We start from the raw sequence: 42,584 nt of genomic DNA on the forward strand, positions 1-42,584 counted from the left end.
TATGTGACCGATGCCATGCATGACGTACGCAAAGATGTCCAAAAAAACTTGCCGACACAGGCAAGAAAGCAACTAAAGCGTCATCATCACTTGCTGGAAAAACGCTATGATGCCTTAACTCATAAGGAACAAGCAACTATCCAAGCCATTTTAAAGTATGATGAACAGCTAAACGCTGCATACAACTGGAAAGAGGCTTTTATTGATTGGTACGACTTAAGTGCCGATGCGAAGCAAGCTAAGCGGACATTGGATCAGTGGTATAAACAAGGTCACCAAGTTCACCACGCAGCTGTTGAATCCTGTATCAAAACCATTCAGAACTGGGAGACAGAAATTATCAACTATCATCGGCTGCGATTTACAAATGCGGTTGTGGAAGGACGCCATAATAAAATAAAAGCTTTACAACGGCGCCATTATTTCACTCGTAATCGGAATGTATACAAAGATCGCATCTTAGTCGAGTGCAACTTAGCTTACATGCAAGGGATTGCTTAATGGCGTCAACCATAGATTTTGGCGTTGAGCCAATTTTGTTTGTTGAAAAAAATGTATTCCTTTTTAAAAAAGGAGTATTTTCATTTTTGTGTAGTATTCTGGACAGTCAAAAGTTCTAGCAGGAAAAATAACCCTTTCTAGCGAATGATATAGGTGACTAACCATATCTCTGAAAGGAGTTCAGATTCGCTGAAAGGGTTATATAGTGAAAGTATACATGACTTTCATGCGAATCGCCACAGCTATGCTTAAATTTATCAATACCATTTTACGCGAATTTCGTTCCTGCTTTTCCCGGGAAAAAACGTTCCATTGGTTTGTTACCATTATCATCGGTTTAATGTTGCGTTCGGATCAGTTGGGTTTGACGTCGATTATGCGTGACCTTGCCCTACCCGGTCATCGTTACGAGACGCTGGTGCATTTCTTTCGGTCGTCTGCCTGGTCGCCCGCATCCCTGCGAAGCAAATGGCTGCAGATAGTTAAGCGTTTTGCCCCTCTTTTTTGCCTTAATGGTCGGATCGTGCTCGTCGGAGATGGGATGAAACAGGCAAAGGAAGCCCGGCATATGCCCGGTGTCAAGAAGCTCCATCAGGAGTCCGAGAATACCTCCAAAGCCGCCTACATTTTCGGCCATCTGTTTGGTGCTATCGGTGTTTTGATGGGCACACCGAGGAAATGGTTCTGTTTGCCCTTATTCATCAATCTGCAAGACGGCGTCAAAGCCATTTTCGACTGGAGCCATTCATCCGAGCGTTCTGAATCCCATGTGATTCAGATCATAGACCAAGGCTTTAACGCGGCAAAAGGATTGAAGGAGTATGCTCTCCTGCTTCTTGATCGTTATTTCCTGTCTGTCCCTGCCTTAAAGCGATTGACCCAATTGAACCAGTCAAGGGATGCCCAGTTGCACATTGTAACCAGAGCTAAGATGAACGCCGTTGCTTATGAACTCCCTTCCGGGGAAAAAGAAGGGGCGGGGGCGCCCGCGCAAAAAAGGAAACATGATCAAGCTGAATACATTGTTTCAAAGCCGTGCGAACGAATTTCAAACAGCCACGGTGACGATGTACGGCAAACAAGAAACCGTCCAATATCTGTGCCTGGATTTACTATGGGGGCAAGGCCATGACCAGAAATTGCGTTTTGTACTGGTGACATTTAACGGAAGCGTCTCGATTTTGGTCAGCACTGATTTGACGCTGAAAGCCGTCGATATCATTCACTTATATGGGCATCGTTTCAAAATCGAATGCACCTTTCGGGAGATGAAGCAGGCGATTGGTGGATTTAGCTACCAATTCTGGAGCAAATCCATGCCCAAGCTGAAAAAGTATCTCAAAAAAGGGGAGACACACCCGTTGGAGCAAGTCACCAAGCCAAAAGACAGGCGGCACATCCAGCAAACCGTCAAAGCCATTGAAGGGTTTGTGATGTGCAGTTGCATCGCCATGGGCCTGTTGCAATTAATGGCTGTAACCTTTTCGCATAAGGGCTAAGTGCGTTTCCTTCGTTATCTGAGAACGCCATCCAAGTCTATCGTCTCGGAGGCTACGGTCATGGCTTATTTACGCCGGTTTATTTTTCTCATGTTTGCTCGCAACCCGCATTTGACCGTAACCCAAATAATTCAAGAGAAATGGAAGAACACGGAAGAGATGCCTTGTCCCGACGATGATCGGATGGTGTCTTAATGTTTAAAACTTTTTACTGTCCAGTTTTTAAATGTTCATCACAAAAACATAGGTGTTTTTTCGTATTCCATATCAGACATTAAATTTTTTATTCTATGTCCTTTTGTTCGTTGGTTAAAACGTTTCATATTCGTTATGAAATCAACCTAATTCTTTATTACTCGTCATACCAGCTCCTCATACTACTTTTTTTCTCTTATTAGTGTGCTTTTTGAGATCCCGATTTTTTCGGTTACTTCCTTGTTCGAATTTGTTTCCAAAAGTTTTAAAGCTTCCTAAATATGAGCCTTCCTGAGAGTATATATTAACTTTTAATCATTTTGTGCTATTATTAATCATTTTATATGTGCAAAAAAACGGAGTTTTCGTGTATTTTAGGTGTAAGGTCTTTTAAGGAAATAACAGTATCAAAAGGGAGGGAATGATATTATTCTTATTTGGTGGCGTTTTCAACATGGTTTAGTAAGACTTTAATACTATAATCGGAAATTATCAAGTAGAGTTATCAGGCGTGCATTATAATAATATAGTTATAGTTGGTTTGTGATGGTTCGGAAAAATAGCATTTTTTGATTATTATTTTGTTCGTTTTTTTAATCTATAACATACAAATAGAAAGCGGCGATAAGTAGAAAAAGAAACAATTGATGTTATTCGTAGTGGAGACGTTAATTACGACAACATGTAATCAAAAATCCGAAATATCGAAATATAGTTCTTTAGGAGAAATAAAAGGTGAATTTGTACTTTGGCATTCATTTACACAAGGCTTAGAAATGATTTTGTGGAGGGAGGGGCTAACTCGTTTATGAAAGGGCATTCAGGAGTATTCTTACACTATGATTAGTGAAAATATTTTTACAAGGGATACAGGAATTAGTAAGGGTGTTTTTATGGACATGCCTATATAACTCAATGCGATGAAAAAAGTATTTAAATCTCTTGAGAGGAGTAAGTCTGAAATAAATCACTGGAGTTGCAACTAAATAAAAGCGCATGACAAATAAGCCATCACGGGGTGACTTTTTTGGTAAATTATGGAATATCAAAATCTTTATGTTACTGTTTCGGTAATTCGAAAGCCTTGAGACTTTGCCAATGATATTGCTTGTTCAACTGTGATTTCGCGACTTACTGGAAGAACATCAGCTTTTTGGTACAGATCAGGATTATAAGGTTCTTTTTTCTTCAGGATGTGGTAAATGGCTGTTAACAACATTCGTGCTATGGCGATAATGGCACGCTTGTGACCGCGACGCTTTTTGATTCTCAAATAGCGGTTTCGGATTTCGGGATGCTTATCGCTTTTGACTACAGCCGTAGCACACTGTACCAAAAGGGGTTTGATATATACTCCTGCTCTCGAGATTCTTACCGATTTTTTCTTGCCGGCACTCTCGTTATTCGTAGGTGTTAGCCCTGCCCAGGAACATAAATGCTTAGCTGTCGGGAACTCGTCCATATCGACACCTATCTCCGAAATCACGGCAATAGCGGAGAAGACGTTTTTAAAGGACGGAACAGTTAAGATTAAGTTAATTTCTTCTGTGTAGGGCTCGGCAAGAGAATGGATAAGTTTTTCAAGTTCTTCTTTACGAGCCTGAAGATTATCATAATGTCGTTTAATCACAGCTAGTTTTCCTGCTTGTTCAGGTGTAATAAAGCCATCAATGGCAAGTTCTAACTCGGGAATCTTGTCCTTCATCGAACCGTGAATAAGTGGTTCGATGGCAAAATCGGTATCAGTTGGATCTTCCAGCAGTTTCTCAATAATATTCATGGAACTCTTTCCAAAGGTATCCGACACGGTATTGCCGAGCTGGATGTTCGAAACCGTTAAGCTGTTTTGAAATCGATTCTTTTCACTGGACGTAAAATTCGTGAGTTTAAAACGATAACGCATCAAGTCACGAAGTTGCCGAATAGCCAGAGGAGGCATAAAGCTTCCAGCTACAAGATCATGTTTGAATAAATCGGCAATCCACTTGGCGTCTTTCTTATCCGTCTTTTTACCACGGATAGCCTTGACGTATTTAGGATGTGCCAGCGTGATTTTGCAGGAATCCTCCAACACATTAAACACGGGAATCCAGTATTTCCCGGTAGATTCCATGCATACATCCTTACAATCATTATCACAAAGCCATTGTGACAGCTCTCTAAGCCCTTTGGTATAGGTAGAAAAGCGATGGCGTTTGAAGTCGTGACACCCTTATTGTTGGTAGAAGCAATACAGGCGACGACAAAAGTTTTGTGGACGTCAATTCCACAACAAATGGGATAAACAATTTTTAGACCCATAGGGGGTAACTCCTTTCTATGATATATAGGGATAGACAGCATTGACTGATTGCCCAGCAATAAACGAGTAATGTTTATACAAAGATAAGTCTGCGTGCTCAAAGTCACACTTATTTGTGCTTGAAAAGGCAATCTACACATATAAATATGCGGTCACTCCGCAATCGGAATGGCCCACTCACCTCCACGTGATTTGTAGTTAACTGTGCATCTCTATAGATATAGAATAATATAAATATCGCTCAGTACAAGTACATTTCATAGCGTTTTGTGCCCTGAGCGAAGCGAAGGGAATGGTTATAATAATGGATGAAGCAAAATCATCAAAAATGATGCCTACCAAAATAATGTCTATCGGTCGCGTTAGGTGGCTCATGGTATCTTTATTATTTTTTGGAGCAATTGTAAATTATCTTGACCGTAGCACTATGAGTGTCGCAAACACTGTTATTGCTGATCAGTTTGACATTGGTCCTGCTGGTATGGGACTTCTTCTTTCCGCATTTTTATGGCCGTATGCTTTGGGAAGCTTACCGGCAGGTTGGATAATCGATAAAGTTGGTCCTAAAAAAACTTTAGGATGGTCGATATTTCTGTGGTCTTCGGTAACTGTAGTTAGTGGGTTTGCAACAGGTTTTCTCTTTTTATTTATTATGAGAGTTTTACTTGGTATAACAGAATCACCGTATTTTGCGTCAGGTGTTAAAGTTACAAATCGATGGTTTCCTAAGGAAAAAAGAGCCTTTCCGACATCAGTTTTCAACATGGGACCAACTGTTGCGAAAGCCTTATCACTCCCTTTACTTTCCGCAATTATGTTGGCGATAGGCTGGCAAGGTATGTTTATCTCAGTTGGGTTACTTGGATTTGTATTCGTTATCTTATGGGTTATTATTTACAGGGATCCGAATGCTGAAAATAATTTCGAAATTAATAATGATAACACTCATAAAAGTAACTACCAGTCTAATGTTCAAATATCCTGGGGGATGTTATTTAAGTATAGGTCTACTTGGGGGATGATGATTGGTGCATTTGGTACAAATTTTACACTTTGGCTTTACCTTACCTGGCTTCCGGGTTACTTGGAAACGGCCCGCAATATGGATATTATGACAACAGGTTGGGTAGCCTCTATTCCATTTGTTGCCGGTATTTTTGGTGTCCCCATTGGTGGACTTGTATCAGACTATCTTTTAAGAAAAGGATTAACTCCAATTAATTCGAGAAAAATTCCAATTGTGGTCGCAGCTATATTAGCAGCTGTTTCTGTTATGCCAGTACCATTTATTTCAAGCACCTCTATTAGTGTTTTGCTCCTTTCAATAGGTTTTTTTGCAAGTTCGGTACCTCCGAGTGTTATGTGGACATTAAATACTGATGTGGCTCCTCAAGGAAGGGTTGCCTCACTTGCAGGTATACAAAACTTTGGAGGATTCTTAGGGGGGGCTCTTGCTCCCGTATTAACGGGAGTGATAGTTCAAACAACTGGTTCATTCAAGTTGGTCTTCATTACTGGATCTTTATTATGTATTGTTGCCGCTATAGGTTATGGAATTATTCTTAAAAAACCAATCACGAATCATGTTTAAGAAATCGTTTTACTATAATTAACTGTTATAAAGTATATAGAGTGAAATAGTTATAAACACAAAATTTTAAATAAGGAGTTGTAAATATGAATCAGATAAAATATGGAATTGTCGGTACAGGATATTTTGGTGCTGGACTTGCAAGAGAACTAAACAAATTAGAAAATGCACGTATTGTTGCCATATATGATCCGAATAACGTAGAAGAAATAGCAAAAGAATTAAAGTGTGATATTGAAGAAGAAGTTGAATCCTTATGTCAACGGCAAGATATAGATGCAATTATTGTTGCATCACCTAATTGCTATCATAAAAAACCAGTTTTATTATCAGCCAAACATCATAAACATGTATTTTGTGAGAAACCAATCGCCCTTTCCTATAGCGATTGTGATGAAATGGTTGAAATGACAAAACAAAACGAAGTGATTTTTATGGCTGGACATGTTATGAACTTTATGAACGGCGTGCGAACGGTAAAGAAATTAATTAACCAAGGAGAAATTGGAGACATATTATTTTGCCACGCTGAACGGAATGGATGGGAGGAATCCCAATCACAGATAAGCTGGAAAAAGAAAAAAGCTTTATCAGGAGGTCATTTATATCACCATATACATGAATTAGATTTTGTTCAATTTTTAATGGGGCCAGCGACTAGAGTGTGTATGACGGGTGGAAATGTAGCTCATCAAGGTGAGCAATTTGGTGACGAAGATGATATGCTGTTTATTACTCTGGAATTTGGCGGAGATAGGTTTGCGACTTTACAGTATGGATCTGCGTTCAGATGGGGAGATCATTTTGTGAAAATCCAGGGAACAAAAGGAGCAATTTTAATAGATTTACAGGATGTTAAGGTTATATTGAAAACTCCAAATAATGAACAACAATTTTTGTTACATGAGTCACAGGAAGAAGATGAAGATAGAACTAGGATATATAAAGGAATAGAAACAGATGGAGCTATTGCGTATGGTAAACCTAATCAAACTCCACCGATGTGGCTGCATTCTATAATGGAAAAAGAAATGAAGTATTTTCATAGTATTATGCAAGGAACAGGGATTGAAGAAGAATTTATTCCATTATTAGACGGTACTGCGGCTAGAGCCTCTATTGCTACAGCTGATGCTCTTACTTTATCAATGGAAAAAGACAGAAAAGTAAGTGTGGAAGAGATTCTGACAAAAGAGGTATTAGCAAATGATCTTCGACAAAATTGAGAATCTCTCAATGTACACGTTTGCCAACGAATCTCTTAATCAAGCGATAAAACATATTATCGGGACACCAATTGAAGAAAATGGTTCAAAGGAAAATTTTCAAAAGAACAATTACCAATATTCAACTTGTAAGCTATAGGGATTGTATGCTATCACCTCTTGAGGTATTTTATCTTAAGAGGTGATATTTTGTTTAACCCATTTTGATTAAAAATGATAAAATACAGTGAATACTACGGTTTTGATTATTTATAGTAAAAAACGTGGAATTTGTATTTGGAAATCAAAAAATGTATTAAATGTTAAACAAGGGAATCAAAATATATTTAAATTCAAAATGCGAGTTGTCTATCTCGGTGCGGCCGTCAAAGCTGAGAATCTAATGGAGTGAAAGTATCCTTAAATTAACCGATTTGGATTACTAATAAATCCAATACATGGAGAGGTTACAAACAGGCCCTGCTTGGAAGTAAAAGTCAGGTAACGATGGGAAAATCCTACTTTCAGACGGGTCGACTACAACCGTCAAAGACCAACCATATAGGATACAACCGAGATTGGATTGGGGATTTAGGATTGACGCATGAGGTCGTAGTAGCGAAGAGGAAAGAGTAATGCCTTTCTAAGCAAAGAGTGCTATGCTTTTATAATGGTAACACCGGAGTATAGCGAAGGATCTTTGGGCATTTGGGTCGCCATTAACACAAACAGAACATCAGATTCAAAGTCTATAAATTATTGGTTCATGTCTAGCACATAAGCAACCTATTTTTCTATAAGTGAATATGTGTATTTACACTTAATTCCAAATTCACTTTCCACAGCAGGTGGTCGTTTAATGTTACCTTTAAGAGAGAGAAGGATTTTAATGCATCAAAATAGTGTGTATAAAGCTTTGCGTCTGAATTATCTATATGTAGGTCAATATACTTTTCCAAAAGAATGGAGTTATTTTGAATCTATTATTCCTTATTCAATGATACGTCTTATTAAAAGTGGGTATGGAAAGTTTGTCATAGATGACACGGAGTATATTGTTGAAGAAAACAATATAATTTATATTCCTCAAGGAAGCAAACTTGCATGTGAATCATTATCTGAGGAGTTTACGTTTATTAGTATTCGGTTTACTGCTTCTATTCCTTTAAATGATATTGAATTATGGTCAGATACTTTAGGCTTAAACACAAAAATTGTTTGTAATGACGTTCAAGTGCGAGAATATTTTAATCAAATGATTATGGAAAAACAAACAAATCATAAAGGTAAATCCTTCTTGTTAAGGGGATATTTAGAATTAATTATAGGATATGTTATCAATTCATCAGAGTTAATTATAGAAGAAGACAAGTATAAAAACAGAAAAACATTAGTTGAAAAAAAAATAGATAATAGAGTCAAAACAGTAATTGATTATATGATAAATCATCCTGAAAAAAAAATATGTATTGATGAAATGGGTAGCATGGTCGACATAAGTTCATCATCACTCAGAAGGCTATTTAAGTTACACACAGGTAAATCGCCAGGTGCATTTTTAATAGAATTAAAAATGACTTACGCGGCGCGCAGTTTATTGGAATCTGACGAAAGTATTTCTTATATTGGATATTCTCTCGGTTTTGAAGATATGAATTATTTTTCAAGAGTATTTAAAAAACACTTTGGAGTAACTCCTAGTTCTTATAGGAAGATATCAAGAGATTGATTATTTAGCAGAAGTTGGGAAATGTGTTGGAATTCTTGATGAATTATTGGAACAAATTACTACAGCAAAGGTTTATTAAATTAACGGGCGCGCGCGACAAGTTCCGCTATAAACGCTTTGAGGCGTGAACATGCGGGGAATTTTATTAAATTCTAACGTTACAACGGAGGATGGGAATGATGGAACCACGTTTCCTGAAACCATCCCGTCAACAAATCCTGCATGTGTCAAGGTTGACAGGCTTTGGGGTATGAAGCACAGGTGATTCGGCTGAACGAAGGCTGAAGCCATGTAACCTGGATTCCCGCCATTACATAACGATGAATTGGGTAAAAACATGAAAATACCGGGCTTTATGCCCTTTTTTTATTGTTTTCATAATTCGTTATGTGTTACAATACACATAACGAGGAGGCGAAAACATGGCTATCGTCTATCAAACAGATAAGCGTTCAGGGATCACCTATGCGTATGAGTCCATTTCCTACTGGGACAAGGACAAGCAACAATCTCGATCCAAGAGAACCCTAATCGGACGGTTAGACAGTAAAACCGGAGAAATTGTTCCGACAGACGGCAGGGGACGCAAAAAGAAAGAGAGGCATGCCGTGATAAAGAGAGGTCCTGCTCCCTCTGTACAAACCGCACGTTATTTTTACGGTGCCACGTATCTGCTGGACGAGATCGGTGCGAGTACCGGCATTACAGAAGACCTGAAAGCGTGTTTTCCCGACAAGTACCGCCAGATTCTATCCATTGCATACTATCTGGTCCTGGAGGACAACGCTCCGCTCTACCGTTTTGAAAAATGGAGTCAACTACATAAACATCCTTACGGTCAAAACATCACGTCTCAGCGAAGCAGCGACCTGTTCGCGTCCATCACCGAAGGCGCGAAATATAAGTTCTTCCAGTTGCAGGGAAAACGGCGGACGGAAAAGGAATTTTGGGCCTATGATATCACCACTATATCCAGCCAGTCTGAACTTTTGAGACAGGTGCAATACGGCTGGAATAAAGAAAACGATCCACTGCCTCAGCTAAACCTGGCGCTGGTGTTCGGCGAAACGTCCAACCTGCCGTTTTATTACCGCAAACTGGCCGGTAATATCCCGGATTCCAAGACCGTCAGAAAGCTGCTTGCCGATTTGGATGTGCTTGGCTTCTCCAAAGTGAAGCTGGTCATGGACAGGGGCTTCTATAGTCAGGAAAATATCAACGCCTTATTGAAAAGCCATTTGAAGTTCCTGGTCTCCGTCAAAATGTCTCTTACGTTCGTCCGGAAAGAACTGGATGCGATCTATGACGGTTTTCGATCGTTTGAACACTACAGTGAGAAATACGAGTTATATGCCCGAACGGTCCGGACAACGTGGCATTATACGCAGCACCGTCCGTATAAAGGGGACATCCTGACACAGTACAGGCGTATATATATTCACTTTTATTACAATATTGACCGAGCTGCGGAGGACGAAAAAGCATTTGACCGCAAGTTAATCAACCTGCGTCGTGAATTGGAATCAGGGAAAAGGCTCCCGGAACATGAAAAGCAGTATCAAACGTATTTTGAGACAAAAACCACACCGAAACGGGAGACAAAAGTCACCGTCAAAGAAGAGGCTGTCGACAAGGCCAAGCAATATTTTGGATTTTTTGCACTGATGACTAATGAAACGATGGGTGCCATCGCTGCGTTAGAGCTTTACCGTAATAAGGACGTTGTTGAAAAAGCGTTCGGGAATCTAAAGGAACGGCTGAACCTGCGCCACACATTGGTATCATCCGAACAGAGTCTGGATGGAAAGCTTTTTGTGGAGTTTGTGGCACTCGTCTATCTTTCGTATATCAAAAAACAAATGCAGGATACTGATTTATCCAAAAAATATACGTTACAAGGCGTGCTGGATCAACTGGATGTTATAGAATGCTTTGAAGCGCCCGGGAAAGAACCGCGTATTGGCGAGCTTCTCAGCAAACAAAAAGAAATATATGGAAAACTTGGTGTTACCCCGCCTGCCTCGTTATGAGTAGGCGGGAATCCAGAAAGCCACTCTTTTTTTAGCCTGGATTCCCGAAATTTATAACGAGGGAGGTTTCACTCCGAGCGCATGGTAAATATCTTTTTGTTTTTTTGTCATTTCCCCTAATACTTGACCGTACTCTGGCGCCTCCAGTAGCTCAATAATGTCCAATTCATCGAGTAATCCATGAATCGTCCATTTATCTATCAAATAAACCGGCATCCTGCATCTTCTTTTTGATATAGGACAAGTAAATAAGTGCCATAAATTCGATAAAAAGCTTGCCATCCAGTGATAATTCGGAAGAAACTTGAAATCGTCTAACGTTAAGGCGCTCTTTAAGATTGCCAAAACCTTTTTCCACGATATCCTTGCTGCGATATAGCGACAACGCTTCAAACGGATCTTTGACCTCATTGGACAACAATGCAAAATAACCATAATTTCTGGCGGCTTCCCGCATGGCTTCTTCTTTCGGTTGGACTTTCCTCCCACGCTTTGGCGTTTCCGTCACCTCAAAGTATTTGTCATAATCCTTCCTGCGATACTCTTTCAGTGTATTATTCCGTAAATCACGATGCAGGCTTGTCAAATAATCATTCATGTCCGCTTGGTCTTTAGGTGCTTTTTCCGGGTTGTGAAACAATAATAAATACGGGAATCATAAGGAAATTATAAAATTGAAATTCACTTATTCAGCAAACCCTAATTAGTGTTGTGAGAGTGGTTTTGCATCACCATTTAATTTATAAAAATTAAATAGATTTAAATTTTTAGATAAAACAATATTGACAATATTATCAACGTGCTATATTATATACACAACTAGTTGTATATACAACAATTTAGTAATGTGAATTGGAAACTGTAATCGTTTTCCGGACATTATGATTATCAAATGACGAAGAGGAGTGTATGAATATGAGAAAAAGACTAGTATTATTTCTTGTCTCAATTTTTACTTTCAGTGCTTTATTGGTTGGTTGCGGGAAAGGAAGTGACTCTGCTCAAAGTGACTCTGGAGATAAATCGGGGGAAGGGTCTGAAGTTAATCTAACTAAGAGACCAATTACTTTGGTGGTTCCTTGGTCTGCCGGTGGTATTACTGATGCAACAGCTCGTATACTAGCTGAGGAGGCAGTCAATTATTTACCGGAGGGCGCTGAGATTGTGGTTGAAAATCGTCCGGGAGCTAGTGGGAGTATTGGAGCAACAGAGATAGCGAGTGCAAATCCCGACGGGTACAATTTATTAATTTCGCCTTTAGTTCCAATAACAGAAGGTCCACATTTTGGGGAAACTTCATACGGTTATAAAGATTTTACACCAATAACTCAAGTTTTATCTACTCCGACGGTGTTTGCTGTTAATGCTGACAGTGATATAAAAAGTTATGAGGAATGGATAAAATATGTAAAAGATAATCCGGGAGAGTTTAGTTATGGAAGTCCTGGAGCGGGAACGCTGGACCATATAGCTATGGAAGCCATCGCACTAGAACATAATTTAAAAATAGAACACGTCCCCTATAAGGGAAATGCTCCAATGATTAGTGACCTATTAGGTGGGCACGTGGATGGTGGTCACATGCAAATACCAGATTTAATACCTCATGTTAAGGAGGATAAAGTAAATGTTCTGTGGAACACTGGAAGCAAAGGATTTCCTTATATGCCTGAAGATATCCCTACAATCAGAGATAAAGGAATTGATTTAAATATGGATGCCATCACAGCTATTGTGGGTCCCGCTAATCTTCCTGAAGATATAAGGGGTGCATTAAATGAAGCTTTTAAAAAAGCTATTGAATCAGAAACATTTAAAGAAAAAATGAATAAATCGAACCTTGCTCCTTCTTATGCAGGTCCAGAAAAGTTAAAAGAAATTATTGAGAAAAGATATGAAACCAGCGGAAAAATAATTGAGGAAGCAGGTCTCGCTGAATAAATATATTATTAAATATAGTAATCTTATAGAATTATGTTTAGAAATAGAAGCTGACATGTGATAGAGTTCAAACTGAAAAAGAGTTTTTGAACCTTGACATGTCAGTGGGAAAAGTAGTTCAGGCTTAAGGATGAACCTTAATTCCTGATTTCATTTAATCAATGTATGTAGTTACTATAAAAATGATATTAGCATGTATTTAAAAAGAGGAAGACAAGGTCCGAGAATTTCGAGGCGGCGCAGTTTTAGCAACGAGATAATGCCTTTAGATACATGTGGACTAGGGATGCTTCTCGGAATTCGCATCCCCCGACAGAAGAAAGTGTTCTTCTCATCAAGAAATGGAAAAACAAGCGAAATTCGACGCCTCGAAAATTCTCTATTATTAGATCAAAGAAGATATTGCGGAGTGAAAAGTATGAATGAAATGAAACGTGAAAGATATACTGCGCTTTCGTTATTAATTTTTGGTACTACCTTATATTTATCAATTCCCTATGTAATTCAAGGAAGTGAAGGGTTAGGAGAAGTTGGTCCAGATTTTTTCCCTAGAATTTTAGCTATTCTTATTATCGTTTTAAGTGCTATACAGTTTGTTAAATCTTTCTTTCCTAAAATTTTTAACATAGAAGAAATAGAAGCAGATGATGAATTTGAATATGTAGAAAACGACAGTAAGAAAGGAAGATTTCTGGCAAGTGCTTTTGTTTTTTTAATGATGTTACTTTATATATTTGTGCTAGTTGAATTTTTAAGTTTTATCTTATCTACAATTATTACTATGTCTGTTATTATGTGGGTTCTTTCCGTGCGCAAATGGTATTTTTACCTAATCTTAATAAGTTTTGTTATTATAGTTGACTATATATTTAGGAATTTATTGTATGTTCAACTTCCATAATAATATTAAAAAAGGGGGGATAAAGTGGGAGATCTACTACTACAAAGCCTGTTGAGTGTTCTTGAAATCAAAAATATTTTATTTATGACTGTGGGAGTATCTTTAGGTATAATTTTTGGGGCTATACCTGGCTTAACAGCTACTATGGGAGTAGCTGTCTTACTACCTATTACTTTCGGAATGGAAGCGACTACAGGTCTGTTATTTCTTTTAGGGATTTACTGTGGTGGTATTTATGGAGCCTCTATACCTGCGATTTTAATAAGAACACCAGGTAGTCCTGCTTCTGCAGCAATAATAGATGATGGTGACATGCTTGTTAAAAAAGGAATGACCGCAAAAGCATTACATGTTACGGTGTTTGCTTCAGCCTGTGCAGGCATTATAAGTACTCTTATTTTATTATTTGTAGCGCCTCAATTGGCACAATTCGCATTAAAATTTGGCCCAACAGAGTATTTTGCTATTGCTCTTTTTGGTCTAACAATGATAGCGGCAGTTAGTGCTGAGTCAATAGTTAAAGGGGTCATAATGGGAGCCTTAGGTATGTTAGCGTCAACAATAGGGATGGATCCAATAACAGGATCTGCTCGATTTACTTTTGGCAACATTAATATGCTAGGAGGTATTGCCCTTATACCAGCATTGGTCGGGATGTTTGCCATATCTGAGATATTAATTCGCTCTCAAAATGCTCATGTTAAATTACAAGGAAAAGAAAATAAAATTAAAGAAAGACCGACTCCAATAAAAAAAATGGTTAAATATTGGAGAGCTATTGTTAAATCGAGCTTTATTGGTACTTTTATAGGAATGATACCTGGTACTGGAGCTCCTTTGGCATCGTTTATAAGCTACAATGAGGCTAGAAGAAGTTCAAAAAATAAAAAAGAGTACGGTAAGGGATCTTTAGAAGGTATAGCCGCTGGTGAAGCAGGCAATAACGGTGTTACTGGTGCAACTCTAATACCTTTGCTAACTCTAGGGATACCCGGTGATACAGTAACAGCTATCTTACTTGGAGCCCTTCTAATTCAAGGGTTGAATCCTGGTCCACAATTGTTTACCAATCATGCAGATGTAATGTATGCGATAATGGTAGGTCTACTAGTAATAAATATTATAATGTTTATACAAGGAAGATTAGCTGCACGATTATTTGTTAAAGTAACTTCTATTCCCATGAATATTTTAATACCAATACTAATCACATTATGTTTTGTAGGGGCTTTTGCCGTTAATAATTCTGTTTTTGATGCAAAAGTAATGTTAGTTTTCGGCGCTATAGGATTTATGATGTCGAAATTAGGCTTTCCAATAATACCAATGCTTTTAGGGATTGTGCTTGGTCCAATAGCTGAACCTAATCTTAGAAAAGCTCTAATAAATTCTAACGGTAATTGGTTGGTGTTTTTCACGGATCCTATTTCATTAGTATTTATGATATTGGCAATTGCTACATTTTTCATGCCATTAATTAAAACCTATTTTTCCAATAAATCAAAGTCACCTGTTTAAATGTTGACTTTATCGAATTATAAAACTATAGTTGTATATACGTGTATACAACTATAGAAATTGTACTAGGAGGAATAACATGAAATTAGACAATTATGGATTGGAAATGTTTCGTTTTGAGCTGGAAGAAGCTGTAGGGTTAGAAAATGTGATAACTGTAGAAGAAACAAGAGAGGAGCTATCAATTGATCAATATTGGTTAACTCATATGTGGAAAGAAAAAGGTAAGGATTTAACCCTGCCATCATTCATAGTGCGCCCGGGTGCTACAGAAGAAACATCCAAGGTAATGCGTATTTGTAACACTTATAAAATACCGGTTGTACCAAGGGGAGGAGGATCAGGTACAGCTGGTGGTGCTGCTACCATTCATGGTGGAATTGTACTTGATTTAACACGGATGGATAAAGTAATAGATATTGATGAAAAGTCTTTAATATTAACAGCGCAAACAGGAATTAACGGAAGGGTGTTAGAAGATTATCTTAACGAAAAAGGATTAATGTTAGCTCACTATCCATCCTCAGTTGACATAAGTACTTTAGGAGGATATATAGCAGCCCGAGGTTCAGGTGTTATGTCTACCAAGTACGGTAAGGCTGAAGATATGGTACTTTCTGTAGAGGTTGTTTTACCAGATGGACGAATTATTGATACTCTAACGACCCCTAACCACGCATGTGGTCCAGGACTGCTTCAACTTTTTGTTGGTTCAGAAGGGACGTTAGGTGTTATTACAAAAGTTAGGATGAGGTTAGATCCTTTACCAGAATCAAGAATGTTTCGCATGATTCAATTTTCTACAATACATGAAGGTCTTGAAGCGGGTAGAGAAATTATGATAAGCAGGTTAAAACCAGCTGTTATCAGATTGTACGACCCAGGTTCTACGGAAAAATCTTTAAAAACAACAGGTGTCGACCTGGATGGAAACTACATGGTGTTGATGTTTGATGGATATAAAGAACTAGCAGAAATAGAAATGAAAAAAGCCGTTAATATTTGTCTTGAAAACGGCGGAAAAGACTTAGGGACTGAGCTAGGAAAGCATTGGTGGGATACAAGGTATGTTGCTTATAAACCGCCTGTTCACCCTGCATACCCGTTACTTTATGGAACACCAGAAACTGTTACCACTTACGATAATATTGAAAAAGTTTATATTGAGAAAAAGAAATTGATAGAAGAAAAATATAAACAATGGAATGCCAAGTATACGGCCCATTTCTCTCATTGGTATTCTTGGGGAACTATGATTTATGACCGGTTTTATGTTGAAAATCCTCCAGAGGACGCTAAAGAAGCGTTTCGGTTATACAATGAAATGTTTGCTGAATCCTCACGTATAAATTTAGAAAATGGTGCTATTCTTAACGAACATCATGGAATAGGATTTAAATTAGGTTGGTTAATGCATGAGCAGTACGGTGATTCTTTTGATGTATTATTGGATATTAAAAAGGTAATAGATCCAAAGTGCATTATGAACCCAGGAAAATTAGGTTTTGGTATTTGGTGAAAAGTGGAATCCGGCATCTAGGTGTTGGATCAGACATAATAAAGGGGAGTCTTATGAATGGAAGCTTTAGTTTATGAAGGTAATAAAACTTTATGTGTGCGGGACGTAAAAAAACCGGAAATAAAACAAGGTGAAGTGCTTATAAAAGTCTCATATGCAGGTATTTGTGGTTCTGACTTACTTATTTGGAATGGTGGTTATCCAAGAGTCACACCTCCTATAACAATAGGACATGAATTCAGTGGTATAATTGAACAAGTAGGATCGTCTGAATCAGAATTTAACGAAGGCGATCGCGTGGTTGTTGAGCCACTTATTACCTGTGGTATATGCCCAGCCTGTGAAACAGGTGATTATAATTTGTGCACTAAATTAAATTTAACCGGTATAGATCAAAATGGTGGTATGGCACAGTATGTAAGCGTCTCTGAAAACCAAGTAATACAAATTCCTGATAATGTTACATTGAGAGATGCTGCTTTTACCGAGCCTTTAGCTGTTGGTGTCCATATGACTGGACAAGCTAATGTATCTGCAAACCATGTTGTTTTGGTAGTGGGTGGTGGCCCTATTGGATTAATTGCTGCATCCGTTGCTAGATCAAAAAGCGCAGACGTATATATATCTGAAATTAATGATTTTCGCTTAAATAAAGCTCAAGAATTAGGTTTTAAGACGATTAATCCAAAAGAAACGGATGTTACAAGTGTTTTAGAATCTATTACTGAAGGATATGGATGTGATGTAGCTATTGAAGCCACTGGTACAGCTTTTGGTTTAACAGATTGTATTGAAACTACTAAACCAAGAGGTACAGTTCTTATAGGTGGAATGGCTAAGAAAAAACTTGAGGTTGATACGTATAGAATTTTGGCTAAGGAACTTCATGTAACCGGGTCACGTGTTTATACAAGGAAAGATTTTGTTGAAGCATTGGAATTGATAAAGACAAATAAATTCATTCCAAAGAATCTTGTAACGCACCTTGTTCGCTTAGATGAAGCTGTTTCGAGAGGGTTTGAGCCGATTGAACAAGGTGAATCAGTAATGAAAGTATTAATTACTATTGATAAAGGATAGGTTGCTTATGTCAAGGGAATTCGTATTGGGGGTAGATCATGGTACTGGAGGGTGTAAAGTAACATGTTTACGATCAGATGGAAAAGTCGTTTCAGAAGCTTACGCACCCTACCATTCATTCTACCCACAAGAACGTTGGGTAGAACAGGACCCAGATCATTGGATAGAATCGGCTGTTAAAGCTTGTCAAGAAGTATTGTCAAAGTTTACAGCTGATGAACGAAAAAAGGTAAAAGGAATAGGTTTTTCAGCCCCTCACCATGTTGCGGTGTTGCTAAATAAAAATGAGCAAGTAATACGCAACCCGATTATGTGGAATGACCAAAGAAGTGGTGATGAGTCTCAGGAGTTATCTGAAAGATATGGTGAACGTATTTTTGAATTGACATCAAATGCACCAACACCAACATGGACTTTATGTCATTTACGTTGGATACAGAAAAATGAACCCAAAGCATTCCAAAACATTAGACACATATTACTTATGAAAGATTATGTTCGTTATCGTTTTGGAGGTGAAATGGCAACAGATTATATTGAGGCCGAAGGAACGCTATTGTATAACATTAATAAACAAGAATGGTCTGAAGAATTATGTGGATTAATATCACTTAATTCCGATGTTCTTCCTAATATTTGTGATCCAATGGAACAGTCAGGGGAATTAATCCCTGAAATGGCAGAAGCGCTAAATCTTCCTCCAGGAATCCCGATTATTATCGGAGTGCCAGACACGGCTGCTGAGATTTATGGTAGCGGGGTAGTATCTGAAAAATCAGGATTAGTGAAGCTCGCTACTGCCGGAAATTTTTCCATTTCCACACAAAATAAGGTTAGGAATTCTAAAATAACAACATATCATCATGTGATTAATAACCTGTACTATCAAAACAGTGCCACAAATTTTGCGGCTTCATCGTACAGATGGTTTAAAGAGGGGTTCCTAAAAGAAACAGAAGGTGATGCTAGTCATGATTCCGTATATAATATTATGAATAAGAAAATGGAATATATATCCCCGGGTTCGGAAGGTTTAATTTTTCATCCTTATTTAAATGGAGAGAGGTCTCCACATTGGGATCCCTATTTAAAAGGAAGCTTTTTTGGTATTACAGCTCGACATTCGAGAAAACATTTTGCTAGAGCAATTTTAGAAGGGGTAGGATATTCAATAAGAGACGCTTCTGATGAATTTCCATTTGATGTGAACTCTCCGCTTAAAATTATTGGTGGTGGAAGCAAAGGTGAACTTTGGGTTCAAATCATGGCTAATATAATGAATAATGAAATGGAAGTTCCTCAAAACAGTGATTCTTCTTTTGGAACTTGTTTAATTGTAGCAACAAGTGTAGGCTGGTTCGAATGCTTAAAAGAGGCAACAGAGAATGCACAAAAAATAGTGTATAGAGCAACTCCAAAGAAGGATGCAGTTAATAAATATAACGAATTATTTGAGATATATCGTGAGTTCTACAATAATACTAAGGATTTGTCACATAAACTAACAAATATTCAAGAAAGAATCTAAATTTTATTCAAGATATAATTCACTGATATATTTGAATACTAAAATTAAAGGTATATAAGGAAGGTTAGGTGTAAAACATTGCCATTTATTCATGTAGAAATATTAGAAGGTTTGACAGAAGACCAAAAACAAGAAATTGTTGAAGAAGTAACATCATCATTTCAGAGAGTTGCTAAAGTACCCCAGGATAAAGTTTTTATTTTCTTTGAGGATTTAACAAAAAGTAATTATGCTAAAAATGGTAGCTTAGTATCTCGTTTGCAGGATAAAAACTTATGATAATCGATAATATACTTTATAGGAGTCATGATGATGCTTACTAATCATATTCCGATTTATATGCAGATTGCGGATGATATTAGAAATAAGATTCTCAATGAAGAATACAAGATTAATTCCAAAATTCCAACAGAAGATATGATTGTTGAGCAGTATGATGTATCACGTATGACAGGAAGACAAGCAGTTACTGAGTTGGTTAATGAGGGATTGGTATACAGGGTACATGGAAAAGGTGTTTTCGTGTCTAGAAAGAAGTTGGAAAGGAACCTAAACAGGTTAAATGGTTTTTACGAAGACATGAAAGAAAAAGGATATACTCCTGGATCTAAAATAATTAAATTTCATAAAAGGTTGCCAACTCAAAGAGAACAGCACATTTTATTAATGAAATCAAACCAAGAGGTTTACTATATTAGACGCATTCGCTATATTGATGATATTCCTATTGCGCTTCAAAGTTTAATAGTACCGGTACATCGAGTGCCTAATCTTGATTGTATTGACTTGAATCAAAGATCCTTTTATTCCTATTTAGAAGAAAATGGTACTCCGCTTAAGAAAGCGGAGCAAAGAATGGAAGCTATTATGGCACCTGAAATAGCAAATGAAATGGATATTTCGCCAAAGTTACCGTTCTTTTATTTTGAAAGAATATCATGCGATAAGAATGAAGTGCCTTTAGAGTTACTATCTTCATACTTTAGAGGGGATCAATATTCTTATGCGATAACATTATACAGAGATTAAAGATTGTCAGTCATTTTTAAGCTTTAATTAGTTAGTTTTTATTTATTATTAGCTTAAGGGGTGAAAATATGAAAGTAAAATCTGCTGTACTAACAGAGTCCGGGGCTACGTCTCCATATGTAGAATCATTACCAATTAAAATTGAAACCTTGGATCTTGATCCTCCGGGAGAAGGCGAGGTTTTAGTGAATATTAAAGCAGCAAGTTTATGCCACTCCGATTTATCCGTAGTTAATGGAACTCGCCCACGTCCAACACCAATGGCATTAGGACATGAAGCATCAGGTGTAGTGGATAAAGTTGGTGAGGGTGTTCACAATTTTGTCCCTGGTGATAAAGTGGTTTGTGTATTCGTACCAAGTTGTGGTAATTGTCTATCTTGTCGTGAGGGGCGGCCAGCTCTATGCGAAGTTGGTGGAAAAGCTAATAATGACGGAACATTACTAAATGGAAATATTTGTTTACACAAGAATGGTAAAGATATATATCATCATCTAGGTGTATCCGCGTTTTCGGATTATGTGGTTGTGAATAAAAATTCATTGGTAAAAGTAAATAATGATATCCCTTTTGATAAATTAGCTTTGTTTGGTTGTGCGGTGATTACAGGAGTTGGTGCTGTTACAAATACTGCAGATATTAAGTTTGGGAGCACCGTTGCAATTGTTGGTCTGGGGGGAGTTGGATTGAGCGCTCTTATGGGAGCAATTGCGGCGGGGGCCAGCCATATTATTGCAATTGATATTAATGATGAAAAATTGAAATATGCTAAGAAATTAGGGGCTACAGATACATTTAATTCTAAAGATAAGAAAGTCATAGATGAAGTTCTTAAAGCATCAATAGGCGGGGTAGATTATGCATTTGAAACAGCAGGAGCAATCGCTGCAATGGAAGTTGCATATGGTATAACGAAACGTGGAGGATCAACGGTTACAACTGGATTGCCAAATCCAGAACAGTTTTTTTCTTTTCCATATGTTACTTTAACCGCTGAAGAAAAAAGTATAAAAGGCTCGTATGTTGGAAGTTGTGTTCCTCAAAGGGATATTCCCAGATTTATAGATTTATACGGACAAAACAAACTTCCGGTTGATGAGTTGCATACAGATACAATATCACTAAAAGAGATTAATGAAGGTTTTGATAAGTTAGAAAATGGTGAGGCACTTAGGATCGTAATTGATTTAAGTAAATAAATCACGAAGAAAATACGAAGGCTAAAAAAGTTTAATACCCCTCAAGAAGGTTGGCTAGCCCACCTTCTTCATCAAAATTCTGGGTTCTTCCTATTCTTTAGAGAAACACGCAAAATTGGTGCAATGGCAGATCTTGCAATTGTGGAAGCTAGTGAGTCAAAGCAGATTGTTACTTCTTTCAGCGGGGATAAATTCGAATGTTGTTCGGTAACTTGCACCACTTGTATAACAGATAAAATATTAGAACAGGGGTTGTATATACTGGAAAGAGTCTTCAGCAAAGTGGATTATATGGAGGGAGTTACTGGTAACATGTCATTTGACTCATTTACTTAATTTGATTGGTTAGCAGAAAGGGGTAATATACATGCCGGAAACACTACGGGTGACAAATCCTGCAACAGGAGAGCTTGTTGATGAAATAAGAATAAATACTAGGGAAGAAATTTTTGAGAGATTGTCAAAAGGTCACTCAGCATTTAAACAATGGTCCAAAGTGAATGCACATGAACGGTCAAGATTGTTAAAAAAATGGTCCGATCGAATCCAGGAAAATAAAACAGATATTGCCAGAGTCATGACGCTGGAAAGTGGGAAACCCATCAAAGAGTCCTTAGGTGAAGTGGATTATGCAACCAGTTACATCGAATGGTATGCAGAAGAGGCAAAACGTATTTATGGTCGTACCATCCCGGCCAATACAGAATCCAAACGTATAATTGTCACGCTTCAGCCAGTGGGACTTGTTGCAGCCATTACACCATGGAATTTTTCTGCGGCCATGATGACGAGAAAAGCTGCGCCGGCACTCGCTGCAGGATGCACGTTCGTGGTGAAACCAGCAGAGGAAACCCCTCTGACAACAATTAAATTTATTGAGTTGGCACATGAGGCTGGTATACCTGAAGATGCAGTTCAATGTGTAAACGGGTATGGCAATGAAGTCGGGAAACTGTTCACCGATAGTGAATACGTGCGCAAAATTACATTTACAGGGTCCACCCCAGTCGGAAAGCATCTTATTAAAAACAGTGCAGATACATTGAAACATGTCTCGATGGAATTAGGCGGGCATGCCCCACTGATTATCGCAGAAGATGCGGATCTTGGTTTTGCTGTCGCCCAAACGATGGCTTCCAAGTTCAGAAATGCCGGTCAAACGTGTATATGTGCGAATCGCGTGTTTGTACATGAAAATATAGCTGAGGAGTTCTCCGACAAGTTAACCAAAGAAGTTAGCAAACTAACAGTAGGGAATGGTATAGAAGAACAGACACAAGTTGGACCTGTGATTAATGAAAAAGGCTATGACAAGGTAATTTCACAACTTGAGGACGCCACGGAAAAAGGAGCAAAGGTGTTATGTGGCAATCAATTTAATGCCAACAGAGAAGCAGGTTATTTTTATATCCATCCGACTGTACTCAAAAATGTAAACGAAAACATGAAAATGATGCAGGAAGAAACATTCGGACCAGTTGTCCCAATAACAACCTTTGAATCAGTTGAAGAAGCGGTGAAGATTGCCAATGCAACACCTTTTGGATTAGCTGCCTATTTCTTTACCAATGATTATCGAAAAGGAACATTTCTTCACGAAAACTTAAACTTCGGTATTGTTGGCTGGAACGATGGTGCCCCGTCTGCCGCACACGCACCATTTGGTGGCATGAAAGAAAGCGGATTAGGACGTGAAGGTGGCATAGAAGGTATTGAACCTTATTTGGAAACAAAGTATTTGTCTGTTGGAGGATTGTAAGAGCTGTTCAGCTAAAAATGAATTTCTTATCTAAGATAATTTATGTGAGGTTTCAAAACCTCACAAATTTCAATGAAAACACGAAAATGGGTTGAAGACAAGTTCGTGTTTTTAGTGACCTAATAATACAACATGAGAAAAATGAGGAATCCAAGAAATACTAAATAAAACCGTCGAGTAAGGATGGCTTGATGTAAGCCGCCTATAGATCTTTATATTAAAGTTATTTTTGACCTCCTAGTCAATTATTAGCCTGTATTAAAATTAAGGCGCAGCTTATATCTGAATAATAGACACCTTGGTATATTTATAAAGTGCATAAGAACTCCCGTAGAATTATTTTAGTTTTTTCTGCGGGAGGTTTTTGTGTAGAAAAAAACCTATATAGAGTGGACTATTCACTAAAGTTACTCACTTTTTGGAATAACGATTTTTCTTAATAGTCTTGACAATCAGTCAATATCCGTGATAGTTTAAACGTACCATGTAACATGTTACATGGTACAAGGAACTTAAAAACCTTTGTAAACGGATTCACTATTGTTGCTATAAGAAGTGAGGTGAAAACTTTTGGAGTCACAGAATGTTAACCAAGACAGTTTAGAAAAAACATGGCAATCGAAAATTTTAAAGTATATTGGTGTTATTTCAGCAGTGATTTTATCAATATTTCATTTGTATACTGCCTATTCAGGTATATTCATTACTGCCATTGTGCATTACTCTATTCATTTATTACTAGTTGCAGTAATCTTTCTGACTATAACTAAACCCTTGAGTAAAGTTAATAAACATCTAATATGGCTGGACCTTTTGTTTTTGACCTTGGCAGCGTACTCAATTGGCTATGTCATCTTTAATTATTATGAAATCCTATCTATTATGGGACCTACTACAATGAGTTTGGAACAAAAACTCTCTGCTACAGTAATATTGCTTCTGGTATTATATGCAGCATTTAGAATCAACAAAGCTTTTTTTATCCTGAGTATATTAATGCTGCTTTATGGACTCTTTGGAAATAACCTTGGAGGCCCTTTTCAGCACGCAGGTATGAGTATTGAACGACTCGTATACTTGATTTCTTATACTACGGACGGGGTTTTTGGTGTAGCTCTGGGTATCTCAGCCACATATCTATTTATTTTCATCTTCTTTGGTGTTGTTTTGGAGAAGACCGGAACAGGAGATTTTATCCTTAAAGCCTCTCAAGCTTTGGTTGGAAAGTATGTAGGTGGGTCTGCAAAAACATCAGTTATAGCAAGTGCAGGGATGGGGTCTGTTGTAGGTAGTTCAGTAGGGAATGTAGTATCAACAGGGTCATTAACTATACCTGTGATGAAAAAGTCAGGGTTCAGGCCTCACATCGCTGGTGCAGTTGAGTCAGTTGCCTCTGAAGGAGGGCAAATATTACCACCTATATTAGGTGCTGGAGCTTTTATAATGGCAACGATGACCGGGATACCTTATGTGGATATAGTTGTAGCCGCGACAATTCCTGCTCTTTTGTATTTTATTTCTGTTTTGACTGTTGTCGATTTTGAATCAAGAAAATTTAATATAAAAGGATTAACCAAAGATAGATTGCCTGACTTTAAAAAAGCATTTAAAGAGAAAGGTCATCTATTAATCTCAGTTGGAATCTTGGTTTATCTCTTATTATTTGATGGAATGGGAATTATGAAAGCTGGTTTTTTTGCAATCATTTCATTACTCTTGCTAGCGATGCTTCGCGAAGAAACTCGTTTAAAATTTACTGATTTTATTAGGATATTAATTGATGGCGCAATCGGAGCGATTGAAATAGCAATCATTTGTGCAACTATGGGTATAATTACAGGCGTTGTAGTATTTAGCGGAATTGGTGCAAGACTTAGCGAAATTATTATAGGTCTAAGCGGTGGAGACATTTTCTTGACATTAATTGCCGCAATGGTTGTTTCCATTATTTTAGGAATGGGCTTGCCCACCCCGGTAGCTTATCTGATGTCCGCACTTTTTGTAGCGCCTGCCTTAGTGGATATTGGAGTTCCAGTATTAGCTGCACATCTATTCTTGTTCTATTTTGCAGTTAAATCAGGAACAACTCCACCTATTGCAATAGTTGCGGTGGTTGCTTCGAATATTGCAAAAGCAAACTGGTTTAAAACGGCGATTGCGGCAAGTTTATTTTCTTTACCAAGTTTCGTTATTGCCTATGCGTTTGTCTTTCAACCTGCATTATTGTTTGAAGGATCCTGGAGCAATATTTTGTTAACATTTATGACCGCTTTAATCGCAGTAATAGGAATTACAGGAGGAATCCAAGGCTGGTGGTTGAGAAAATCTAATTGGATAGAAAGAGGGGGGCTAATTGTTTTTTCAATATGTACAATATTTCCAAACACAATTTTAACCATCATAGGCGTTCTAGGTATAATAGTAATAACCTTCTATCAATACATGGGGTTAAAAAACACTGCGTTTAAAGGTTATGAAAATACTATATAAAAAGTAAGGAGTGAATTAAATTGAAAAAATATCTGTTACTGATGGTTGGTTTATTGTTTATAGTTGGCTGTAGCTCGGAAAGCGATGGAAACGCTGAAGATGGGGACACTACCCAATGGGCGATGGGAACCTCTTCTTCCGGATCGAGTCCCTATGTTCTTGGTTCTTCAATAAGTAACGTTATAAATAAAAATAGTGATATACTGAATTTATCTGCTCAAGTTACAGGTGGATATGAAGAAAATTTCTCTTTAATAGAAAGCGGAAATGTAGACGTAGCGCAGCAAAACTTATACCAATATAATCTAGCCTATTCAGGGGAAGGCGTATATGAAGGTAAAGAAAAAAAGAATGTAAGTGCCTTGTTTAATGCGTCCATAATGCCGGTGCAAATTGCAGTGTTGGCAGAATCAAACATTGAAAGCTATAAAGACTTAGAAGGAACTCGGTTTAATATGGGCGCTCCAAGACAGGCTACGCATAATGTTGCTTCAATTTATTTAGATACAATTGGCCTTTCTAAAGAAAAAGATATTGAAGCTGGTGTGCAATCAACGGGCGATGCAGCCGCAGCTCTTCGAGATGATCAACAAGATGCTGTCTTTCTACTTTCTAACGTACCTCATTCGGGACTGATTGAAACTGCTTCTACTAAACCAATAGACTTGGTCTCTATTGAAGGCGAAATGGCGGATAAGTTTATCGAGAATTTAAATAATTCAGTTGTTAAGACAACAATTCCTGCGGATACTTATGAAGGTCAAACAGAGGATGTTGAAACTGTAGCTTTCCCTATTGTGCTTTACGTGGATGAGAGTGCTTCTGAAGAAGTAGTATATGAATTCACAAAGACATTTTGGGAGAATCTCGAGCAATTGCAAGAGGAATTGCCAGCTACTGAAAATCTGACTCGGGATTTAGCAACTGAAGGAATTCAAGCACCACTTCATCCAGGTGCAGAAAAATATTTCAAAGAAACAGGAATGATGGAGTAGTTAAAATGAATATAAAGGGGGCATCTCTTTCTGAAAAACAAAAAGAGATATTGTCTCATCAACATGAACTTTTCTAACTTGAAGTTAAATTTATTAATACAAAATACTATAGGCGGTGTATTTCTTGGTTTCGATTACCACTTCAAGCGTAACAACACAAGTTACGGATGCGATAAGAGATGCGATAATAAAGGGCAAATATAAACCAGGCGAGAAATTATCAGAGGCTTTACTATCAGAGTACTACGAGGTTAGCAGAACACCTATTAGAGAGGCCTTTAAACGACTTAGTATTGAAGGGTTAGTAGAAGTGAAGCCCCGTGTAGGGACTCGTGTTACTAAGCCTACAGAAAAGGAATTGACCGAACTATTTGCTGTCAAAGAAGTTTTAGAGGGTCTTGCTGCGAAATTGTTAGCTGAAAAGGAGAACAATACAGGTATAGAGCAATTGGAACATTCGATTAAAAGGATGGAAGATGCATTAGAAAGCTCTGACTACAATATATTTGTAGAAGCAAACGATAATTTTCACAAATTCATCAGAGCTGAATCGGAAAACTCTAAATTGAATTTTTTTCTTAATTCACTGCTAAATCAAATTTCTTATAATAGATATGTTCATTTAAGTATTGAACAACCTAATAGGTTAGAAGAATCAATAATGGAGCATAAAAGGGTTTTAGCGGCAATTAAAAGTTCAAATCCCGCAGAAGCTGAAAAGTATATGCGTGAACATGTAAAGGCTAGTGGCCAGGTACTCAAAAAAGGAGTAGCTAAGGAATTATATGAATAGGAATATTTTAAGGAGGTTTATATTTATGTTAAAAGTTAGAAAGACTTTAACGGTTGAAGAGGAAACAATGATTGAGGGAGGAAAAACAGTTGAGGAACCCATTAAAATGGTTGCGGCAATAGCTGTCATTGAGAACCCATGGGGTGGTCAAGGTTTTGTCGAAGATTTAAAACCTAAAATAAATCAGTATGCACCTGAGCTGGGTGAACTGTTAGTTAAAAACTTATTAGACACAATTGGTGGACCTGAGGAGGTTCAGGCATTTGGAAAGGCTGCGACGGTGGGAGTAGAAGGGGAGATAGAGCATGCCTCAGCATATATTCATACTTTGAAGTTTGGAAATAAATTTAGAGATGCTGTAAATGGTACGAGTATTTTAAGTTTCACAAATAAACGTGCAGGTCCTGGTTCAAATATAACTATCCCTATGGTCCATAAAACTGATGAATCTAAGCGGTCTCATTATCTTACATTTGAGGTAAACTTGGCAGACGCTCCGAGATCTAACGAGATCGTAGTAGCAATCGGCGCTGCCAATGGAGGACGACCACATCCAAGAACAGGAGATAGACATACGGATATGAAAGAAATGGGATTGGATTAGGTGAGTATATGAGTGAAGGTTATATAAGAAGAATTAACTTTATTGAGAAAGGAAATGGACCTCCTGTTATATTAATACATGGTGTGGGTCTTGACCACACCATGTTTCGTCATCAAATTGACTTTCTCTCTCTCTCTTATAAGGTGATAGCCTACGATATGTTAGGTCATGGGAAATCAGAAAATCCTGATGGAAGCTACCAATTATTACATTTCGTTGATCAACTAAATCAGCTACTCATGGAATTGAAAATTGAAAGAGTCAATATAGTTGGATTTTCAATGGGGGCAATGGTTGCTCAGTTATTTGCTATACGTTTCCCCGAAAAAGTAATTTCTCTTTGTATTATGAGCGCTGTTGCAAATAGAAATGAGGAACAACAACAAAATATCATGAAAAGAGTGGAACAAGTTAAAGAGAACGGACATTTATCAACTATAGATGCCGCACTTTCCAGGTGGTTTACCCAATATTTTGCTCTTGTTAACACAGATTTAGTAAATGAAGTAAGATCAACTCTCGAGAATAATGACTCAGAGGCATATTTAAAGGCATATTCACTGTTTGCTTTATCAGATCAGGATTTATGGCACCAGTTAGGTTCGATCACATCTCCTACCTTAATTGTAACTGGTGAGAAGGATACAGGGTCCACCCCTGACATGGCCATGCAAATTGGGGAAAAGATTCACAATTCCAGAGTTGTGATTGTTCCATTTGTTAAACATATGCTGCCCATGGAAGGGAAAAAAGAGCTTGAGCATCACTTATTAAAATTTTTGAATGAAAATAATTTTAACTAGTTAGGGGTTGCTGAACGATTTTCAAACAGCCCATTTTAGTTCTGCAGAAACTCCAAAACATCGTAGTAAAAAATGATAAAAAAGAAGGCGGAGTCTGCGCTCCAGGTTCATCACCAGCAGTTGTATGGAAATGACCGTCTCACTTGTTTGTTGAAGGCGTGCGAAAATAAGCCCCATTCCATAGTGGCGATTGCCTTCGATTTCGTTTCGTTCCGCGGCATCCTGTTTGACCAGTTGTTTTTGTATTTGGGCCTTATCTTTCGATGGACGTCCAAGGGCAGGACCACTGAGACGGATCCCTTTTTACTTACAGTATTGACGGTTCTCACGGTTTCGATAGATCTGATCGGCAAGTATGGCTTCCGGATAATGACCAAACCGGCTTTTATACCTTTCGGCAGACTCTTGAAGCGTCGTGCCTTCGTTGTAGTTGTCCCAGCCAAGGTTATCCATCAATGAATAGCCGTTCATCCAGCTGACGGAAACCTTGGCGCCAAATTCCGTGCCGGCTTTGGTCTTGCCGCGCGCAATCGGACGTACATGGGGCTGTGAAATACTGACGATCCGATCATCGATATGCTTTGAGCGTTTATCATACATGTCACGCTGCTGACGGCACAATTCACTAATAACCAAGATTGCTTGTATTCCTGCTTTGTCAATAACGATAAATGGCTCTCTTCCTTGAGTTTGGAGACAATTTTTAAATCCCGTTCAACGAATCCTAGCTGTTTTCCAATCGCTTTGCGCATTTTTCTGGTCTTTGGTTTACGCTGTTTGGCAACACTTTTCGGGCCTTCTGACGATATGTGCGGGGCTTTTTCTTCTTTCCGCGATGCGGTGCATGCAGCACATAAATGATATGTTCTAATTTTTCACGTGCTTCATTTAAAAGACCAAGGTCCGTTGGATAGGCGATATCTGTAGGCGAACAAGTCGCGTCCAGAAGCAACTTCCTTTGATTGGCGGACTGATCATGATTTGGTTGCGAATCAGCGTTTTTTGTGGATGAACTCCCCGATGGTGGGGCATCGTTATCATCTGAATCATCACCCTGATCATCAACCTCCAGATTTCTTCCCAGTTCTTCCATAACGATTGCTTCGTTCAATTGATTGATCATGTCTGCATCAGGCTGCTTGCGAAAGTGCGTCATCATGGAAGCGTCGAAAGGAGGCTCTTCCTGAAATTCGGGCAGGTCAATAAAGTATTGAAGATAGGGGATTTCCGTGAACACTTCAACCGTATCCTGGTCACTTAGCCCTTTGCGTTGTTAAATGTACAACGCATCGAGAGCCATACGAACACTGAATACCTGCTGGCCACGGGATGATCGTTTCATCGTATTGGCATAGGTCTCTTCGAATGTCCACCATGGAATAAGGGTTGCAAGTTTGACCCAACGATTGTTTTTATTCAATTTGCCGCCAAATGGAAGGAAAAAGTCCTCTGGTAAAACAAGCTGGTTTTCGGTCATTTTATACATGCTTCATTGCCTCCAAGTGCAAAGGGTTTTTAAGTAAATCTTAGAAAAGTCCTTGCATCTATATTCGACATAAATCGTCTGAATTCCTTGTTATGAGTGAATTTTTGTTTGTTCAGCAGTCCCTAGTTATTCTGATAATAGTTATAGAACTGATTAAGTGTTACAGTGTTTTCGCTAAGCCAAAACGACCGAAAGTTGACGGTTATGCCTGGCCAGAAGTAGACTAATATAATAACCGAGGATTAACCCTGAGAAAGGAAGGACGCCCCAAATTAAGGAATTAGTGATTGATTAATGGCAAAAACAAAACCCCGTCATTACGGGGTTCTTACACTCTCAAAAAAATCATATTTGTTTGTTATCTCTCTGTAACTCCCAACGTCTTTAATTTGCTCGGAGTTCTTATTATAACACTTACGGTGTGTGGTGCCATTCCCTTCATCCAGCAAAACCACATCATCATTTTTATAAATTTCCCCACAAACAGGACAATGCATTTTCATTTTCTCACCCAATATTGTTGGTTAATTATAGTACAGTTTAATATATCGGATTTAAAAGATATTTCTCATTTTATAACCGGTCACAATTTTGGTAACGTCCGTATCGAAACAATTTGAGATGAACTGAAGCAGAATCGATAATATTCACCTAAACAACTTTTATAGCCTGATACGGTTTCCGGTACTAGTGCTCTTCATTTTTTGTAGAAAATTTAAAAATATATTAGACGAAAGCACAAAGTGGACATGTAATCATATTTAAATTTCTTAAAAAAACCTGTGATAAACATGTGTAATATACAAGAAATATACAAAAGTACCTTTAAATCCCTGTTTTAAAGTATATACCAGTTCTCAAAGCAACCATGCTGTGTCAAAGCTCTCTTTCCTGTGCGGGGAAGAGAGCTTTTTTAATTTAATGCTTTTTCAGTAAGCGGTTTTCTAAAAAAATGTTGCCATTTCTATTATCTCAAGAGTGAAACCTTATTTAACAAATTCTATAAAATACGACACAATGATAATGGTTGAGTGCTATAAAATCGCTGCGGAAATACACGCCGCGCACCATAGAGCGGCTGGTGAGCCCGCGGAAAGAGAGTATATTCCAGCTGTGTCATTAGAGATTCTCGCTAAATGCTGCAAACGAACGCTACTTGTTTGTCGCGGTTTCTATCAATTGCAGTGGGAAAAACCAAGGTATAACGAAAAGAGTCTCATTTCAGTAAAGTAATCGTTTATGTTTTTGTCCGTATAAGCATTTCATTTCATGGTGATTCCCTGTATCATGAACATAACGAAAATAGGCAGGAGGTGTCCCATAGTGACAGATATTAAACGATTATCTTTAACAGATGCTGACAATATTTTTGCCTTATCGCAATTTGCGTTCCAATATGATTTAACAAAAGATGCATTAAATAAGAAAAAGGAAGAAGCAGAGCGCCATATCATTTGGGGATGGATGGCAAATGATCAGCTGGCTGCCAAACTGCACCTCATCCCCCTATCGTGCTATATCAACGGGAGAACGTTTGAGATGGGTGGCATCAGTTCTGTAGCGACGTGGCCTGAGTATCGCAGACAGGGAGCTGTGAGGGACTTGCTGTATCATGCATTACATCATATGCGTCAACACGGACAAACCCTCTCATTTCTGCACCCGTTTTCATTCGCTTTTTACCGGAAATACGGCTGGGAACATACATTTTCGGAAAAGACATACACCATACCAATCACTGTATTAAAGCGGCAATGGCAAGTTTCCGGTTATGTTCGGCGTATTGAAGATGATATCAATGCTTTACATACGGTTTATAGCGAATACGCCAAAAATTTTAACGGGACGCTTGTCCGTGATGAAAAATGGTGGGAACAGCGGGTGTTACGCGGAAACTGGCATAAAGCGGCTGCTTTTGAAGAAAACGGTAATACGGCGGGATATATTCTTTATAACGTGAAAGACGAAAAAGTGACCGTTCATGAACATGCCTTTACCACGCTTAATGCGCAAAAATTACTCCTGCAATTTATTGCGAATCATGATTCAATGGCGGAAAAAGTTGAAATGACCGTGCCGGAAAATGACAATCTGACGTTGCTTGTCGATGAACCCCGGTTTGAGCAAAAAATCACTCCGTACTTTATGGCGCGCATTGTCGATGTTCACGCATTCTTACAAGCATACCCATTCATAAAAGAACTCACTGAAGCGGTGACTTTACATATAACAGATGATTTTTTGCCGGAAAACAATGGTGACTATCAGCTATCACGGACAGAAACCGGCATAAATGTGACTTGTATGCCATGGAACATCAGACAAGATGAAGGTATTGACTGCAGCGTGCAACAGCTCACTTCCATGCTGATGGGCTATAAGCGGCCTTTCGAGCTTTATGCTGCAGACCTGCTCCGAGGGAGGTGGGAACAGGTTCACCAGCTGGAAAATATCATTCCGCATCGGCAAACATATTTCCCGGATTTTTATTGAGTTTTCGGGGAATACGAGCTTTTATTACAAAAAACATTGAAATTAGTGTGATATTTTCATATATTACGTTAAAATAGACAGTAAAACGGTAACAACCATTATTTACTAAAGGAATGTCGTTCATGCTCTATCATGTAAATCCTGTAAAATTCTTTTTTCCAATTGATGATCATTTATTCCGGCTGAAAAAAGCAGAGGCTCTGAAAAATTTGTGGAAAATCAGTTTGTTGCTGATCCTATGCAGTACAGGTGTATATGCCTGGATGGCGCTCCTTGGTGTTGGGTCAGGTATGATTTCTGCCGAGGCAATATCTTTGACTTCATTTGAATATGAGGCGGGCAAGGTTTGGTTCGTGCTGGGACGGATGGTATTTGCCGTCGTTTTTGCTTTATTGGTGCTATTTATTCCATCATTATTCTTTTACTCATTTACGGATATCCCTTTTAAAAAAATCATCATCCTGCAGCAAATTGTTCTTTTTGTCATGCTGGCTGAACGGGTCTTGTGGATACCACTGGCCGTTTATGGTGGGCTGGACTGGTTTGTATCACCATGGTCGTTTGGTATTATAGCTTCATATGTCACCGATACGCTGTGGGTCGTTGTCTTTTTCGGTGCTATTTCACTCTTTCAACTGTGGATTATCTGGTTTCAGGTGAAATTTTTAAACTATCTGTCACCGGTTAAAAAGCCTTGGATTTGGCTGAGTGTGATTTTTATACATATCTTTTACTGGATCGGTACAGCTGCACTGGCATTTCTGGATAGTCATTTGGTAAGTGGGTGGTTTGCATGAGTCGTCGCAAAAAACTTATTTTGACAGTTTCTGTGTTATTTATTGGTATTAATAGTTTGCTTGTATATTTTGATGATAAAGACCGTGTCTCGCGGTTGACATATGTCCGGGATTGGGCTGAAACTGTTGAAAAAGATATGTACGAGACAATCGAAACAACCGCGGTTTTGGCCACTGCTGAAGAGAAAAATGTCTACTTTGCTCAGGAAAAAGGGAGTTTTCAGGAATTCCTTGTTAAAGAAGGGGCTGACGTGGAAACGGGTGATCCGCTGTTCACATACCGGGTTGACAGTTATTTTGAAATAATGGCGGATTTGGAAAGTAAACAACAAAAACTCAACGGAGAAATTCAGGCAATTGAATCGGCGATTGCCTCCATATCAGCTTATCGTATACCGCAAACTGACACGGATACCGAGTTTGATAATGAAGCGGGTACGCTGGAAATGACGCGTAAATCGGTTGATGCCAACTATATGAAAGAACAATATCTGGCTGAAAAGGAAAAAGAACTTGCTCAGAAGGAAGCTGAATTGAAGAGTGTACAGGCACAGATATCCGAACTGGAGACGAACGGTGAGACGATTACGGTAGAAAGTCCCTATCAAGGAAAAGTAAGAGCTATTTCTGATTCACTCGATAACCCTGTTGTGACCATTTGGGGTAAACAGCTGCAGGCAGAAGGTGAGTTAACAGAAACGGAGCGAATGGCAGTTGAACAGAAGATGCCTGTAAAGGTAGATATCAGGGAAAATGAAGCTGTTTTAACGGGAACCTTGGATGCTATAAGTGATTCACCTGAAAACATTAATATCCGTGGCTCGAGTCAGTACGCGTTTGAGGCGGGTTTAAAGGATGAATCCGATCAGCCCGCAGAAAATGATCAGTCGGCACAATCTGAAAGCGCGCCGCAAGCGGAAGAATCTGAAGGACAGACTGACCCCGCACCTGAAGAAGAGACAGAGGAAAATGGTCACCAGGAGGGCGCGCGTGAGACTGACGGGGCAGTTTCAATCAAAGAAGCTGCAGATTCAAATCAGACGTCAGAATCCCCTGAATCAGGGGGGGGAGCCACACCACCAGACACTGAATCAGTTGAACAGGCTAAAGAGGAAAAATCCCGTATGGATCATTTATTGCCCGGTTATCATGCAGATGTCACGATAATAACCGATGAATCCAAAAAGGCAACCGTTGTAAAGCGAAAACAGCTTTTCAATAGTCATTTATGGAAAATGACAAGCGAAGGTCTGCTAATTAAGCAGCAGGTCGAGACAGGCATTCACATGGATGATCTGGTTGAGATGACAGAGGGCACAGCTCCCGGTGAATGGGTTGCTGAAGCAGATAACAGTCAATTTCGTGATGGTGCCGTGTTTATTACGCCATTGAAGCTTGATGACATAGAATGGCAAGATTTGAGTAAATATGATAATGTAAACTGGAAACGCTATATGATTATAGGGTTATTGTCGAGATAAACAGGGAAAAAACAAACAAGGAATGTTGCATTTTGGCTATGGATTATACCTGTTTTTCTAATTAACAGGGGTTTGAGGATGATGTTAGAGCAATTCTTCCAATTGAAAGCAGCCATACTGAAATGGAACTATCCGGTATGTTGACAGTAAAGGAGGGGTATATCTTATGGATTTAGTCTACATAGGTGTTTTAATCATCGCTTTAGCGTTTGCGCTTGTAGTCACTTACGCTTCCCTTGTATTAAAACGCGCAGCAGACACGATGACAAGCCTCAGTCAAACGCTAAACGAAGTGGAACAGAAATTGCATTATATTACACCGGAATTGCGTGAAACGGTGGAGAAAACAGGTTATACTGTAGACGACCTGCAAGATAAAATCAATGCTGTGGATGATTGGTTTGGTACGCTTGAAAATTTGGGCATTTCCATAAATGAGGGAAGCCGATTTGTGAACAAGCAGGCAAAGAACGCCTCATCATATACAACCTCAAAGAATCGAAGCAGGGTGACGCAATCGATCAAATGGGCCGATGTCGTATATAAACTTTATAAAAAAGTGACATGAACATGACTCACAGAAATGATCAACAAATTCAAAAAAAAAAACGGGGAAATGAGGGATAATTATGAGTTTGACCGGAATTGGTGTCGTACTGATTGGAATAGCTTTTCTTGTGATTGCCGTATATGCGGCTTGGACATTGAATAACCTGGCTAACGTGCTTCGGGGAATCGAGAAAACGGTCGATCAGATGCCACAGCAGCTGGATGATATTTTCAGAGAAACAGGCCAAATGCTTAGCCATACAAATGTTACGATTTCAGAAGTGAACGATAAACTGCGCACATTAAGTCCTTTGTTTTACATGGCCAATGATGTGGGTGAGATGTCCAGAAAATTAACCACCCCTCTGGCCAGGTTCAGTATAAATAAGCGCCATAAAAAAACTGAGAATGAAAAGTAAATCCCCTCGTGGCAGGGGATTTACTTATTGGCTTTATTCTTTTGATATAAACCATATCCTAACGCCATGACGCCATAAATACCCTCAAGGTGATAGCGCTCCATCATGGCATTATCTGTTTTATGTTTCATGTCGTCATTGATTTTTGCCATACTATTGAAGAGATGCTCCAATGATTTGCCAATGTTACCGATGATCTGAAAAATCGGCGCAAGTTTGCCAAGTTGTTCATTCAGATGTTTGACCGTATCGTTAGCCGAACTTAAGGCGGTTTTCAAATCTGTTATCATATCAGCCACCTGGTTCGGAAGATTGTCTGTTGTCTTTTGCACACCAGCCAGCACTTTCGTCAGGTTTTGGAGTGGTTTGATCAACAGGAAAACAAGTCCGAGCAATGCAAGGCCAATGATGATGACACCAATTCCTACCCAATCCATATAATTTCTCCTTTTCGATTTGTTATGTCATATACACTTCATTCCTTCTTTTATCTTATCATAAACGAGAAACTCGTCCCATACAATTAAAAAAGCATAATGATAAGGAGCGAACGGTATGGCGCGGTTTAAAAGGATTATTTTATGGGGGCTAGGGGTTATTATTTTGGCGCTGCTTATCCAATTTCCGATTCAACAGGTGGACTCAACATGGCAAACTTGGTCTCTGCCATTGTCAGGAAAGACGATTGTGATTGATCCCGGCCATGGCGGAGCTGACGGGGGAGCGGTTGGCAAAGATGAGACGCTGGAGAAAGATGTTGCGCTGGAGGTTGCCAAAAAAGCGCGGGATTTTCTTCAGCAGTCCGGTGCCCTTGTATATCTCACCCGGGAGGAGGATAAGGATCTTGCCCCGAAAGATACCGAGGGACTGTCACGGCGAAAAGCGGCGGATATTCGTAAACGACTGGCGTTCATTCATAATAAGGAAGCTGATTTTTTTATTACAGTCCATTTAAATGCATTGTCATCCGAGAAATGGCATGGAGCACAAACTTTTTATTATCCCAAACAGGACAAAAGCAAACATCTGGCTGAGATGATTCAGTCTGAGATTATTCGCAATCTGGAAAATACAACACGCGAACCGCTGACACTCAATAATGTTTATTTGTTGAAACATGCAGAAGTACCCGGTGCTCTTGTTGAACTCGGGTTTTTATCCAACGAACATGAATTGGAGCGCTTGAAGCAAGATGCATATCAACGGAAAATGGCAGGGAGTATTTATCAGGGAATATTGCGATACATTACTGAGGAATCTGAACAGGAATAACTTAATCCCTTAAAATCAAGGCTGTTTAACAAAATCAATGATTCAAATCACTTAGAATTTAAGTGTTTTGTGTTATACTGGCGTTGTATGCAAATTACTAAAACGTTGTTGTATATATGCCAGGAAAGGGATGGTGACCAGTCGTGTTATCGAAAGAGGAAATAACAGAACTCCTGAAACCTGTTCAGGATCCGTTTTTACATAAAACGCTGGAGGAAACAGACGGAATTAAAGGGATTAGTATTAAAGAGGAGAAAAAGCATGTCAGTGTAAAAATTGGCATTGCTAAAACGAATACCGCAGAACAAATGGACCTGCAACAGGAAATCGTCGGTATTTTGAAGAAAAATGGTGCATCAACCGTCGGACTTCGTTTTGAACAATTGCCTGATGAGGTTATCCAGCAATTTCAGCCGGCTGCAGAAGCAGAAAAGGAAAAATCGCTCCTGGGCGTCAGCAAACAGCCTAACTTTATAGCTATTTCAAGTGGTAAAGGGGGCGTTGGAAAGTCAACGGTGACCGTCAACTTGGCGGTGTCATTGATGCGCTTGGGTAAAAAAGTCGGTATCATTGATGCAGACATTTACGGATTCAGTATACCGGATATGATGGGCATTGAAAACAGGCCACAAGTTCGCGGTGAAAAGATTATTCCGGTCGAACGTTTTGGGATACAAGTCATCTCCATGGGCTTTTTTGTAGAGGATAATTCACCAATCATTTGGCGGGGACCAATGCTTGGAAAAATGCTGAATAGTTTTTTCAAGGAAGTCGAATGGGGCGATTTGGATTATCTGCTGCTTGATCTTCCGCCGGGAACCGGTGATATTGCTATGGATGTCCATGAATTGATTCCCTCGGCCAAAGAAGTGATTGTTACCACACCCCACCCTTCAGCAGCATTTGTGGCGGCACGCGCCGGACAAATGGCGATTAAGACAGAACATGAAATCCTTGGGGTCATCGAAAACATGGCGTATTACGAAAGTAAGAAAACCGGGGAGAAAGAGTATGTGTTTGGTCAAGGCGGCGGGCAAAAACTAGCGGACGTACTGCAGACGAAAGTGATGGGCAACCTGCCACTGCAGCAGCCATATGAGGAAGAGGATGAATTTTCGCCGTCCGTTTATCAAGAAGACCATCCGCTTGGCAAGGAGTACCATAAAATAGCATCTAAAATTGTTGCGAAAGTGGAGGAATAATTGCAAGCTAAGGCACATGCATACGTTGATTTAAAAAGAGGTGGCATCTGAGGTGGTCCAATACCATTTGGGCTCACCCGGTTTTGCCACCTCTTTTTATGGATCATGATTAAAAACGTCGTAAGGGTGTTATGATCCTCCGCCGTTCCCGCTGGATCCACCACTCCCCGAATTGCTACCTTGCTGGGATTTTTGACCTTTCTGCTTGCCTTGTTCTTCAGCAGCCTTCAACAGTATTTTGCTTATTTTTTCCTGAAAAATCGGCGTTTCAAGTGTTTGCTGAATTTTTTTCTCCAGATGTTTGCTGAATTCCTGACTCTTCATAACACTCATCATTTGTTCGGTCATCTGAGGATCTTTCATCAGATCAAGCATTTGCTGCTGGAATTCTGAGTCTTTCATTAGTTCCTTCATCAATTTTTTTTGTTCATCAGCCATAGACTGGGCAAATGTTTTAACAAACGCCGGATCTTCAAACAGCTTCTTCCAAATGTCAGTCGCTTTATCTGAGGAGAGAACTTCCTTTACTGATTTTTTAACAGCATCAGAATCCATAATAAGCTGCTGTTGCATTTTTTTATCGCTCAGGATTTCCTGAAGAGCTTTCTTCCCGTCCTCGGTTTGTAATATGTCAACAACCATTTTTTTCGTCGTGTCATAATTGGCTTCTTCTCCAGATGCACCTTGTCCAGTACATCCGGAGATAAATGCAGCGGAAAGTAGGAAAAGGGAAACCAAAGTGGTTCGGAACATATTCAAATCCTCCTTCCTGTCATGTTTAATATGTGTCAAAACACCAAAAAATATGTATATATAGAAGTAAAAAGGACGCGTTCATGCTAAAATATATGAAGAATGTCGAGCATGCTTTAGGAGGAAATGTATTTTGAATAGTCGAAAGCTGACAGGTTTGTTTTTGAAAACGTTACTGATTGGCGGGGTGGCAGGATTACTTACCAGTTTTTTTGTCAAACCGGCATCTTATACAGATAATTTTGCCCCATTTGATGCTTTTGAACTCATCGGTGTTATTCTCTTTTTTCTCGGACTCGGTTTTGTATTCAGCGCTGTCAGTCAAACTGGTTTTTTTGCGTATTTGTTTATAAACCGGTTCGGACTCAGTTTGTTTAGGACGTTTTGGCCAACGGTTCAAGTGCTGCTGATTACATTTGTTGTGTTTGACTTGATTTACTTTCCATACAATGATTCGGGTGGTCAGGTATCCATATTTTGGTTTGTTTTAATGGCTGCAGTCATTCTTGGCTACGGCTGGGTCGTATCGGAAATTAAAGCACGTGAGACGAACCGGAGGGCATTTATCCCGGCCCTTTTTCTGATGGTTGTCATGACGACTGTCGAATGGGTACCGGGTCTGAGTACTACTGGCACGGATTATGCATGGCTGATGATCATACCGCTGCTTGCTTGCAATACCTATCAATTGCTCATGTTACACCGTTTAACGGAATCGGACGGAAAAACGAGAGCAAATTCTTCTGTAAAAGCAGGGGCAGATAAGACATAACAAAAGCCCGGTGTGCACGTTAGCACATCGGGGCTTTTGTAGTTCTGGGCTGGCGGAAAAGGCGCTTTATCTTTGGTGTTACTCCGCAAGCTTTGATTCGGCATGTGCTTGGTTGATCAGCTCGGATATGCCAACAAATTTAAACCCTTTATTTTTAAGACCGGGGAGTATTGTCTCCAACGCTTCAGCTGTCTGCTTAACAGAATCAGAAGCATGCATTAAAATAATATCCCCGTTGGTTGTTTCTTCCATGACCATATCTGTCATTTTTTGCGTCCCAGGATTTTGCCAATCATTTGGATTAACATTCCAGTGTGTAACTGTGAATCCCTGGTCTTCAGCCAATTCAATAATATCTTTGTTAAAATGGCCATTTGGCGGCCGTAACAGTTTCATGTCTTCATAACCGAGTTTGTCGAACACCTCTTTTGCTTCCAATAAATCACGACGTACGTCGTCCAGTTCCTGATCGAGGTAACTTTTGTAGCGGTAGCCGAGCATGCCGAGTTCATGCTCTTGGTCTGTTATCTTTTCTAAAATTTCCGGATGGCGTTCAGCCCATTCACCGCTAACAAAAAAAGTGGCTTGCACCTGATGCTGCTTAAGTTTTTTCAATATGTCATGAACCTTTTCTTCACCCCAGCTGATATTGAATGTCAATGAAATATCCGGCTCATCAGCATTTCCTTTGGTTAAAGCAGATGGCTCGCTTCCTGATAGAATCGAGAATGCCCCGTAGCGCTCAAACCATAGGAACAAGGCAGCAAACAGTGCCAATAGAATCACGATTGTATAACGTTTCCACTTTTTAAGCGTCATCACATAAAAATGATCCATTATATCATTCCTCTCAAACAGCTTTAATATATTCTATGAGCGAAAAGGCTTAATATGAACAAGCTATATAGGAATTAAGTGAAACGTAAATTTTTCCTTGTAACGTCAGAAAGTATAAATTATGGATGACCTTATAAGAAAAGCTTCGGCATTCGCTATAAGACGAGGCGAATGCCGAGTTTTTCTAAGCAGTTAAGAAAGTATAGATTATTTCTTACTGCATAAGTGCAACTAAGGCTTTCGCCATTAAAGCTTGGCGATAAGCCAAGTTTTCTAACTGCATTTTAGGAAGCAAAACGGGGGATATAAGGTCAAACGCCTAACATTTTCTGTCCAATTCATATAGGAGAATGGGTGATATTTAAAAAAAAGCGGATATAAAAATAAAAAATTGGGGAATAGTATAGTCTGTGCAAGGCAAATTAACTGTATATTTATAACATGAATTTCGCCAAAGGATAGGTTATTATTTTGAACAAGAAGGTCAGGTGTTACAATGCTTGGATTTTTGATAAATGATGAAGAACAAAGAGAAATGGAATATTTAATAAAACGGGAGCTAGAAGAACTATTAATGGATATGGAGGATTATCGAATCGACCAAATAGTCAAAAACTCCATGAAGGAGCGGTATCAGACCGTATTTAATTTGTATCGCCGTATTGCGAGCAAAGAGGAATGCATTAAGTATATGCCGAGGCGCACTGGTAACCAATAAATGATGCTGAGCGCCACTTCCTGTCTAAAACGCCGATTAATAAAATATAAGGGCTCCATGATAGGTATACTGATCATTCATTCTCTAAGCTAAGCAGCATAGTTTCTTTAAAGCGAAGATAGTTACTGGATTAGCAAGTTTTTTGTTAATGTTGTTTATGTATCGTTTTCTGATGAAATCCAGTCCTGTTTGCAGCTGCTCCGTACAGTTAGAGCGTATGAATTAATATAGTCACGCAGGTTATAGGTTAATCGTCATATAGGGGCGTCTTTAAATTTTCTTTAAGATTTTTTGATTTTCCTATTGAATGAGGCAAATTATTGTGCTATATTATTTTTTGTTGTCAGCAAAACATAACATATTTCAGCAGTGACATTCACAATTTAAATTGCTTTAAAAAGTTATTGACATTTTGTTGCGACCATGATAAATTATAATTCGTCGCTTAAAACAGCGGTGAAAAATTGATCCTTGAAAACTGAACGAAACAACCAGTATGACAAAGATGTCAGAGGTAAGCGGCCATTCGTCGGAACGTTTGTTTTGACGAAAGGGCCATCAACCCCTGAATGGATTTTTTGGCAAGAAAGCCAT

Annotated in this window: 36 protein-coding genes and 3 pseudogenes; 32 read left to right on the forward strand and 7 right to left on the reverse strand. The window is 38.9% G+C overall.

All coding sequences use genetic code 11. The features are described from left to right. The 4 genes from IEW67_RS10540 to IEW67_RS18340 form a co-directional block, all read left to right on the forward strand. Positions 1-501 (forward strand): transposase (locus tag IEW67_RS10540; RefSeq protein WP_188633037.1); only part of this gene is annotated, 501 nt, incomplete at its 5' end. A 205-nt stretch (positions 502-706) separates the two neighbouring features. Then, complete coding sequence (locus IEW67_RS10545) at positions 707-1,633, forward strand: transposase (protein WP_188633038.1); 927 nt, start codon at positions 707-709, stop codon at positions 1,631-1,633. A gap of 7 nt (positions 1,634-1,640) precedes the next feature. Next, positions 1,641-2,000 carry a hypothetical protein gene (locus tag IEW67_RS10550; RefSeq protein ID WP_188633039.1) on the forward strand — a complete coding sequence of 120 codons (360 nt, stop codon included), beginning with the start codon at positions 1,641-1,643 and terminating at the stop codon, positions 1,998-2,000. Positions 2,001-2,060: 60 nt separating this feature from the next. After that, positions 2,061-2,195 carry a hypothetical protein gene (locus IEW67_RS18340; RefSeq protein ID WP_268238663.1) on the forward strand — a complete coding sequence of 45 codons (135 nt, stop codon included), beginning with the start codon at positions 2,061-2,063 and terminating at the stop codon, positions 2,193-2,195. 182 nt (positions 2,196-2,377) lie between these two features. Here the strand turns inward: IEW67_RS18340 and IEW67_RS18575 are convergent. Next, positions 2,378-2,458: pseudogene (locus IEW67_RS18575) on the reverse strand (recombinase family protein); the annotation flags it as partial. Positions 2,459-3,249: 791 nt separating this feature from the next. Further along, positions 3,250-4,350, reverse strand: coding sequence for an IS110 family RNA-guided transposase (locus tag IEW67_RS10560; RefSeq protein WP_229671750.1), 1,101 nt, complete (start codon positions 4,348-4,350; stop codon positions 3,250-3,252). Positions 4,351-4,801: 451 nt separating this feature from the next. On the opposite strand from IEW67_RS10560, the gene IEW67_RS10565 reads away from it, so the two are divergent. The 4 genes from IEW67_RS10565 (at position 4,802) to IEW67_RS10580 (ending at position 11,052) form a co-directional block, all read left to right on the forward strand. Then, positions 4,802-6,088 carry an MFS transporter gene (locus IEW67_RS10565; RefSeq protein WP_229671743.1) on the forward strand — a complete coding sequence of 429 codons (1,287 nt, stop codon included), beginning with the start codon at positions 4,802-4,804 and terminating at the stop codon, positions 6,086-6,088. Positions 6,089-6,174: 86 nt separating this feature from the next. After that, complete coding sequence (locus IEW67_RS10570) at positions 6,175-7,314, forward strand: Gfo/Idh/MocA family protein (protein ID WP_188633040.1); 1,140 nt, start codon at positions 6,175-6,177, stop codon at positions 7,312-7,314. Positions 7,315-8,152: 838 nt separating this feature from the next. After that, the gene (locus IEW67_RS10575) at positions 8,153-9,022 is read left to right on the forward strand and encodes an AraC family transcriptional regulator (RefSeq protein ID WP_188633041.1); all 870 of its coding nucleotides are present in this window, start codon (positions 8,153-8,155) and stop codon (positions 9,020-9,022) included. A gap of 422 nt (positions 9,023-9,444) precedes the next feature. Continuing rightward, positions 9,445-11,052, forward strand: coding sequence for an IS1634 family transposase (locus IEW67_RS10580; protein ID WP_188633042.1), 1,608 nt, complete (start codon positions 9,445-9,447; stop codon positions 11,050-11,052). 51 nt (positions 11,053-11,103) lie between these two features. Here the strand turns inward: IEW67_RS10580 and IEW67_RS10585 are convergent. Then, a pseudogene (locus IEW67_RS10585) lies at positions 11,104-11,701 on the reverse strand (IS1634 family transposase); the annotation flags it as partial. Positions 11,702-11,967: 266 nt separating this feature from the next. On the opposite strand from IEW67_RS10585, the gene IEW67_RS10590 reads away from it, so the two are divergent. The 15 genes from IEW67_RS10590 to IEW67_RS10660 all read left to right on the forward strand — a co-directional run bounded on the left by IEW67_RS10590 (position 11,968) and on the right by IEW67_RS10660 (position 29,211). Then, complete coding sequence (locus IEW67_RS10590) at positions 11,968-12,993, forward strand: Bug family tripartite tricarboxylate transporter substrate binding protein (protein WP_188633043.1); 1,026 nt, start codon at positions 11,968-11,970, stop codon at positions 12,991-12,993. 418 nt (positions 12,994-13,411) lie between these two features. Continuing rightward, complete coding sequence (locus tag IEW67_RS10595; protein ID WP_188633044.1) at positions 13,412-13,894, forward strand: tripartite tricarboxylate transporter TctB family protein; 483 nt, start codon at positions 13,412-13,414, stop codon at positions 13,892-13,894. A gap of 24 nt (positions 13,895-13,918) precedes the next feature. Further along, positions 13,919-15,412, forward strand: coding sequence for a tripartite tricarboxylate transporter permease (locus IEW67_RS10600; protein ID WP_229671746.1), 1,494 nt, complete (start codon positions 13,919-13,921; stop codon positions 15,410-15,412). A 79-nt stretch (positions 15,413-15,491) separates the two neighbouring features. After that, a complete protein-coding gene (locus IEW67_RS10605; RefSeq protein WP_188633045.1) occupies positions 15,492-16,931 on the forward strand; it encodes an FAD-binding oxidoreductase in 1,440 nt (479 codons plus the stop codon). 57 nt (positions 16,932-16,988) lie between these two features. After that, positions 16,989-18,011: a zinc-dependent alcohol dehydrogenase gene (locus IEW67_RS10610; protein ID WP_188633046.1), complete on the forward strand. Its 1,023-nt coding sequence runs from the start codon at positions 16,989-16,991 to the stop codon at positions 18,009-18,011. A gap of 7 nt (positions 18,012-18,018) precedes the next feature. Then, a complete protein-coding gene (locus tag IEW67_RS10615; protein ID WP_188633047.1) occupies positions 18,019-19,539 on the forward strand; it encodes a xylulokinase in 1,521 nt (506 codons plus the stop codon). Between the two features lie 54 nt (positions 19,540-19,593). Beyond that, positions 19,594-19,818, forward strand: coding sequence for a tautomerase family protein (locus IEW67_RS10620; RefSeq protein WP_268238664.1), 225 nt, complete (start codon positions 19,594-19,596; stop codon positions 19,816-19,818). A gap of 27 nt (positions 19,819-19,845) precedes the next feature. Next, positions 19,846-20,568, forward strand: a complete 723-nt coding sequence (locus tag IEW67_RS10625; protein WP_188633049.1) for a GntR family transcriptional regulator — start codon at positions 19,846-19,848, stop codon at positions 20,566-20,568. 68 nt (positions 20,569-20,636) lie between these two features. Further along, positions 20,637-21,767 carry a zinc-dependent alcohol dehydrogenase family protein gene (locus IEW67_RS10630; protein WP_188633050.1) on the forward strand — a complete coding sequence of 377 codons (1,131 nt, stop codon included), beginning with the start codon at positions 20,637-20,639 and terminating at the stop codon, positions 21,765-21,767. Between the two features lie 367 nt (positions 21,768-22,134). Next, positions 22,135-23,526 carry an NAD-dependent succinate-semialdehyde dehydrogenase gene (locus IEW67_RS10635; protein ID WP_188633051.1) on the forward strand — a complete coding sequence of 464 codons (1,392 nt, stop codon included), beginning with the start codon at positions 22,135-22,137 and terminating at the stop codon, positions 23,524-23,526. A gap of 570 nt (positions 23,527-24,096) precedes the next feature. Then, positions 24,097-26,016: a TRAP transporter permease gene (locus IEW67_RS10640; RefSeq protein ID WP_188633052.1), complete on the forward strand. Its 1,920-nt coding sequence runs from the start codon at positions 24,097-24,099 to the stop codon at positions 26,014-26,016. A gap of 20 nt (positions 26,017-26,036) precedes the next feature. Continuing rightward, positions 26,037-27,011 carry a TAXI family TRAP transporter solute-binding subunit gene (locus IEW67_RS10645; RefSeq protein ID WP_188633053.1) on the forward strand — a complete coding sequence of 325 codons (975 nt, stop codon included), beginning with the start codon at positions 26,037-26,039 and terminating at the stop codon, positions 27,009-27,011. 124 nt (positions 27,012-27,135) lie between these two features. Next, positions 27,136-27,804, forward strand: coding sequence for a GntR family transcriptional regulator (locus tag IEW67_RS10650; RefSeq protein WP_229671748.1), 669 nt, complete (start codon positions 27,136-27,138; stop codon positions 27,802-27,804). Positions 27,805-27,829: 25 nt separating this feature from the next. After that, complete coding sequence (locus tag IEW67_RS10655) at positions 27,830-28,408, forward strand: amino acid synthesis family protein (protein WP_188633055.1); 579 nt, start codon at positions 27,830-27,832, stop codon at positions 28,406-28,408. 8 nt (positions 28,409-28,416) lie between these two features. Continuing rightward, positions 28,417-29,211: an alpha/beta fold hydrolase gene (locus IEW67_RS10660; RefSeq protein WP_188633056.1), complete on the forward strand. Its 795-nt coding sequence runs from the start codon at positions 28,417-28,419 to the stop codon at positions 29,209-29,211. Between the two features lie 21 nt (positions 29,212-29,232). On the opposite strand, the pseudogene IEW67_RS10665 reads toward IEW67_RS10660, so the two are convergent. Then, a pseudogene (locus IEW67_RS10665) lies at positions 29,233-30,697 on the reverse strand (IS5 family transposase). A 1,323-nt stretch (positions 30,698-32,020) separates the two neighbouring features. Here IEW67_RS10665 and IEW67_RS10675 point away from each other — a divergent pair. The 5 genes from IEW67_RS10675 (at position 32,021) to IEW67_RS10695 (ending at position 36,436) form a co-directional block, all read left to right on the forward strand. Continuing rightward, positions 32,021-33,190 (forward strand): GNAT family N-acetyltransferase, encoded by a 1,170-nt coding sequence (locus tag IEW67_RS10675; protein ID WP_188633058.1) that lies wholly within the window; start codon positions 32,021-32,023, stop codon positions 33,188-33,190. Positions 33,191-33,312: 122 nt separating this feature from the next. Then, positions 33,313-33,987 carry a hypothetical protein gene (locus IEW67_RS10680; RefSeq protein ID WP_188633059.1) on the forward strand — a complete coding sequence of 225 codons (675 nt, stop codon included), beginning with the start codon at positions 33,313-33,315 and terminating at the stop codon, positions 33,985-33,987. Further along, complete coding sequence (locus tag IEW67_RS10685; protein ID WP_188633060.1) at positions 33,984-35,468, forward strand: efflux RND transporter periplasmic adaptor subunit; 1,485 nt, start codon at positions 33,984-33,986, stop codon at positions 35,466-35,468. Before IEW67_RS10680 ends, IEW67_RS10685 begins: the two co-directional genes overlap by 4 nt. 166 nt (positions 35,469-35,634) lie before the next feature. Next, positions 35,635-36,036, forward strand: coding sequence for a DUF948 domain-containing protein (locus IEW67_RS10690; RefSeq protein ID WP_188633061.1), 402 nt, complete (start codon positions 35,635-35,637; stop codon positions 36,034-36,036). Between the two features lie 61 nt (positions 36,037-36,097). Further along, positions 36,098-36,436, forward strand: a complete 339-nt coding sequence (locus IEW67_RS10695; protein ID WP_188633062.1) for a DUF948 domain-containing protein — start codon at positions 36,098-36,100, stop codon at positions 36,434-36,436. 20 nt (positions 36,437-36,456) lie between these two features. On the opposite strand, the gene IEW67_RS10700 is transcribed toward IEW67_RS10695, so the two are convergent. Further along, positions 36,457-36,873, reverse strand: coding sequence for a DUF948 domain-containing protein (locus tag IEW67_RS10700; RefSeq protein WP_188633063.1), 417 nt, complete (start codon positions 36,871-36,873; stop codon positions 36,457-36,459). 118 nt (positions 36,874-36,991) lie between these two features. Here IEW67_RS10700 and cwlD point away from each other — a divergent pair, with 118 nt between their 5' ends. Together cwlD and salA are read left to right on the forward strand one after the other, a co-directional pair. Beyond that, the gene (cwlD, locus tag IEW67_RS10705) at positions 36,992-37,708 is read left to right on the forward strand and encodes an N-acetylmuramoyl-L-alanine amidase CwlD (RefSeq protein ID WP_188633064.1); all 717 of its coding nucleotides are present in this window, start codon (positions 36,992-36,994) and stop codon (positions 37,706-37,708) included. Between the two features lie 143 nt (positions 37,709-37,851). Then, positions 37,852-38,910, forward strand: a complete 1,059-nt coding sequence (salA, locus tag IEW67_RS10710) for an iron-sulfur carrier protein/transcriptional regulator SalA (protein WP_188633065.1) — start codon at positions 37,852-37,854, stop codon at positions 38,908-38,910. Positions 38,911-39,039: 129 nt separating this feature from the next. Here the strand turns inward: salA and gerD are convergent, their stop codons facing one another. Continuing rightward, on the reverse strand, positions 39,040-39,663 hold the full coding sequence (gene gerD, locus IEW67_RS10715; RefSeq protein WP_188633066.1) for a spore germination lipoprotein GerD: 624 nt from the start codon (positions 39,661-39,663) through the stop codon (positions 39,040-39,042). 133 nt (positions 39,664-39,796) lie between these two features. Between gerD and IEW67_RS10720 the strand changes: the two genes are divergently transcribed. After that, a complete protein-coding gene (locus IEW67_RS10720; RefSeq protein ID WP_188633067.1) occupies positions 39,797-40,435 on the forward strand; it encodes a KinB-signaling pathway activation protein in 639 nt (212 codons plus the stop codon). 78 nt (positions 40,436-40,513) lie between these two features. Here IEW67_RS10720 and pdaB read toward each other — a convergent pair whose 3' ends face one another. Then, positions 40,514-41,272 (reverse strand): polysaccharide deacetylase family sporulation protein PdaB, encoded by a 759-nt coding sequence (pdaB, locus tag IEW67_RS10725; RefSeq protein WP_188633068.1) that lies wholly within the window; start codon positions 41,270-41,272, stop codon positions 40,514-40,516. 496 nt (positions 41,273-41,768) lie between these two features. On the opposite strand from pdaB, the gene IEW67_RS10730 reads away from it, so the two are divergent. Further along, on the forward strand, positions 41,769-41,990 hold the full coding sequence (locus tag IEW67_RS10730) for a hypothetical protein (RefSeq protein WP_188633069.1): 222 nt from the start codon (positions 41,769-41,771) through the stop codon (positions 41,988-41,990). Positions 41,991-42,584 lie beyond the last annotated feature (594 nt).

Origin of the sequence: Lentibacillus kapialis (assembly GCF_014646635.1) — a bacterium.
Lineage (GTDB): Bacteria > Bacillota > Bacilli > Bacillales > Amphibacillaceae > Lentibacillus > Lentibacillus kapialis.

Excerpts from the sequence above, each read along its gene's own strand:
- IEW67_RS10590 (WP_188633043.1), top strand. The coding sequence starts at position 11,968 with ATGAGAAAAAGACTAGTATTATTTCTTGTCTCAATTTTTACTTTCAGT.
- IEW67_RS10680 (WP_188633059.1), top strand. The coding sequence starts at position 33,313 with ATGCTCTATCATGTAAATCCTGTAAAATTCTTTTTTCCAATTGATGAT.
- IEW67_RS10630 (WP_188633050.1), top strand. The coding sequence starts at position 20,637 with ATGAAAGTAAAATCTGCTGTACTAACAGAGTCCGGGGCTACGTCTCCA.
- IEW67_RS10695 (WP_188633062.1), top strand. The coding sequence starts at position 36,098 with ATGAGTTTGACCGGAATTGGTGTCGTACTGATTGGAATAGCTTTTCTT.
- IEW67_RS10685 (WP_188633060.1), top strand. The coding sequence starts at position 33,984 with ATGAGTCGTCGCAAAAAACTTATTTTGACAGTTTCTGTGTTATTTATT.
- gerD (WP_188633066.1), bottom strand. The coding sequence starts at position 39,663 with ATGTTCCGAACCACTTTGGTTTCCCTTTTCCTACTTTCCGCTGCATTT.
- IEW67_RS10625 (WP_188633049.1), top strand. The coding sequence starts at position 19,846 with ATGATGATGCTTACTAATCATATTCCGATTTATATGCAGATTGCGGAT.
- IEW67_RS18340 (WP_268238663.1), top strand. The coding sequence starts at position 2,061 with ATGGCTTATTTACGCCGGTTTATTTTTCTCATGTTTGCTCGCAACCCG.
- IEW67_RS10610 (WP_188633046.1), top strand. The coding sequence starts at position 16,989 with ATGGAAGCTTTAGTTTATGAAGGTAATAAAACTTTATGTGTGCGGGAC.
- IEW67_RS10655 (WP_188633055.1), top strand. The coding sequence starts at position 27,830 with ATGTTAAAAGTTAGAAAGACTTTAACGGTTGAAGAGGAAACAATGATT.
- pdaB (WP_188633068.1), bottom strand. The coding sequence starts at position 41,272 with ATGGATCATTTTTATGTGATGACGCTTAAAAAGTGGAAACGTTATACA.
- IEW67_RS10580 (WP_188633042.1), top strand. The coding sequence starts at position 9,445 with ATGGCTATCGTCTATCAAACAGATAAGCGTTCAGGGATCACCTATGCG.
- IEW67_RS10615 (WP_188633047.1), top strand. The coding sequence starts at position 18,019 with ATGTCAAGGGAATTCGTATTGGGGGTAGATCATGGTACTGGAGGGTGT.
- IEW67_RS10605 (WP_188633045.1), top strand. The coding sequence starts at position 15,492 with ATGAAATTAGACAATTATGGATTGGAAATGTTTCGTTTTGAGCTGGAA.
- IEW67_RS10660 (WP_188633056.1), top strand. The coding sequence starts at position 28,417 with ATGAGTGAAGGTTATATAAGAAGAATTAACTTTATTGAGAAAGGAAAT.
- IEW67_RS10570 (WP_188633040.1), top strand. The coding sequence starts at position 6,175 with ATGAATCAGATAAAATATGGAATTGTCGGTACAGGATATTTTGGTGCT.
- IEW67_RS10635 (WP_188633051.1), top strand. The coding sequence starts at position 22,135 with ATGCCGGAAACACTACGGGTGACAAATCCTGCAACAGGAGAGCTTGTT.
- IEW67_RS10595 (WP_188633044.1), top strand. The coding sequence starts at position 13,412 with ATGAATGAAATGAAACGTGAAAGATATACTGCGCTTTCGTTATTAATT.
- IEW67_RS10575 (WP_188633041.1), top strand. The coding sequence starts at position 8,153 with ATGTTACCTTTAAGAGAGAGAAGGATTTTAATGCATCAAAATAGTGTG.
- IEW67_RS10700 (WP_188633063.1), bottom strand. The coding sequence starts at position 36,873 with ATGGATTGGGTAGGAATTGGTGTCATCATCATTGGCCTTGCATTGCTC.
- IEW67_RS10690 (WP_188633061.1), top strand. The coding sequence starts at position 35,635 with ATGGATTTAGTCTACATAGGTGTTTTAATCATCGCTTTAGCGTTTGCG.
- IEW67_RS10565 (WP_229671743.1), top strand. The coding sequence starts at position 4,802 with ATGGATGAAGCAAAATCATCAAAAATGATGCCTACCAAAATAATGTCT.
- cwlD (WP_188633064.1), top strand. The coding sequence starts at position 36,992 with ATGGCGCGGTTTAAAAGGATTATTTTATGGGGGCTAGGGGTTATTATT.
- IEW67_RS10730 (WP_188633069.1), top strand. The coding sequence starts at position 41,769 with ATGCTTGGATTTTTGATAAATGATGAAGAACAAAGAGAAATGGAATAT.